At 71.0% G+C, this 43442-nt stretch carries 45 protein-coding genes and 1 pseudogene; 22 read left to right on the plus strand and 24 right to left on the minus strand.

Annotated elements, in window-relative coordinates; genetic code table 11:
* Window positions 1-140: 140 nt before the first annotated feature.
* Together JHD21_RS02075 and JHD21_RS02080 are read right to left on the minus strand one after the other, a co-directional pair.
* A complete protein-coding gene (locus JHD21_RS02075) occupies window positions 141-1379 on the minus strand; it encodes a cytochrome P450 (protein ID WP_292671265.1) in 1239 nt (412 codons plus the stop codon).
* A gap of 42 nt (window positions 1380-1421) precedes the next feature.
* On the minus strand, window positions 1422-2699 hold the full coding sequence (locus tag JHD21_RS02080) for a cytochrome P450 (RefSeq protein ID WP_292671266.1): 1278 nt from the start codon (window positions 2697-2699) through the stop codon (window positions 1422-1424).
* Between the two features lie 124 nt (window positions 2700-2823).
* On the opposite strand from JHD21_RS02080, the gene JHD21_RS02085 reads away from it, so the two are divergent.
* Entirely contained in the window at window positions 2824-3987 is a 1164-nt protein-coding gene (locus JHD21_RS02085; RefSeq protein WP_292671267.1) for a steroid 3-ketoacyl-CoA thiolase, read from the plus strand.
* 15 nt (window positions 3988-4002) lie between these two features.
* On the opposite strand, the gene JHD21_RS02090 is transcribed toward JHD21_RS02085, so the two are convergent.
* The 4 genes from JHD21_RS02090 to JHD21_RS02105 form a co-directional block, all read right to left on the minus strand.
* Window positions 4003-5166 carry a serine hydrolase domain-containing protein gene (locus JHD21_RS02090; protein WP_292671268.1) on the minus strand — a complete coding sequence of 388 codons (1164 nt, stop codon included), beginning with the start codon at window positions 5164-5166 and terminating at the stop codon, window positions 4003-4005.
* A 163-nt stretch (window positions 5167-5329) separates the two neighbouring features.
* Window positions 5330-6274, minus strand: coding sequence for a type IV toxin-antitoxin system AbiEi family antitoxin domain-containing protein (locus JHD21_RS02095; RefSeq protein ID WP_292671269.1), 945 nt, complete (start codon window positions 6272-6274; stop codon window positions 5330-5332).
* 240 nt (window positions 6275-6514) lie between these two features.
* Window positions 6515-7411: an SDR family oxidoreductase gene (locus tag JHD21_RS02100; RefSeq protein WP_292671271.1), complete on the minus strand. Its 897-nt coding sequence runs from the start codon at window positions 7409-7411 to the stop codon at window positions 6515-6517.
* Between the two features lie 20 nt (window positions 7412-7431).
* Window positions 7432-8181: an SDR family oxidoreductase gene (locus JHD21_RS02105; protein WP_292671272.1), complete on the minus strand. Its 750-nt coding sequence runs from the start codon at window positions 8179-8181 to the stop codon at window positions 7432-7434.
* Between the two features lie 48 nt (window positions 8182-8229).
* Between JHD21_RS02105 and JHD21_RS02110 the strand changes: the two genes are divergently transcribed.
* The 6 genes from JHD21_RS02110 (at window position 8230) to JHD21_RS02135 (ending at window position 13251) form a co-directional block, all read left to right on the plus strand.
* Window positions 8230-8994 carry an enoyl-CoA hydratase family protein gene (locus JHD21_RS02110; protein ID WP_292671274.1) on the plus strand — a complete coding sequence of 255 codons (765 nt, stop codon included), beginning with the start codon at window positions 8230-8232 and terminating at the stop codon, window positions 8992-8994.
* Window positions 8991-9875 carry a CoA-transferase gene (locus tag JHD21_RS02115; protein ID WP_292671275.1) on the plus strand — a complete coding sequence of 295 codons (885 nt, stop codon included), beginning with the start codon at window positions 8991-8993 and terminating at the stop codon, window positions 9873-9875. Before JHD21_RS02110 ends, JHD21_RS02115 begins: the two co-directional genes overlap by 4 nt.
* Window positions 9876-9880: 5 nt before the next feature.
* On the plus strand, window positions 9881-10633 hold the full coding sequence (locus tag JHD21_RS02120) for a CoA-transferase (RefSeq protein WP_292671322.1): 753 nt from the start codon (window positions 9881-9883) through the stop codon (window positions 10631-10633).
* Complete coding sequence (locus JHD21_RS02125) at window positions 10626-11693, plus strand: nitronate monooxygenase (protein WP_292671276.1); 1068 nt, start codon at window positions 10626-10628, stop codon at window positions 11691-11693. Before JHD21_RS02120 ends, JHD21_RS02125 begins: the two co-directional genes overlap by 8 nt.
* A 115-nt stretch (window positions 11694-11808) precedes the next feature.
* Complete coding sequence (locus JHD21_RS02130) at window positions 11809-12537, plus strand: hypothetical protein (protein WP_292671278.1); 729 nt, start codon at window positions 11809-11811, stop codon at window positions 12535-12537.
* A 3-nt stretch (window positions 12538-12540) separates the two neighbouring features.
* Window positions 12541-13251, plus strand: a complete 711-nt coding sequence (locus tag JHD21_RS02135; RefSeq protein WP_292671280.1) for a hypothetical protein — start codon at window positions 12541-12543, stop codon at window positions 13249-13251.
* 65 nt (window positions 13252-13316) lie between these two features.
* On the opposite strand, the gene JHD21_RS02140 is transcribed toward JHD21_RS02135, so the two are convergent.
* Window positions 13317-14324, minus strand: coding sequence for a GNAT family N-acetyltransferase (locus tag JHD21_RS02140; protein ID WP_292671281.1), 1008 nt, complete (start codon window positions 14322-14324; stop codon window positions 13317-13319).
* A 275-nt stretch (window positions 14325-14599) separates the two neighbouring features.
* Between JHD21_RS02140 and JHD21_RS02145 the strand changes: the two genes are divergently transcribed.
* Window positions 14600-15334: a hypothetical protein gene (locus tag JHD21_RS02145; protein ID WP_292671282.1), complete on the plus strand. Its 735-nt coding sequence runs from the start codon at window positions 14600-14602 to the stop codon at window positions 15332-15334.
* Between the two features lie 166 nt (window positions 15335-15500).
* Window positions 15501-16235 carry a hypothetical protein gene (locus JHD21_RS02150; RefSeq protein ID WP_292671284.1) on the plus strand — a complete coding sequence of 245 codons (735 nt, stop codon included), beginning with the start codon at window positions 15501-15503 and terminating at the stop codon, window positions 16233-16235.
* 101 nt (window positions 16236-16336) lie between these two features.
* On the opposite strand, the gene JHD21_RS02155 is transcribed toward JHD21_RS02150, so the two are convergent.
* Genes JHD21_RS02155 through JHD21_RS02170 form a run of 4 tightly spaced genes read right to left on the minus strand, consistent with a single transcriptional unit; the run spans window position 16337 to window position 20100 of the window.
* Entirely contained in the window at window positions 16337-17500 is a 1164-nt protein-coding gene (locus JHD21_RS02155; RefSeq protein ID WP_292671285.1) for an acetyl-CoA C-acetyltransferase, read from the minus strand.
* Complete coding sequence (locus tag JHD21_RS02160; RefSeq protein ID WP_292671286.1) at window positions 17493-18086, minus strand: TetR/AcrR family transcriptional regulator; 594 nt, start codon at window positions 18084-18086, stop codon at window positions 17493-17495. Before JHD21_RS02160 ends, JHD21_RS02155 begins: the two co-directional genes overlap by 8 nt.
* Before the next feature lie 12 nt (window positions 18087-18098).
* Window positions 18099-18902, minus strand: a complete 804-nt coding sequence (locus tag JHD21_RS02165) for an SDR family oxidoreductase (protein ID WP_292671288.1) — start codon at window positions 18900-18902, stop codon at window positions 18099-18101.
* Between the two features lies 1 nt (window position 18903).
* The gene (locus JHD21_RS02170; RefSeq protein ID WP_292671289.1) at window positions 18904-20100 is read right to left on the minus strand and encodes an acyl-CoA dehydrogenase family protein; all 1197 of its coding nucleotides are present in this window, start codon (window positions 20098-20100) and stop codon (window positions 18904-18906) included.
* A gap of 21 nt (window positions 20101-20121) precedes the next feature.
* Between JHD21_RS02170 and JHD21_RS02175 the strand changes: the two genes are divergently transcribed.
* From JHD21_RS02175 to JHD21_RS02200, 6 genes are all read left to right on the plus strand, one after another.
* Window positions 20122-21597, plus strand: a complete 1476-nt coding sequence (locus JHD21_RS02175; RefSeq protein ID WP_292671290.1) for a FadD3 family acyl-CoA ligase — start codon at window positions 20122-20124, stop codon at window positions 21595-21597.
* Between the two features lie 138 nt (window positions 21598-21735).
* The gene (locus tag JHD21_RS02180) at window positions 21736-22875 is read left to right on the plus strand and encodes an acyl-CoA dehydrogenase family protein (RefSeq protein WP_292671291.1); all 1140 of its coding nucleotides are present in this window, start codon (window positions 21736-21738) and stop codon (window positions 22873-22875) included.
* Window positions 22872-23771: an acyl-CoA dehydrogenase family protein gene (locus JHD21_RS02185; protein ID WP_292671293.1), complete on the plus strand. Its 900-nt coding sequence runs from the start codon at window positions 22872-22874 to the stop codon at window positions 23769-23771. The genes JHD21_RS02180 and JHD21_RS02185 overlap by 4 nt, the downstream gene beginning before the upstream one ends.
* Entirely contained in the window at window positions 23771-24754 is a 984-nt protein-coding gene (locus tag JHD21_RS02190; RefSeq protein WP_292671295.1) for an acyl-CoA dehydrogenase family protein, read from the plus strand. The genes JHD21_RS02185 and JHD21_RS02190 overlap by 1 nt, the downstream gene beginning before the upstream one ends.
* Before the next feature lie 13 nt (window positions 24755-24767).
* Complete coding sequence (locus tag JHD21_RS02195; protein ID WP_292671296.1) at window positions 24768-25148, plus strand: cupin domain-containing protein; 381 nt, start codon at window positions 24768-24770, stop codon at window positions 25146-25148.
* A 42-nt stretch (window positions 25149-25190) separates the two neighbouring features.
* On the plus strand, window positions 25191-26339 hold the full coding sequence (locus tag JHD21_RS02200; protein ID WP_292671297.1) for an FAD/NAD(P)-binding oxidoreductase: 1149 nt from the start codon (window positions 25191-25193) through the stop codon (window positions 26337-26339).
* Window positions 26340-26348: 9 nt separating this feature from the next.
* Here JHD21_RS02200 and JHD21_RS02205 read toward each other — a convergent pair whose 3' ends face one another.
* The 7 genes from JHD21_RS02205 to JHD21_RS02235 all read right to left on the minus strand — a co-directional run bounded on the left by JHD21_RS02205 (window position 26349) and on the right by JHD21_RS02235 (window position 31432).
* Window positions 26349-26645, minus strand: a complete 297-nt coding sequence (locus JHD21_RS02205) for a GrpB family protein (RefSeq protein WP_292671298.1) — start codon at window positions 26643-26645, stop codon at window positions 26349-26351.
* Between the two features lie 10 nt (window positions 26646-26655).
* A complete protein-coding gene (locus JHD21_RS02210; protein ID WP_292671299.1) occupies window positions 26656-27297 on the minus strand; it encodes a flavin reductase family protein in 642 nt (213 codons plus the stop codon).
* A gap of 17 nt (window positions 27298-27314) precedes the next feature.
* Window positions 27315-28214 (minus strand): iron-dependent extradiol dioxygenase HsaC, encoded by a 900-nt coding sequence (gene hsaC / locus JHD21_RS02215; RefSeq protein WP_292671301.1) that lies wholly within the window; start codon window positions 28212-28214, stop codon window positions 27315-27317.
* 46 nt (window positions 28215-28260) lie between these two features.
* Window positions 28261-29175 (minus strand): 4,5:9,10-diseco-3-hydroxy-5,9,17-trioxoandrosta-1(10),2-diene-4-oate hydrolase, encoded by a 915-nt coding sequence (gene hsaD / locus JHD21_RS02220; protein WP_292671302.1) that lies wholly within the window; start codon window positions 29173-29175, stop codon window positions 28261-28263.
* A 4-nt stretch (window positions 29176-29179) separates the two neighbouring features.
* Entirely contained in the window at window positions 29180-30346 is a 1167-nt protein-coding gene (gene hsaA, locus JHD21_RS02225; RefSeq protein ID WP_292671304.1) for a 3-hydroxy-9,10-secoandrosta-1,3,5(10)-triene-9,17-dione monooxygenase oxygenase subunit, read from the minus strand.
* A gap of 81 nt (window positions 30347-30427) precedes the next feature.
* Entirely contained in the window at window positions 30428-31006 is a 579-nt protein-coding gene (locus JHD21_RS02230; RefSeq protein WP_292671306.1) for a DinB family protein, read from the minus strand.
* Window positions 31007-31024: 18 nt separating this feature from the next.
* Window positions 31025-31432 (minus strand): VOC family protein, encoded by a 408-nt coding sequence (locus tag JHD21_RS02235; protein WP_292671307.1) that lies wholly within the window; start codon window positions 31430-31432, stop codon window positions 31025-31027.
* Window positions 31433-31492: 60 nt separating this feature from the next.
* On the opposite strand from JHD21_RS02235, the gene JHD21_RS02240 reads away from it, so the two are divergent.
* From JHD21_RS02240 to JHD21_RS02260, 5 genes are all read left to right on the plus strand, one after another.
* Entirely contained in the window at window positions 31493-32263 is a 771-nt protein-coding gene (locus JHD21_RS02240; RefSeq protein ID WP_292671308.1) for an SDR family NAD(P)-dependent oxidoreductase, read from the plus strand.
* Entirely contained in the window at window positions 32260-32751 is a 492-nt protein-coding gene (locus JHD21_RS02245) for a nuclear transport factor 2 family protein (protein WP_292671309.1), read from the plus strand. Before JHD21_RS02240 ends, JHD21_RS02245 begins: the two co-directional genes overlap by 4 nt.
* Window positions 32748-33527: an SDR family oxidoreductase gene (locus JHD21_RS02250; protein WP_292671310.1), complete on the plus strand. Its 780-nt coding sequence runs from the start codon at window positions 32748-32750 to the stop codon at window positions 33525-33527. The genes JHD21_RS02245 and JHD21_RS02250 overlap by 4 nt, the downstream gene beginning before the upstream one ends.
* 68 nt (window positions 33528-33595) lie before the next feature.
* Window positions 33596-34570, plus strand: coding sequence for a hypothetical protein (locus JHD21_RS02255; protein ID WP_292671311.1), 975 nt, complete (start codon window positions 33596-33598; stop codon window positions 34568-34570).
* Between the two features lie 140 nt (window positions 34571-34710).
* Window positions 34711-35679 (plus strand): IS481 family transposase, encoded by a 969-nt coding sequence (locus JHD21_RS02260; protein WP_292671323.1) that lies wholly within the window; start codon window positions 34711-34713, stop codon window positions 35677-35679.
* Between the two features lie 13 nt (window positions 35680-35692).
* On the opposite strand, the gene dmpG is transcribed toward JHD21_RS02260, so the two are convergent.
* The 3 genes from dmpG to JHD21_RS02275 are packed head-to-tail and all read right to left on the minus strand — an operon-like array spanning window position 35693 to window position 38490.
* Window positions 35693-36793, minus strand: a complete 1101-nt coding sequence (dmpG, locus tag JHD21_RS02265; RefSeq protein ID WP_292671313.1) for a 4-hydroxy-2-oxovalerate aldolase — start codon at window positions 36791-36793, stop codon at window positions 35693-35695.
* Window positions 36790-37677: an acetaldehyde dehydrogenase (acetylating) gene (locus JHD21_RS02270; RefSeq protein WP_292671314.1), complete on the minus strand. Its 888-nt coding sequence runs from the start codon at window positions 37675-37677 to the stop codon at window positions 36790-36792. The genes dmpG and JHD21_RS02270 overlap by 4 nt, the downstream gene beginning before the upstream one ends.
* A gap of 3 nt (window positions 37678-37680) precedes the next feature.
* Window positions 37681-38490, minus strand: a complete 810-nt coding sequence (locus JHD21_RS02275) for a fumarylacetoacetate hydrolase family protein (protein WP_292671315.1) — start codon at window positions 38488-38490, stop codon at window positions 37681-37683.
* A gap of 34 nt (window positions 38491-38524) precedes the next feature.
* Between JHD21_RS02275 and kstD the strand changes: the two genes are divergently transcribed.
* Window positions 38525-40264 (plus strand): 3-oxosteroid 1-dehydrogenase, encoded by a 1740-nt coding sequence (gene kstD, locus JHD21_RS02280; protein WP_292671316.1) that lies wholly within the window; start codon window positions 38525-38527, stop codon window positions 40262-40264.
* Complete coding sequence (locus tag JHD21_RS02285) at window positions 40264-41154, plus strand: MaoC/PaaZ C-terminal domain-containing protein (protein WP_292671318.1); 891 nt, start codon at window positions 40264-40266, stop codon at window positions 41152-41154. The genes kstD and JHD21_RS02285 overlap by 1 nt, the downstream gene beginning before the upstream one ends.
* Window positions 41155-41164: 10 nt before the next feature.
* On the opposite strand, the gene JHD21_RS02290 is transcribed toward JHD21_RS02285, so the two are convergent.
* The 3 genes and pseudogenes from JHD21_RS02290 to JHD21_RS02300 all read right to left on the minus strand — a co-directional run.
* A complete protein-coding gene (locus JHD21_RS02290; RefSeq protein ID WP_292671320.1) occupies window positions 41165-42292 on the minus strand; it encodes a glycosyltransferase in 1128 nt (375 codons plus the stop codon).
* Window positions 42293-42330: 38 nt separating this feature from the next.
* Window positions 42331-42921, minus strand: a complete 591-nt coding sequence (locus JHD21_RS02295) for a matrixin family metalloprotease (RefSeq protein ID WP_292671321.1) — start codon at window positions 42919-42921, stop codon at window positions 42331-42333.
* A 194-nt stretch (window positions 42922-43115) separates the two neighbouring features.
* A pseudogene (locus tag JHD21_RS02300) lies at window positions 43116-43442 on the minus strand (hypothetical protein); the annotation flags it as partial.

The raw sequence follows: 43442 nt of genomic DNA on the forward strand, positions 1-43442 counted from the left end.
CCCCCGACCGGGAAGCCGCTTAGAGAAGCCCCTCCACGGTTTGGGGGGAACCACATCCGGCCACGATGGACGGCGCAGCTTCGCGCAGCGAAGCAAGCGGTCCGTCGTGGGTGGGGGCCGAAGCTCGCGGGGGTAGACAGTCAGGCGTATCTAACCTGCATCTCCTTGAGACCGTTGACCCACCCGTGCCGGAGCCGGCGCGGCTCCTCGACCAGGTGGATGCCGGGCACGTGGTCGGCGAGGGCGTTGAAGATCAGCCGGATCTCCTGCCGGGCCAGGTTGGCGCCGATGCAGTAGTGCGCGCCGTGCCCGCCGAAGGCCAGGTGCGGGTTGGGATCACGCAGGATGTTGAAGGTGTGCGGGTCCTCGAAGACGTCCTCGTCGTAGTTGGCACTGCTGTAGAACAGGCCCACGCGCTGGCCCGCCTTCACCAGGACGTCGCCGACCATCGTGTCGTTGATGGCGGTGCGCTGGAACACGATGATCGGGCTCGCCCACCGGATGACCTCGTCGACCATGGTGGCGGGACGCTCCTCCACCCAGAGCTTCCACTGGTCGGGGTTGGTCAGGAACGCGTGCATGCCGTGGGTGATCGCGTTGCGGGTCGTCTCGTTGCCCGCGACGGCCAGCATCATCACGAAGTAGCCGAACTCGTCGTCGTTGAGGCCGCGGCCGTCCTTGTCGGCGTTGATCAGCTTGGTGATGATGTCGTCCTGCGGGTTCTTGCGGCGTTCGTCGGCCATGCCCATCGCGTAGACGAGCAGCTCGGTCGCGGCGGCCTGCGGGTCGCCCTCGAAGTCCGGGTCCTCGCTGGCCAGCATCTGGTTGGACCAGTGGAACAGCTTCTTGCGGTCCTCCATGGGTACGCCGATCAGCTCGGCGATCGCCTGCAGCGGCAGCTCGGCCGCCAGCTCCTCGACGAAGTCGCCGCCGCCGCGCGCCGCCGCCTCCTTGACGATCCGGTTGGCCCGCTCGGTCATGACGTCCTCGAGCGCGCCGATCGCCCGCGGGGTGAAACCGCGGCTGATGATGTGGCGGGTGCCGGTGTGCTCGGGCGGGTCCTGGTTGAGCAGGATCACCCGCTGCAGCTCGACGTCCTCGCGCTGGATCTCCCGGCCGTAGCGGATGATCGCGCCGTTCTCGGCCGAGGACCAGTTCTTGCTGTCCTTGGAGACCGCTGAGACGTCGGCGTGCTTGGTCACCGCCCAGTAGCCGGTGCCGGCCTCGGGAGCGATGCCCGAACGCGCCTCCGGGGGCTGCTCGACCCAGAACACCGGCGCGGTCTTGCGGAGCAGCGCGAACTGCTCGTGCGGGATGGCCTTCCAGTTGAGGTCCGGGTCGGTGAAGTCGAAGCCCTCGGGGAGGATGTCGGTGGTCACTCAGGTGCTCCTTGGCGATCGTGCAGTGGGTGTGTCCGAGACTCAGCGGTACGCGACCTGCAGGTCCTTGACGCCGTTGATCCAGCCGTGCCGCAGCCGGCGCGGCTCCCCGAGCTGGCGGATGTCGGGCGCGTGGTCGGCCAGGGCCTGGAAGATCAGGTTGACCTCCAGCCGGGCCAGGTTGGCACCGATGCAGTAGTGCGCACCATGCCCCCCGAAGGCCTGGTGCGGGTTGGGGTCGCGGGTGATGTCGAAGCGGAACGGGTCGGTGAACACGTCCTCGTCGAAGTTGGCGCTCGCGTAGTAGAGCCCCACCCGGTCACCCTTGGGGATCGGCACGCCGCCGATCTCGAGGTCGTTGAGCGCGGTGCGCTGGAACACGGTCACCGGCGTCGCCCAGCGGATGATCTCGTCGGCCGCGGTCGCGGGCCGGGTCTGCTTGTAGAGCTCCCACTGGTCCGGGTTCTCGAAGAAGGCGTGCATCCCGTGGGAGATCGCGTTGCGTGTGGTCTCGTTGCCGGCCACGGCCAGCAGCACCATGAAGAAGCCGAACTCGTCGTCGGTCAGGCCACGCTCGTCGCCCTGCTCGCCGAGGCCGACCTCGGCCGACACGAGCTTGGTGATGATGTCGTCCTGCGGGTTGCGGCGGCGTTCGTCCGCCAGGCCCATCGAGTAGGCCAGGATCTCCATGAAGGCGACCGCCTGGTCACCCTCCACCTCGGGGTCGTCGTAGCTCATCATCTGGTTGGACCACTCGAAGAGCTTGCCGCGGTCCTCCTGCGGCACCCCGAGCAGGTTGGCGATCGCCTGGAGCGGGAGCTCGGCGGCGACGTCCTCGACGAAGTTGCCCTCGCCGCGCCCGACCGCGGCCTTCACGATGTCGTGGGCACGCTGCTCGAGGTCCTCGTGCAGCTGGGCGATGGCGCGCGGCGTGAACGCCCGCGACACGATCTGCCGCAGCTTGGTGTGGTCGGGCGCGTCGTGGTTGATGAGCAGGAAGCGCGTCTGCTCGACCCCGTCGCGGTCCATGTCCGGCCCGAACCTGATGATCACGCCGTCCTGGAACGCCGAGAAGTTGGTCGAGTCCTTGGAGACCGCGGCGACGTCGGCGTGCTTGCTCAGCGCCCAGTAGCCGGTGTGCTCGGGGAAGCCCGCGCGCGCCTCGGGCTGCTGCTCGATGAACGACACCGGCGCCGTGCGCCGGAGCGTGAGGAGCTCCTGGTGCGGGACCGCTGCCTGCATCACGTCCGGGTCGGTCGGGTCGAATCCGGCCGGCAGCGACGCGGCTGCCTCGACGGACGGGTCAACGGTGCTGGTCACGCAGACTCCCTGCTTCTCCACGGCACAACTGGAACACGTTCTAGTGTCCGAGGTTACATACTCCCGGTACGGATTGGAAGGCCCGTCTCTTGTCGAGAACGAGAACGTGTTCTAGTTTTCTACCATGGGCAACCCCGTGATCGTCGACGCCGTCCGCACTCCTCTCGGCAAGCGGAAGGGCTGGCTGGCCGGCGTCCACCCGGCCGTCCTCCTGGGGCAGGCCCAGGCCGAGGTGCTCCGGCGCTCGGGGGTCGACCCCAACCTCGTCGAGCAGGTCGTGGGCGGCATCGTCACCCAGGCCGGCGAGCAGTCCAACGGCACCGTGCGTCGCGCCTGGCTGCACGCCGGGCTCCCGATCCACACCGCCGGCACGGTCGTCGACGCCCAGTGCGGGTCCGGCCAGCAGTCCGCGCACCTGGTCAACGACATGATCACCGCGGGCACCATCGACGTCGGGATCGCCTGCGGCGTCGAGGCGATGTCCCGCATCCCGCTCGGGGGCAACGTCCCTCCCGGTCTCGGCGACCCGCGGCCGGACGACTGGACCATCGACATGCCCAACCAGTTCGAGGCGGCCGACCGGATCGCCAAGAACCGTGGGTTCTCCCGCGAGTTCATCGACGAGTTCGGGCTCGCCTCGCAGCAGAAGGCCCGGATCGCCGTCGACGAGGGCCGCTTCAAGCGCGAGATCTTCGCGATGGAGGCCCCGGTCCTCGACGAGGAGGGCAAGCCCACCGGTGAGACCCGCACCGTCGACGCCGACCAGGGGCTGCGCGACACGACGCTCGAGGGGCTGGCCCAGCTCAAGCCGGTGCTGCCCGAGGGCTTGCACACCGCCGGCACGTCGTCGCAGATCTCCGACGGCGCCTCGGCGGTGCTGATCATGGACGAGGACAAGGCGCGCTCCCTGGGCCTCACCCCGCGGGCCAGGATCACCAACCACTGCCTGGTCGGCTCCGACCCCTACTACCACCTCGACGGCCCGATCGACGCGACGCAGCGGATTCTCGACCGGACCGGCATGGGGATCTCCGACTTCGACCTGTTCGAGGTCAACGAGGCCTTCGCGTCGGTGGTGCTCTCGTGGGCCACCGTGCACGGCGTCGACATGGACAAGGTGAACGTCAACGGCGGCGCGATCGCGCTCGGCCACCCGGTCGGCTCGACCGGCACCCGCCTCATCACGACCGCCCTGCACGAGCTCGAGCGCCGCGACCAGTCGACCGCCCTCATCTCGATGTGCGCCGGCGGCGCGATGGCGACCGGCACCGTCATCGAGCGGATCTGAGCGACCCGCGACGGTTCAGTCGACCAAGGCCTCGGTGACGACCCTCGCGGCGTTCGCGAGCGAGTAGGCGCCCGCCGTCGGGGAGGCGCCCGTGCCGAGCGTCCCCAGCCGCACGACGACGGTGCCGCTGCCCGGGTCGACCATCACGACCTGACCGCCGAACCCCAGGGCGGCGTACATGGCCGCCGGGGCTCCCGGTACCAGCTGGCCGGAGCGCGCCGCGTCTCCCACCTCCTCGACCGGCTCCAGCTGCGGGCCGTCGTGGTTGACCCACCACAGCAGGCCATAGGCCGCGTTGAGCTCCTGCGACGAGCGGCCCACCGCGTCCTTGACCCACGCCCGCGGGAGCAGCTGCTCACCGTCCCACTCGCCCTGCTGCTCGAAGAGCTGTCCGAAGCGCGCCAGGTCGGGGCATGTCGACTGCATCCCGAAGAAGGCCTGGGTGGAGCTGCCGCTCGCGTCCGGCGTCATCCGGGTGCTGGCCATGCCCACCGGGCCGAACAACCGCTCCTGCGCGTACTCCGCGGTCGCGGTCCCGGTCGCGTTGCGGATCACCCGGTCCAGGGTCTGGATCGCGGCGTTGTTGTAGGCCCAGGTGGTGCCCGGTGGCGCGGCCTGCTCGAGCCCGACGGCGTACGACGTGCGGTCCTCCGCCTGGAGCAGCGTGCCGTAGTCGCTCTCGGTGCTCCAGAAGCGACCGCTGTCGTTGCTGAGCAGGTTGCGGACCGTCACCTCCTGCGAGGGCGTGCCCTTCCACTCGGGGATGTAGTCGGCGGCGCTGTCGCCCAGTGACAGGTCGCCGTCGGCCGCGGCGAGGCCGACCAGGGTGCTGGTGACCGACTTGGTCACCGAGAACACCTCTTGCGGCTTGTCGGGGGCGCCGTCGTTCCAGTACCACTCCCCCGCCACCTTCCCGTCGCGGGCGACCAGGAAGCAGGTCGAGCCGGCGGCCTTCGCGTCCTGCGCGAGCCGGTCGAGGACCTGAGCGTCGAACCCGAGCTCCTCGGGCTGGGCGCTCGGCAGTGCGCTGGGCGCGGCGGACGCAGCCTCCGCGGCGGGCGCGGCCGCACTGGTCACCGGCTCGACGGTCGGCGCCGCCTCCGGCTCCGACCCGGCGTCCGAGCAGCCCGCCAGCAGGAGCGCGGCAGCGCAGCACGCCGCCAGGGTCGAGGTCCTCACGGGGCGAGCCTAGGTGGGCCTGCCCGGACCGGGCGGCGTTGGTTCATCAAGGGATGTCGGTGGGGCGGCACTCCCCTGGCTGAGCTCACCCGGGGAAGTGGCGGTTCATCAAGGGATGTCGGCGAACCGACGGACCGACCGCACGGTCACCGCCGCCGTGAGCTCAGCTGGCGATGTCGAGTGCGGACCTGACCCGAGCGGCCGTCACCCGGGGCCGGTCGTAGTCGCCCCAGATGATCCGCACCATCCGCGGCAGCCCGCTCAGTCGGCAGAGCAGCTCCTCGCGCTGCTTCTCGGCGAAGACGACCTGACCCGGGTCGGCGCCGGGCTCGAGCAGCGTGGAGTACTTGACGAGGCCGTCGAACTCACCGAGCGCTCCGTGCTCGGGCCACGCCCAGTCGGTCGTGCCCCGGAGCATGCCGTCCGGCCCGTGGACCTCGTACTGCAGGACCGGCGCCGGGATCCCCGAACACCGGAAGAGCCACCGCCCGCGCGACTCCCCCGGGCTCTTGCTGCGGCCGTCCGCCATCCGCACGACGACGTGGAGGTGACGGGTGAACGGCCAGTGCGCCATCTGCTCGAACTGCCTCATCAGGCCGTCCTCGTCGGACAGCTCGCGCGCCAGCAACGAGTCGAGGATGACGAGCCCCTGCTCGTCCGTCGCTCGCGACGCCGCCTCGACCGCGCAGCGCGCCGGAACCAGCACCTGGACTCCGTCGACCAGCACCACCTCGTGGTCGGCGACGAAGCCCTCGTGGTGGACGACGTCACCCTCGATCCGACCCGGGCCGCCGTCCAGACGGGTCACGTGCACGCGCGACAACTCGATGCCCCACATGGCGATCTCGTGCACGGCACAGCCCGACGCGTGGCTCAAGGCGACGTCGGTCCCGAGCGAGTGCATGACCGCGCGTGCCCGGACGATGTGTCGCTGCTCCGGACCCAGCCCCGCCCACGTCTCGGCGTAGGTGTAGTAGCCGCGGCGGATCCGGTGCCAGGCGCCGGCGCGCATCGCGTGGCCCACCGCGCGGTCGTCCCAGCCGAGATCGCGTGCCTGCGCCCGGGTGAAGTAGCCATTTGTCTCGATCAGGATCAGCAGGGGGTCCATGCCGACACCGTGTCCCGTGGCGCGGACGTCGACGGTGCGGCCGGACCCCGGCTGTGCAGGACCGCAACCCTGCCGAACTTGGGGACGCCTGGGGGTCGTCGTCGGGCACGTCGGCTGGCCGACATCCCTTGGGGAAGCGTCACTTCCCAGGGCGAGCTCGGCCAGGGAAGTGCGGGTTCGCCTACATCCCTTGGTGAACCGCCAGCGACCGGGGCGCGCCAGCAGCCGAGCGACCGAACCTCAGGCGCCGTACACCGGCTCCGGTGCAGGTGCCTCGGCGAGCAGGTCACGCAGTGCCGGCCCGACCTCGTCGGCGACCCACCGGCGGCCGGCGTCGCGGGACGGGCCGTGCGCCCACCCGTTCTCGACCGTGATGACCGACCCGTCGATCTCGATCACGCGGCCGGTGACGTCCCCGGCCTCCTCCGAGGCGAGCCAGGCGACGACCGGGGAGTTGTCCTCGGGCAGCGCCATCGCCGAGGTGTCGAACGCCCCCTCCGTCATCCGGGTCCTGGCGACCGGGGCGATCGCGTTGACGGTCACGCCGTAGCGGCCCATCTCCTGCGCGGCGACCAGGGTGAGACCGGCGATGCCCGCCTTCGCGGCGGAGTACGTCGCCTGCCCGACCGAGCCCTGCAGCCCCGCGCCCGAGGAGGTGTTGATCACCCGGGCCGCGCGCTGGCGGCCCTCCTTGGCCTCGGCCCGCCAGTAGGCGCCCGCGTGCCGCAGCGGCGCGAAGTGGCCCTTGAGGTGCACCCGGATGACGGCGTCCCACTCCTCCTCGGAGGTGTTGACCAGCATCCGGTCGCGGACGAACCCGGCGTTGTTCACCAGGACGTCCAGCCCGCCGAACGTGTCGATGGCCTGCCGCACCATCGCCTCCGCCTGGTCGAAGTCGGCCACGTCGGCGCCGTTGGCCACCGCCCGTCCGCCGGCCGCCTCGATCGTCGCGACGACCTCGTCCGCCGGCGACTCCCCCGTGCCCGGTGTCGAGTCCCTTTGGCCGGCGAGCGAGACGCCGTAGTCGTTCACCACGACGGCCGCGCCGTGCGCGGCCAGCTCGATCGCGTGCGCGCGGCCGATGCCGCGCCCCGCTCCGGTGACGATCGCGACGCGACCCTCCAACAGTCCAGACAAGGCTTCTCCTCGGTTGACGATCAGGTGACGTGCAGGAAGACCGGTGGCTCGCCGCCGCCGTCGCAGGCGACGCGCGCGCCGGAGACGTACGACGCCAGGTCGGACGACAGGAAGACGGCGACGTTGCCGACCTCGTGCGGCGTCGCCATCCGGCCCAGAGGGATGGTGCGCTCGATCGCCGCCACCCGGGCGTCGTCGCCGTAGTGGTCGTCGGTCTGCTCGGTGCGGCACAGGCCGACGTCGATCGCGTTGACCCGGACCTTGGGGCCCCACTCCATGGCCAGCGAACGGGTGAGCGAGTCGAGCCCGGCCTTCGCCGCGGCGTACGCCGCGATCGTGGGCGCTGGTCGGTGTGCCGAGATCGACGAGATGTTGACGATCGAGCCGCCACCGGGCTGTCCCTGCATCACCGCGTTGGCGGCCTGGGACACCAGCAGCGGGCTGAGCAGGTTGAGGCCGACGATCTTGTCGTGGAAACGAGGTGACGCGGTCGCGGCCTCGGTGCTCGGCGCACCGCCCGCGTTGTTGACCAGCACGTCCAGCGGACCGTGTGCGCCCACGACCTCGTCGACCATGGCGCCGACCGCGTCGGGGTCCCGGACGTCGCAGACGACGTGCGCGGTGCCGTCGACGGGCTCGACCTCCGAGCGCGAGCAGGTCACCACCGTCGCGCCCGCGGACACGAACGACCCGGTGATGCCGAGCCCGATCCCCCGGGTGCCGCCGGTGACCAGCACGACACGACCGGACAGGTCGAGGGCGAGCGCCATGCTGCTACCCTACCAAGCAAATGCTTGGTTTGTACGCCTGGAGGCCCCGTGCCCATCACCAGTGAGCTGCGCCCCGACGGCATCCGCCTCGTCACCATGGCCGCTCCCCCCGTCAACGCACTGACCGTCCAGGGCTGGTTCGACCTCGCGGCCGCGCTGGACGAGGCGAGCGCCGACCTGGACACGAAGGTCGTGGTCCTCCGCGCCGAGGGCAAGGGCTTCAACGCCGGGGTCGACATCAAGGAGATGCAGCACACCGAGGGCTTCGACGCCCTGCTGGGCGCCAACCGGGGCTGCTTCGCCGCGTTCAAGGCGGTCTACGAGTGCTCGGTACCGGTGATCGCCGCCGTCAACGGCTTCTGCGTGGGCGGTGGCGTCGGGCTGGTCGGCAACGCGGACATCGTGGTCGCCAGCGAGGACGCCTACTTCGGGGTCCCCGAGGTCAAGCAGGGCGCCCTCGGCGCGGCCACGCACATGGCCCGGCTCGTCCCCCAGCACCTGATGCGCACCCTCTACTTCACCGCCCGCACCATCACGGCGGCCGACCTGGTTCAGCACGGCTCGGTCTACGAGGTGGTGCCGCGCGACGAGCTGGACGACGCGGCGCTGCGGCTCGCCGCCGACATCGCCGACAAGGACACCCGGGTCATCCGCGCCGCCAAGGAGGCGCTCAACGGGATCGACCCGATCGACGTGAACAAGAGCTACCGGTTCGAGCAGGGGTTCACCTTCGAGCTCAACCTGATGGGCGTGAGCGACGAGCTCCGCGACGACTTCGCCGGGACCGAGAAGGCCAAGAAGGGCAGCGAGTGACCAGGAAGCCCCGCGACAAGCGGATGACCATCGACGAGGTCGTCGCCGAGCTCGAGAGCGGCATGACCATCGGCATCGGCGGCTGGGGACCGCGGCGCAAGCCGATGGCCCTGGTCCGCGCGATCCTCCGGTCCGACCTGGAGGACCTCACCCTGGTCAGCTGGGGCGGCGCCGACGTCGGCCTGCTCACCCGGGCCGGCAAGGTCCGCAAGCTCGTCTACGCGTTCGTCTCCCTCGACTCGATCCCGCTGGAGCCCAACTTCCAGCGGGCCCGCCAGGCGGGCACGATCCCCGAGGTCGTCGAGCTCGACGAGGGCATGTTCCAGACCGGCCTGCGCGCGGCCGCCCAACGGCTGCCGTTCCTGCCGATGCGGGCCGGCCTCGGCTCGGACGTCCTGGTCAACAACCCGTGGATCCGGACGGTCACGTCGCCGTACGACGACGCCGAGGAGCTGGTCGCCGTCCCCGCGCTGAAGCTGGACGTGGCCCTGGTGCACCTCAACCGGGCCGACATGCACGGCAACGCGACCTACCTCGGCCCCGACCCCTACTTCGACGACCTCTTCTGCATGGCCGCCGACCGGGCGTACGTCTCCGTCGAGCAGGTCGTCGACACCGCCGGGCTGACCGTCGACACCCCGGTGCAGCGGCTGCTGCTCAGCCGGATGATGGTCACCGGTGTGGTCGAGACACCCCGTGGCGCGCACTTCACCACGTGCACCCCTGACTACGAGCGGGACGAGCGGTTCCAGAAGGCGTACGCCGCCGCGGCGTCCGGCAGCGACGAGGACTGGACGGCCTTCGAGGAGCGGTTCCTGTCCGGCGACGAGGCGGCCTACCAGGCCGCGGTCGACGCCTTCGCCGAGGAGGCAGCCCAGTGAGCGACATGACCCGGGCGGACGTGTGCGCCGCCGCCATCGCCGACGCGTTCAAGGACGACGGCGAGATCTTCGCCAGCCCGATGGGCCTGCTCCCGATGCTCGGCGTCCGGCTGGCCAGGCTGACCAGCAACCCGGACCTGGTGATCTCCGACGGGGAGTCGCTCTTCCTCGCCGGCACTCCCCCACTGTTCGCCAAGGGTGACGTGGTCGAGGGCTGGATCCCCTTCCGCAAGGTGTTCGACGTGGTGGCCTACGGCAAGCGGCACGTGATGATGGGCGCGACCCAGGTCGACAAGCACGGCAACCAGAACATCTCCGCCATCGGCGACTTCGCCAGGCCGAAGCGGCAGCTGCTCGGCTCGCGCGGCGCTCCGGGCAACACGGTCAACAACCGCACGTCCTACTGGGTGCCCAAGCACTCGCCCCGGGTCTTCGTCGAGGCCGTCGACATCGTCTCCGGCGTCGGTCCCGCCCGCGCCAAGGCCGCGGGCGCCGGGGCCGCGCGCTACAACGACATCCACCGGATCGTCTCCAACCTGGGGGTCTTCGACGTCAAGGGTCCCGACGACACCGTGCGACTCCTCTCCGTGCACCCCGGTGTGACCGTCGACGAGGTCCGGGGCAACACCGGCTTCGACCTCGCGGTGGACGGCGACGTACCCACCACCCGGGAGCCCTCCATGGAGGAGCTGATCGTGATCCGAGAGGTGCTCGACCCGAAGGGCCTGCGCTTCAAGGAGGTCCCCGACGGTGCTTGAGCAGCTCATCAGGACCCCGCTCACCGAGCTCACCGGCGTCCGCCACCCGGTCGTGCAGACCGGCATGGGCTGGGTGTCCGGTCCCCGGCTGGTCAGCGGCACCGCGAACGCCGGTGGGCTCGGCATCCTGGCCAGCGCGACCATGTCGTTCGAGGAGCTCGAGCGCGCGATCCTCGAGGTCAAGAGCCGCACCGACCAGCCGTTCGGCGTCAACCTTCGCGCGGACGCCGCGGACGCCCCCGACCGCTGCGACCTGCTCATCAAGCACGGCGTCAAGGTGGCCTCGTTCGCCCTGGCGCCCAAGCAGGAGCTCATCAAGAAGCTCAAGGACCACGGGGTCGTCGTGATGCCGTCGATCGGCGCGGCCAAGCACGCCGTGAAGGTGGCGGGCTGGGGCGCCGACGCCGTGATGATCCAAGGCGGCGAGGGCGGTGGCCACACCGGTCCGGTCCCGACCACCCTGCTGCTGCCGACCGTCCTCGATGCCGTCGACATCCCCGTGGTGGCCGCCGGTGGCTTCTTCGACGGCCGCGGCCTGGCGGCCGCGCTGTCCTACGGCGCCGCGGGCGTCGGCATGGGCACCCGCTTCCTGCTCACCCGCGACAGCGCGGTGCCGGACGCCGTCAAGCAGCTCTACCTCGACACGGACCTCACCGGCACGGTCGTGACGGCCAAGGTCGACGGCATGCCGCACCGCATGCTGCGCACCGAGCTGGTCGAGTCGCTCGAGGAGACCTCCGCGGTCCGCCGGATGGGCCCGACCATGAGGCGGACCCTGGAGTTCAAGCGGGAGTCCGGCATGTCCTGGGCCGCCCTGCTCAAGGACGGCCGCGCGATGCGCAGGACCCAGGGCCGCACCCTCGGCCAGATGGCGCTCGCCGCCAACACCCCCACCATGCTCAAGTCCGGGCTGGTCGACGGCGACACCGACGCCGGTGTGCTCGCGTCGGGCCAGGTGGTCGGCGTGATCGACGACCTGCCGACCTGCGAGGAGCTCGTCGACCGGATCGTCCTGCGCGCGGTCGACGAGCTGCGCCGCGCGTCGTCGTACGTCCTCTGAGCCCGATCGCCCTAGCGGTTCGTCAGCGAGGGCAACACCCCCCAACTGGGTAGTTGCGCGGCCGAGGACCCGATTGCAGAGTGAGTCTTCCTACTGGTCACAGGAAGGCTCAACCATGTCCTCAGCCCTCAAGAGGGTGCACTCGGCCACCGGCACGGTGGCTCTGGTCCTGGCGCTCCTCGCGCTGCTCGCGTCGGCGGCCGGCGTCGGCTACGCAGCGGGCCAGATCGGCACCAGCGACATCAAGAACAACGCCATCACGGCACCGAAGATCAAGAAGAACGCGGTCACCACCAAGAAGATCAAGAAGAACGCCGTCGCCGGCAAGAAGATCAAGGACGGCTCGGTGACCCCGGCGGACCTCGCCCCGCAGGAGGCGCAGCGCAAGCCGGTGCTCGGCAACGGCGGCGAGGGCGACTGCGTCTGGCAGAGCGGCGAGGTCGAGGTCCCGGGCGTCGGGGCTCCGACCTACCGCCTGGACCGCAACGGCCGGGTGATCCTCACCGGCATCGTCGTGGCCACTGACGGACCGGGCGGCGACGGGAGCTGCGATCCCGGCGACGCCGGCCAGGCATCGGACGGGATCGCCTTCACGCTGCCGGCCGGCTACATCCCCGCCAAGAACCAGTTCTTCCTGTCGGTCGGCGGAGAGATGATCATCACCGGCCCGCAGGGCTTCAACGCGCCCGGGTTCTCACTGCCCGCCGGGGTCGTGTTCGCGGACGATGCGGCGATCCTCGACGGCATCGAGTTCGACCCGGCGGGCTCCAGCGTGGTCGTGGCCAAGACGAAGGCGTCGGGACGCTGGACCGGCACTGCCCTCAAGCCGTCCATGGGGGGCTGACGCATGTCCTCGACCCTCACCCGGCTCCGCTCGTCCGCGGGCACGGTCGCTCTCGCTCTCGCCCTCGTGGCACTGGTCGCGTCGGCGGCCGGCGTCGGCTACGCAGCGAGCCAGATCGGCACCAACGACATCAAGAACAACGCCATCACGGCACCGAAGATCAAGAAGAACGCGGTCACCACCAAGAAGATCAAGAAGAACGCCGTCACCGGCAAGAAGATCAAGGACGGCTCGGTGACCCCGGCGGACCTGGCCCCGCAGGAGGCGCAGCACAAGCCCGTGCTCGGCAACGGCGGCGAGGGCGACTGCGCCTGGCAGAGCGGCGAGGTCGTGATCCCGGGCGTCGGGGCGCCGACGTACCGCCTGGACCGCGACGGCCGGGTGGTCCTGACCGGGTTCGCCATCGGAGCCAACGGGGCGGGCGGCGACGCCGACTGCGACTCCGGCGACGCCGGGCAGGTGTCGGACGGGATCGCGTTCACGCTGCCGGCGGGCTTCATGCCCGCCAAGACGCAGTACCTCTTCTCGCTCTCGGGCTTCCTCGTGATCGCGGGACCTCAGGGGTTCAGCGTGCCTGGTCTCACCCTGCCACCCGGTGCGGTGTTCGGTGACGGCGCGGTGCTGCTCGACGGCGTCGAGTTCGACCCAGCCGGCTCCGACGTCGTCGTCGCCAAGATGCAGGCCTCGGGTCGCTGGAGCGGCAACCTCCTGTAGCAACGAGGGGCTCGTCGACCGCATCGTCGCGAATGCGGTCGACGAGCTCCACGCCATCGGCTCGATCACATGTCCGTGCTGAGCCGGTCCACTCCTCGCTGGTAGTCGATCTCCCGACCCATGACCCGGTAGCCGAGCTGCTCGTTGACGCCGACCATGTGCGCGTTCGACTCGGCGTTCCAGGTGTCGATGGAGACGATCTGCGGCTCGACGTCGCGCAGCCAGAGGTTCATGTCGACCTTCAGCAGCAGCCCCAGCCGATGCCCACGATGGCGGCCGACGACGGAGGTGTCGTGCTGCTCGGCGAGCTCCGGCCGCTCGCCGTCGACCACCACGACGCTGTGGCCGGCCAGCTCTCCGGTCTCCCGGTGCCGCGCGAGGACGCGGTAGAGGCGATAGCCGCGGGCCTGCTGGGCGACCTCGTAGGCACGGATCCGCTCGGGCGGGAACACCTCGTCCTCGATGTCGAGGTCGTCGGTCGGAGCGTCGTTGATGGAGGCGGACAGCGCCGCCACGGCCTCGAGCTCGTCGTCGGGGGTGGCGCCCGCGCGGCGGACGAGCTCGTACTCACGGGTGAAGGACCGTGCCTCGTCGTACCGGGCCCGCAGCTCGCCGAAGTCGATGTCGGTCAGCACCTGCCGGCGGTTGACGGCCACGCTCTTGGGCTCGAACCCGTGCCGGGCCGCGAACGCGGCCGAGGTCTCGGACTCCCAGGCGTCGACACCGAACGACGTGCGCCCGCGGGCCCGCCCCGCGGCGACGACCGCCTCCAGCATCTGGCTGCCCAGCCCTCGCCTCCGGTGCGCCGGATGCACCTTGCACCCGACCCAGGCGAGGTGCAGGTTGTCGTACTCGGAGGTGGACAGCGTGCCGAAGGCCACCGGCACCCCGGCCTCGGTCCCGAGGAAGGGCGTGTCCGGCTCGCCGTCCCAGCCGTGGCGGAAGTGCCCCTCGGCCTGCCGCACGGTCAGCGGGTGCACCCACGGGGAGTCGGCTTCCTGGACAGCGTTGCGGAGGTCGACGTACGCCGCGAGCGCGGCGGCGTCGTCGGGCCCGAACGGGACGATGTCCATGCGTCCAGGGTGCGCCACCCGACCGGACGGCCGCCACCGGGGTTCCTGGCGACGGCCGCCCTGGCGACTCAGCTCAGCTCACGGTGGGCGCCGGGTCGTCGACGACGAACGACGTCGCAGCGAGCTGTCGGCGCTGGGCGGTTCGGCAACGAGAACCCGTTCCAGAAACGCATAACACCTCCAGCGTGCTTCCACAAGACCCCAGATGCGCGATTGCGCCCGAGGGCTCGACGTCGCAGATTGGACTGTTCGCTTCCCGCACCTGGAGGACTGAGATGAACCAAGCGCTCCGACGCATCCACCCGGCGGTCACCATGGTCGCCCTCTGCATCTCGCTGCTGGCGCTGGTCGCCGCGGCAGCCGGCGCCGGCTACGCCGCCGCCACCATCGGCACCGCCCAGCTGAAGAACAACGCCGTGACCGAACCCAAGATCGCCAAGAACGCGGTCACCGCGAAGAAGATCAAGAAGAACGCCGTCACCACCAAGAAGGTCAAGAACGGGTCCCTGTCCGCCGCCGACATGGTGGCCGAGGAGAAGCAGGTCGCCCCGACCCTCAGCAACGGCGGCGAAGGCGACTGCGCCTGGCAGGGCCTCGGCGCGCTCGTGTCCGGAGTCGGGCTCCCGACCTACCGCAAGGACCGCTTCGGCACCATCCACCTCGACGGCGGAGCCACCGCCCTCGACGGCGCCGGCGGGGACGGTGACTGTGACCCCAGCGACCCGGGCCAGACATCGGACGCCATCGCGTTCATCCTTCCCGCCGCCTACATCCCCGCCAAGACCCAGCTCTTCGGCGGTATCGGTGGACTCGCCATCGTCGCCGGACCGACAGGCGCCACCTTCAGCGGCGGCTCCTTCCCGCCCGGGGCGGTCGTGGGCGTCTCGGGCGGCATCGTGCTGCTCGACGGGGCCAGCTTCGAGCCGGTCGGGTCTCCGGTCGTGCTCCCCAAGGTGAGCAAGGCGACGAAGAAGCAGGGCGACCTGCGCAAGGCGCTGGGCCTCGACTGACCCACGTCGGCGCGGCCGGGCCGTTCCCGGCCGCGCCGTCTCCCGATTACTGCTGTCTTCTGTTCGCAAGGTCCATCCGCACCTGGTGTCCGCTCGGCCGTTCTGCTGGACGGTCATCGTTGCGAGATTGGACCGTCCGCTGTCCGAGCCTGGAGGTCTCTCTGTCATGGACTCTGTCCTTCGACGTCTACACCCCGCGATCACGATGGTCGCGCTCTGCATCTCGCTGCTGGCGCTGGTCGCCGCGGCAGCCGGCGCCGGCTACGCCGCCGCCACCATCGGCACCGCCCAGCTGAAGAACAACGCCGTGACCGAACCCAAGATCGCCAAGAACGCGGTCACCGCGAAGAAGATCAAGAAGAACGCCGTCACCACCAAGAAGGTCAAGAACGGGTCCCTGTCCGCCGCCGACATGGTGGCCGAGGAGAAGCAGGTCGCCCCGACCCTCAGCAACGGCGGCGAAGGCGACTGCGCCTGGCAGGGCCTCGGCGCGCTCGTGTCCGGAGTCGGGCTCCCGACCTACCGCAAGGACCGCTTCGGCACCATCCACCTCGACGGCGGAGCCACCGCCCTCGACGGCGCCGGCGGGGACGGTGACTGTGACCCCAGCGACCCGGGCCAGACATCGGACGCCATCGCGTTCATCCTTCCCGCCGCCTACATCCCCGCCAAGACCCAGCTCTTCGGCGGTGGAGCCGGACTCGCCCTCGTCGCCGGGCCCGCAGGCACCACGTTCAGCGGGAGCTCGTTCCCGCCGGGGGCGGTCGTGGGTATCTCGGGCGGCATCGTGCTGCTCGACGGCGTCAGCTACGAGCCGGTCGGGTCCCCGGTCGTGCTCCCCAAGGTGAGCAGGGCGACGAAGAAGCAGGGCGACCTGCGCAAGGCCCTGGGCCTCGACTGACACACGTCGGCGCGGCCGGACCGTCCCGGTCCGGCCGCGTCGGCGCGCGCTCCACACTGGTGCGCCGGTCGCACGGACCGGCGTACGACCGTTGCACGAGACTAGAGGCGCTCGATGACCGTGACGTTCGCCTGGCCGCCGCCCTCGCACATCGTCTGGAGGCCGTAGCGACCGCCGGTGCGCTCGAGCTCGTTGAGCAGGGTGGCCATGATCCGGGTGCCGGTCGCCCCGATCGGGTGACCGAGCGCGATGCCGCCGCCGTTGACGTTGACCTTGTCGTGCGGGGCGCCGCACTCCTTCATCCAGGCCAGCACGACCGAGGCGAACGCCTCGTTGCACTCGAACAGGTCGATGTCGTCGATGCTCAGGCCCGAGCGCTCCAGGGCCCGCTGTGTCGCTCGGATCGGCCCGGTCAGCATCCAGACCGGGTCGTCGCCGGTGACCGAGAGGTGGTGGATCCGGGCTCGTGGGGTCAGGCCGTGGTCCTTCACGGCCTGCTCCGAGGCGATCAGCATCGCCGAGGAGGCGTCGCAGATCTGCGAGGCGACCGCGGCGGTGATCCGGCCGCCCGGCGCCAGCGGCTCGAGGCCGGCCATCTTCTCCAGCGAGGTCTCCCGGGGGCACTGGTCGGTGTCGAAGGTGGCACCGTCGGGCAGCGTCACGGGCTCGACCTCGTGCTTGAAGCGGCCCTCGGCGATCGCGGTGCGGGCCCGCTCGTGCGAGGCGAGGGCGAAGGCCTCCATGTCCTCGCGGGAGAGGTCCCACTTCTCAGCGATCATCTCGGCCGAGCGGAACTGGCTGACCTCCTGGTCGCCGTACCTCGCCCGCCAGCCGGGCGACTCGGCGAACGGCGTCGAGAAGCCGTACTGCTGGCCGACCAGCATCGCCGCGGAGATGGGGATCGCGCTCATGTTCTGGACGCCGCCGGCGACCACGAGGTCCTGCGTGCCGGACATGACGCCCTGCGCGGCGAAGTGGACCGCCTGCTGCGAGGACCCGCACTGCCGGTCGATGGTCACGCCCGGCACGTGGTCGGGCAGCCCGGCGACCAGCCAGGCGGTGCGCGCGACGTCGCCGGCCTGGGAGCCGATGGTGTCGCAGCAGCCGAGGATGACGTCGTCGACGGCACTCGGGTCCACGCCGGTGCGGGTCATCAGCGCGCCGATGGAGTGCGCAGCGAGGTCGGCCGAGTGGACGCCGGCGAGCGCGCCCCCGCGTTTGCCGACCGGCGTGCGGACCGCGTCGACGATGAAAGCCTCAGCCATGGTGGATCCCCTCAAGAAGAATGGACAGGTACTGCTTCGCGATCTCGGTGTGCGTCCGCCGGCCGCCGGGGCGGTACCAGGAGACGGCGACCCAGATCGTGTCGCGGATGAAGCGGTAGGTGAGCTCGAGGTCGAGGTCGTCGCGCAGGACACCGGCGTCGATGCCGTTCTGCAGCAGGGTCAGCCAGACCGCGCGGGACTGCTGGTTGCGCTCTCCCAGGTAGGCGAAACGCTCGAAGGTCAGCAGGTAGGCCGCGTCGTTCTGGTAGATCGCGACCTCGTCGCGGTGCTTGTCGATCGCCTCGAACGAGACCAGCACCGCCTGCTCCAGCTTGGCGAGCGGGTCGAGGTCGGACGAGGCCAGGATGGCGTCGTACTGGCCGAAGAGCTCCTCCTGGAACGTCGAGAGGATCTCGTCGACCATCGACTCCTTGGAGTCGAAGTGGTGGTAGAGGCTGCCCGACAGGATGCCGGCCGCGTCGGCGATGTCGCGGACCGTGGTGTTGCGGAACCCCTTCTCCGCGAACAGGCGCGCCGCGATGGCGAGGAGCTCGTCCCGGCGCGACTCGGTGGGCTGGGCGGTCATGACTACCTGGTCCTAGGCCTGCTGGCTCGAGACGGCGACGACCTCGCCGGTCATGTACGACGCGTAGTCGCTGGCCAGGAACACCATCACGTTGGCGACCTCCCACGGCTCCGCGGCCCGGCCGAACGCCTCGCGCTGCTTGAGCTCGGCGAGCAGCTCGTCAGAGGTGACCTTGGCCAGGAACGGGTGCATCGCCAGGCTCGGGCTCACCGCGTTGACCCGGATGCCGTGCGGCGCCAGGTCGATCGCGGCACAGCGGGTCAGCGCCATCACGCCCGCCTTGGCGGCGGCGTAGTGGGCCTGGCCCTCCTGCGCCCGCCAGCCGATCACCGAGGCGTTGTTGACGATGACGCCCTTCTTGCCCGCCGCCACGAACCGCTGGCCGGCAGCGCGCACGCAGCGGAAGGTCCCGTTGAGCGTGATGTCGAGGACCTTCAGCCACTGCTCGTCGGTCATCTCCAGCACGCTCGCGGTGCCGCCCAGCCCGGCGTTGTTGACCATGATGTCGACGCCGCCGAACTCGTCGGCCGCGTCCAGCAGCGCCCCGACCTGGGTCTCGTCGGTCACGTCGCAGACCAGCTGGCGCACGCGGGCGGCGCCGAACTCCTCGGCCAGCGTCGTCTCGTACTCCGCGAGCCGGCGCTCGTGGGTGTCGCTGAACACGACCGCCGTGGCGCCCTCCTCGAGCGCCCGGCGCACCACGGCGGCGCCGATGCCGGCGCCGGCCGCGGCGGTGACCACGACGACCTTGCCGGCGAGCAGGTCGTGCCCGGGCACGTAGTCGGGCGCGGGCTGTTCGGGGCGATGGGTCGACACGTCAGGTTCCCTTGGGTTCGCGGGGCAGGCCGAGCACGCGCTCGGCCAGGATGTTGCGTTGCACCTCGTCGCTGCCCCCGTAGATGCTGTCGGCGCGCGAGAACAGGAAGATCCGCTGCCACTCCGTCAGCTCGTAGGGCGCACCTTCGGCGAGCAGCCCGTCCGGACCCAGCACCGCCATCGCCGTCTCGCCCAGCCGCTTGTGCCAGGCCGCCCACGCCAGCTTGAAGATCGAGGCCGCTCCCCCGCCGGCCGACGAGTCCTCGCCGCCGGTGACGTGGGAGAGGCTGCGCAGCGCGGTGAAGCGCATGACCTCCAGCTCGGCCTTGAGCGAGGCGAGCCGGTCCCGGAGGACCGGGTCGTCGATGGTGCCGTTGGCCTTCGCCAGGCCGACCACGCCGTCGAGCTCGCGGGTGAAGTCGACCAGCTGGGCCAGGATCGAGACGCCGCGCTCGAAGCCCAGCAGCCCCATCGCGACACCCCAGCCCTTGCCGGGCTCGCCCACGACCAGGTCGGCGGCGGTCCGGGCCCCGGTGAGGAAGACCTCGTTGAACTCCGAGCCGCCGGTGAGCTGCTCGATGGGGCGGACGTCGACGCCGTCCTGGTCGATCGGCACCAGGAGGAACGACAGCCCCTGGTGACGCACCGACCCGGGCTCGGTGCGGGCGATGACGAACAGCCAGTCGCTGAAGTGCGCGTTCGACGTCCACACCTTCTGGCCGTCGACGACCCACTGCTCCCCGTCGAGGACCGCCTTGGTCTTGACGTTGGCCAGGTCGGAGCCGGCGTCGGGCTCGGAGTAGCCCTGGGCCCAGAGCTCCTCGACGGCCAGGATCCTGGGCAGGAACCGCTCGCGCTGCTCGTCGGTCCCGAACGCCATCAGGGTCGGGGCGAGCAGCTCCTCGCCGACGTGGTTGACCCGCGCCGGGGCATCCGCCCGGGCGTACTCCTCGTGGAAGATCACCTGCTGCCACAGGCTCAGCCCGCGGCCGCCGTGCTCCGCGGGCCAGCCCACGCCGGTCCAGCCGTGCGCGGCCAGGTGCCGGTTCCAGGCGAGCCGCTCCTCGATGGCCTGGTGGTCCTTGCCGGGGCCGCCCAGCCCCTTGAGCGTGGCGAACTCGCCGCTCAGGTGCTCCTCCAGCCAGCCGCGGATCTCGGCGCGGAACGCCTCGTCCTCGGCGGAGTAGCTCAGGTCCACGTTTGGTACCCTACCAAGCAAATGCTTGGTTTGGAGACGCTGCCCGCCCTGGTCCGCGCTGCTGCGGATCGTTTCGGCGACCATCCGGCCTACGTCGAGGGCGCCACGACGCTGTCGTACGCCGACCTGCTCGACCGGGTGGAACGCACTGCAGGCGCGTACGCCGCCAGCGGGGTCGTTCGAGGCGACAAGGTCGTGATCTGGGGACCGAACAGCATCGACTGGGCAGTCGCGGCACTGGCCGTGACGTACGCCGGCGGGGTGCTGGTCCCGGCCAACTCGCGATACGTCGGCGCCGAGGTGGCGGAGCTCGCGCAGCGGACCCGGGCCCGGCTCATCGTCGTCGACCAAGGCTTCCTCGGACGCGACCAGCTGCGTGAGCTCATGGAAGCGAGGCTGGACACGAGCATCACCGACGTGGCGCAGCTCGACCACTTCACGGCGTTCGCGGCGGGCACCGAGCCGATGGGGCCGGCTGACCTGGCCCCCGACGACGTCGCCGACATCCTCTTCACCTCCGGCACCACCGGGAAGTCCAAGGGGGCGATGAGCGCGCACCGGCAGACCATCGGGGTCGCCCGGGCCTGGGCCGAGCTGGGCGGCGTCCGGGAGGACGACCGCTACCTGGTGGTCAACCCGTTCTTCCACTCCTTCGGCTACAAGATCGGCATCGTGGTCGGCCTGCTCACCGGGTGCACGCTCTTCCCGGTCGCGACCTTCGACGTCGACCAGACCATGCGGCTGATAGAGACCGAGCGGATCACGGTCTTCCCGGGTGCACCGACGCTGTACCAGTCCCTGCTCACCGCGCCCGGCCGCGCCGAGCGCGACCTGTCGTCGCTGCGGCTCGCGGTCACCGGCGCCGCCGTCGTACCCGTGGTCCTCATCGAGCGGATGCGCGAGGAGCTGGGGATCGACCAGGTCGTCACGGCGTTCGGGATGACCGAGGCCGTCGTCGTGACCATGTGCCGGGAGGGTGACTCGGCCGAAACGGTCGCGACGACGTGCGGCCGGGCGATCCCTGGCATGGAGACCCGGATCGCTGACAACGGTGAGCTGCTCGTCAAGGGCGACTACGTGATGCTCGGCTACCTCGACGACGAGGCGGCCACCGCCGAGGCGATCGACGCCGACGGGTGGCTGCACACCGGCGACATCGGCACCCTCGACGAGGCCGGCAACCTGCGGATCACCGACCGGCTCAAGGACATGTACATCTCCGGCGGGTTCAACGTCTACCCGGCCGAGGTCGAGCAGGTCCTGATGCGCATGGACGGCATCAGCGACGTCGCGGTCGTCGGGGTCCCGGACGAGCGGATGGGCGAGGTCGGCAAGGCGTACGTGGTCGGCTCGGTCAGCCCGGACGAGGTCGTGGCCTACGCCAAGGAGAAGCTGGCGAACTTCAAGGTGCCGCGCCAGGTCGAGGTCGTCGACGGTCTCCCCCGCAACCTGTCCGGCAAGGTGCTCAAGACCGAGCTGAGGTCGAGCGGTGGTTGAGGAGGTCGCGCAGCGACCGTCTCGAGACCTCGCAGACCGGGGCTGGGACTGGAGCGCCCGTGGTCGAGCAGGTGCCTCGGCTCCAGAGGTTTCGAGACAGGCGCCAGCGCGCCTTCCTCGACCAACGAAGGAGGCACAGTGGATCTGACCCTGTCCGAGTCCGAGCTGGCCTTCCAGGCCGAGGCGCGGGAGTGGCTGGCCGCCAACGTGCCGGCCGAGCCGCTGCCGTCCATGGACACCGAGGAGGGCTGGGCCCTCCACCAGGAGTGGGAGGCCAAGCTCACCGAGGCGCGCTGGTCGGTCGTCTCCTGGCCGCGGGAGTACCACGGCCGCGAGGCGTCGCTGGTCGAGTGGGTGGTCTTCGAGGAGGAGTACTACCGCGCCGGCGCTCCCGGCCGGGTCTCCCAGAACGGGATCTTCCTGCTGGCGCCGATCATCTTCGACCACGGCACCAAGGAGCAGCAGGACCGGTTCCTGCCGACGATGGCGTCCGGCGAGCGGATCTGGGCGCAGTGCTGGTCCGAGCCCGAGGCGGGCTCCGACCTCGCCTCCCTGAAGTCGACCGCGCGCCGTGACGACGAGCGCGGCGGCTGGGTGCTCAACGGGCAGAAGACGTGGTCGTCGCGGGCGACGTACGCGCACTGGGGCTTCGGGCTGTTCCGCTCCGATCCCGAGGCCCAGCGGCACCGAGGCCTCACCTACTTCCTGTTCCCGCTGGACGCCGAGGGGGTGACGGTGCGGCCGATCGCCCAGCTCGACGGCGAGGCGGGCTTCGCCGAGGTGTTCTTCGAGGACGTCTTCGTGCCGGACTCCGACGTGCTCGGCGGGGTCGGCGACGGCTGGTCGGTGGCGATGAGCACGGCTGGCAACGAGCGCGGTCTGTCGCTGCGCTCCCCCGGCCGGTTCTGCGCCGCGGCCGACCGGCTGGTCGACCTCTACCGCGAGCGTCCCGACCAGCGTCTCGGCGACGACGTCGTCGATGCCTGGCTCAAGGCGCAGGCCTACCGGCTCTACACCTGGGGCACGGTCACCCGCCTGGCCGGCGGCGGCGACATGGGGGCCGCCGGCTCGGTCAACAAGGTGTTCTGGTCCGAGCTCGACATCGCGCTGCACGAGACGGCGCTCGACCTCCTCGGCGCCGAGGCCGAGCTCGAGTCGAGGTGGCTCGACGGCTACACGTTCTCGCTGTCCGGCCCGATCTACGCCGGCACCAACGAGATCCAGCGCAACATCGTCGCCGAGCGGATCCTCGGTCTGCCCCGGGAGGTGCGGGGATGAGGTTCGACCTGACACCCGACCAGAGGGACTTCGCGGACGCCTTGGACAGGCTGCTCGCAGCCGCGGACACGCCCAAGGTCGCTCGTGCCTGGGGGAACGGCGACCGGGAGCCCGGTCTCGCCCTGTGGAGCCGGCTGGCCCAGCAGGGCGTGACCGACCTGGCCGACCAGGACACGGTGGTGGAGCTCTGCGTGGCGTTCGAGGCGCTGGGACGGCACGCAGTGCCCGGCCCATGGGTCGAGTCGGCGGCAGTCCTGCCGATGGCCCTCGGCCGCGACCTGTCCGCCACCATCGCGACCCTGGCCGCTCCGCCGAACGTGCCGTACGCCCTCGACGCGGACGTCGCGTCCGACGTCTACACCGTGGTCGACGGCCGGCTCCACGTCGGCGAGGTCGGCGAGATGGTCCGGTCGGTCGACCGGACCCGGCACCTGTTCACCGTGACCCCGGGCGACGCCGTCCCGTCAGAGGAGCTGCGGGGCGCACTCGGCCTCGGCGTGCTCGCGACGTCCGCCCAGCTGCTCGGGGCCGGCGAACGGGTGCTCGCGGACTCGGTCACCTACGTCACGCAGCGCAAGCAGTTCGGCCGGGAGATCGGTTCCTACCAGGCCATCAAGCACGCCCTTGCCGACGTCCGGATCGCGCTCGACTTCGCCCGCCCCCTCCTCTACGGCGCGGCGTTGTCCACCGACGCCCGCGACGTCTCGGCCGCCAAGGTGGCCTGCAGCGAGGCGGCCTACCTCGCCGCGCGCACGGGTCTCCAGGTGCACGGCGCGATCGGCTACACCGCGGAGTTCGACCTCAGCATCTGGCTGACCAAGATCCGCGCACTGGTCGGCGCCTGGGGGACACCCCGGTTCCACCGCGCGGCGCTGCTCGAGGAGCTGATGCGCTGATGGAGTTCGGGTTCTCCGAGGAGCAGCAGGAGCTCGCCTCGACGCTGCGCTCCCTGCTCGCCAAGCGCGGCGACAGCGCCGCCGTGCGCGCCGCCGCCGAGTCCGAGACCGGCTACGACGCGTCGCTGTGGTCGATGCTCTGCGAGCAGATCGGCGTCGCCGCCCTGGCGGTCCCGGAGGACTACGACGGAGCCGGGTTCACCCTCTTCGAGTCGATGGTCGCGCTCGAGGAGCTCGGCCGCTCGCTCGCCCCGTCTCCCCTGCTCGCGTCCCTGGTCACCGCCGAGGCGCTGCTGGCCGGCGGCGACGAGGACGCCAAGCAGCGGCTGCTCCCCCGGATCGCCGCAGGCGAGGTCGCCGCGATCGCCCTGGACGACGGTCCGGCCCTGTTCGCGGACCAGGCCACCGTGCTGCTCGCCGTACGCGGCGACGACCTGCTGGAGCTCGACCCGGCGTCGAGTGACCCGAAATGGCTGCCCGCGATGGACCAGACCAACCGTTTCGGGTCACTCGACGCCACCGCCGGCGCGGTGGTCGGGGACGGTGTCGCAGCCCGGGCCCGGGCCGAGCTGGTCGGCACCGTCGGGGTTGCCGCTCTCCAGGCCGGCCTGGCCGGTCGCGCGCTCGAGATGACGGTGGACTACAGCAGGACCCGGGTCCAGTTCGGCCGCCCGATCGGCTCGTTCCAGGCGCTCAAGCACCGGATGGCCGACATGCTCGTGCTGGTCGAGATGTGCCGGTCGGCCTCCTGGGCGGCGTCGTACGCGCTCTCCATCGGTGCCGACAACGCCCAGCAGCTGGCGCACATCGCCAAGTCCTACTGCTCGGACGCCGTCGACCACCTTGCCGCGGAGACGGTGCAGCTGCACGGCGGGATCGCGATCACCTGGGAGCACGACGCGCAGCTGGTGTTCAAGCGCGCGCACGCGCTGTCCCAGCTGTTCGGCCAGGCGCACCGGCACCGCGCGCTCATCGACCTGTGACAGCCTTGGCCGGGTGAGCGACGCCGTCCCGGTCCGGGTGTTCCGCCTCGACGACCTCGAGCCGGCCGACCCGACGCCCGGGATGCTCCGGGAGCGGGCCTTCGAGCTGCCGGCCCTGTGGGCGGGCCGGGTCACCACCGATCCGGGCGCGGTCAGCGGATGGCACCACCACGACCGCAACGAGTCCAGCCTCTACGTCGTGCAGGGCGTGCTCCGGCTGGAGTTCGAGGGCTACGACGGCTACCTCGACGCGGAGGCCGGCGACTTCGTCCACGTCCCGGCGTTCACCGTGCACCGTGAGTCCAACCCGTTCGACGAGCCGAGCGTGGCGGTGATCGCCCGCGCCGGCGGTGGCATCCCCACGGTGAACGTGACCGCGCCGCCCGGTCGCTGAGCCTGCCGGCTCCCCGCGACCAGGCACCGGTACGGTCTGCGGATGCGCGTGCTCATCCTCGGCGCCGGGTTCGGTGGCCTCGAGCTGGCCAGCTCCCTCGACTCCGCGCTCGGCGGCGACGTCGAGGTGACCCTGGTCGACAAGGCGGACGGCTTCGTCTTCGGGTTCTCCAAGCTCGACGTGATGTTCGGCCGCGCCACCGCCGACCACGTCCGGCACCGGTACTCCGACCTCGCCCCACCGGGTGTCCGGTTCGTGCAGACGACGGTGCGCTCCATCGATCCCGTGACCCGGAGGGTCGAGACCGACGCCGGCCCGTTGGACGGCGACGTGCTGGTGGTGGCGCTGGGCGCGGACCTCCACCCCGAGGAGACCCCGGGGCTGGTCGAGGCGGGGCACGAGTTCTACACGAACGCCGGAGCCTTCGCGGCCCGCGACGTGCTGGACCGGTTCGCCGGCGGCGACGTGATCGTGGCGGTGACGTCCACGCCCTTCAAGTGCCCGCCGGCCCCGAGCGAGACCGCCCTGCTCGTGCACGACCACCTGGCCCACCGCGGGCTGCTGGACCGGTCCACCGTCTCGCTGGTCATGCCGCTCGGTGCGCCCATCCCGCCGTCGCCGCAGGCGTCCGAGGCACTGTTGTCGGCGTTCGCCGAGCGCGGCATCGCCTGGCACCCCGGCACCCTGGTCCGGGAGCTGGACCCGGTGGCGAAGGTGGCCCGGACGGCGGACGGGACCGAGCTGCCCTTCGACCTGCTCCTCGCCGTCCCGGTCCACCGCGCCCCCGCGGTGGTCGTCGAGTCCGGGTTGACCGAGGACGGCTGGATCCCGGTCGACCCGCTCACGCTGCGGACCCGGTTCGTCGACGTCTACGCCGTCGGCGACGTCACCAGCGTGGGCACGCCGAAGGCCGGTGTCTTCGCCGAGGGCCAGGCGGCCGTGGTCGCCGCCCAGCTGGTCGCCCGCGCCCGCGGCGAGGCCGACCCGACGACGTACGACGGGCGCGGGATCTGCTACCTCGAGTTCGGCGGCGGCGAGGTCGGCAAGGTCGACGTGACCTTCCTCAGCGGTCAGGCGCCCACGGGTGACCTGGAGGGACCGAGCGTTGCTCTCGCCGGCCACAAGGAGACGTTCGGTGCCGAGCGGGCCCGGCGCTGGTTCGGCCGGGACTGGACGCCCGTCGGCGACTGACCGGTCCGGTCAGCTCCGCGGCTGCGGGTCGTGCTCGTGCGCGGGGTCAGGGTCGGGAACCGTGAGCACGACGTCCACCACCGGCTTGGCGGCCAGGCCGGGCACCGACGTGGAGCCGGTGTGCTCGATCGCCAGGACCACGTCGCCAAGGACCCCACGGACGACGCGCTCCACCTGCGCGTACGCCTCAGGCCAGCCGTCGTCGTACGGCACCACGACCACCTTGGCGGGCGGCAGCCGGGTGACGACCACGTCGACCTCGAGGTCGGTCAGCGCGAACGGACGCCAGAGCGGATGGGTCGGCACCGGGGCAAGGTCACGAGTCGGTCGTGGCGTACTTGCCCTCGAAGAAGAGCAGCGGCTTGTCCGCCTCGCTCCGCGCCTCAGGAATGCCGAGGTCGAGGACCCGACCGATCACGACGTAGTGGTCGCCGGCCTCGTGCGCCGACTGGATCTTGCAGTCGACGTAGCCCAGGGTGCCGTCGAGGATCGGCGAGCCGGTCTGCTCGCTGGGGCTCCACGAGACGCCCGCGAACTTGTCGACGCCACGGCTGGCCATCTGGTTGGACAGCTCGGCCTGTCCGTCGGCGAGGAAGTTGACGCAGAACCGGCCCGACCGCTGGATCATCGGCCAGGCCCGCGACGTCTTCGAGGGGATGAACACCACCAGCGGCGGGTTGAGCGAGACGCTGGAGAACGACTGGCAGGTGAGGCCGACCGGCTCACCACCGCTGATCGCGGTCACGACGGTCACCCCGGACGCGAACCGGCCGAGCACGTCGCGGAACCGCCGCGCCGCGGCCACCGCCTCCGGGTCGTCGGCGTCGACGACGACGTCCTCGCCCGGGCGGAGCTGGAAGTCGTACATCGAGTCGCCCAGCCAGGACTCGATGAGGTCGTGGCTGGGCCACGTCTCCCGGGCATCGGGGTTCATGCCCTCGGGGATCTCGGCCTCCATACGGTTCACGCTATGTCCTAGGAGCCGCCGCCGAAGTCGTGGCCCCAGTACGAGACGGCCGTGGACTCGCGGGCGACCCACCGGCCGTCGTCGACGGTGAGGCCGTCGGTGCCGAACTCGATGTCGAAACCACCGGGCGACTTCACGTAGAACGAGATCATCTCGTCGTTCATGTGCCGCCCGAGCGTCGCGGACAGCGGGACCTTGTGCTTGCGGACCCGCTCCAACGCGCGGCCGACGTGGTCGAGCTCGTCGACCTCGAGCATGATGTGCACGCACTTGGCCGGGTTGGGCATCGGCAGGAACGCCAGCGAGTGGTGCCGCGGGTTGACGCCGAGGAACCGCAGCCAGACCTTCGAGCCGGGCTCCTTGCCGACGAACTCGCCCGGCATGCTCATCGAGTCGCGCAGCCGGAAGCCGAGGACGTCGGTGTAGAACGCCAGCGCCTCCACGTCGTCGAGCACGGGCAGCACGATGTGGCCCATCCCCTGGTCGCCGGTGACGAACGTCGCGGCGTAGGGCGTCACGACGGGGCGCGACTCGTAGGTGATGCCGTGGAAGAGCTCGAAGACGTTGTCCCACGGGTCCCTGAACCGGATGAGCTCCTGCACCCGGCGCTCGTCGAGCTCGTCCTTGGTGCCCTCCTCGAAGGGGACGCCGGCCTTCTGCAGGTGCTCGCGTGCCTCCTGCAGGGCGCGCGGGTCGGCGACCTCCCAGCCCACCACGTCGAGCTGGTCGACGTCGGAGGGGAACACCACGAGCCGGGCAGAGACCTGGTCGATCCGCCAGTACTGGTTGGCCGGGTCGGGCCCGCGCCCCTCGGCGAGGCCGAGGACCTTGCCGGCGAACAGCTTCCACTGGTCGAGGTCGGTCGCGGCCACGCGGACGTAGCCCATGGACTTGATGTCGATGGTCATGCGGTCCTCATCTCTGGCCTCATCACTGACCTCATCACTGGCCTCATCACTGGGGCGTCCGTTCGACGTGCCGGGCCAGGAAGCTCGTGGCGACCTCGGCGAACTCGTCGGCCGCCTCGATCTGGGCCCAGTGCCCGCAGTTGGGGAAGACGTGCAGGCTCGCCCGCGGGATCGCCTTGAGCGCGACCATGGCCCCGTCGAGCGGGTTGACCCGGTCCTCACGGCCCCAGGTCAGCAGCGTGTGCTTGCGGATCTTGTGCGCCTCGCGCCAGAGCATCCCGTCCTCGGCGCTGGCCGGGTCGTAGAACGACATGCCCATGGAGATCATCGCCTCCCGGGCCCCGGGCGCTGTCGCGTCGGCGAACCGTTCCTCGACCAGCTCGTCGGTCACCAGGTCCTGGTTGACCACCATGGTCGAGATGAACGCCCGCAGTGACTCGCGGGTCGGCTCCAGGTTGAAGTCCATGAGCCGCTTGACCCCCTCGGTGGGGTCGGCGTGGAACAGGTTGAGCGACAGTCCGCCCGGCCCCATCAGGATCAGCCGGCCGACCCGGTCGGGGTGCTCGATGGCGAGGCGGCTGGCCGTGCCGCCGCCCAGGCTGTTGCCGAGCAGGTGCACCCGGTCGATGCCGAGCTCGTCGAGCAGCGCGACGACGTAGTCCGCGGAGAACCGGAAGTAGTTGCCCACCACCGGTGGCTTGTCGGAGCCGCCGAAGCCCGGCTGGTCGACGAGCAGGGTGCGGAACGTCGAGGCGAACCGGGGCAGGGCCGGTCCGAAGTTGGACCACGACGAGGCACCCGGGCCGCCGCCGTGCAGCATCACCAGCGGCAGGTCGCCGCCGACACCGGTGGGCTCCTCCGGGCCGGCCTCGTAGTAGTTGAGCGTCAGGCTGCCGTGGTCCGTCGACGCCTTGGCGCTGCGCCGGACCGACTCCTTGTCCACAGAGAAACCCACTGACATGGGGTCAGTACATCCCAGGGTCGATCTTGTGGCCGAACTCGTGGGCACCGAACATCTGGAGCGCCCGCTCCGGGTCGTTGGCCGCGTGCACCCGGCCGGCGTGGGCGTCGCGCCAGGCCCGCTGCAGGTAGGTGCCCTCGGCCAGGGCGCGCCCGCCGGAGGCCTCGAACAGCGAGTCGATCGCGTCGAGGGCCCGCTGGCTGCCGAGGACCTGGTCGCGGCGGACCTTGAGCCGGAGCTTCAGCGGGATCGGCTCGCCCTTGGCGACCAGCGCCTCCTCCTCGCGGATGTTGTTCATGGTCAGCGCCCAGGCGGCGTCGATCTCCGAGCTCGCCTTGGCGATCCGGACCGCGGCGAACGGGTCGAGCGACGCCTTCTCGCCGAGGTACGCCGCCCGGCTGCGCTTCTGCTGCATCTCGACGTGCTCGGCGTACGCACCCATCGCCATGCCGATGATCGGCGTGCAGATCGTGGTGGTGAACACCGAGTGGAACGGCAGCTTGTAGAGGTCGGAGGTGTTCTGCTCCTGGCCTGGCCCGCGGCACTGGCCGGTCTCCCCCATCGAGAGCGTGAACGCCTCGGGGACGAACACGTCCTCGACCACGATGTCGTTGGAGCCGGTGCCACGGAGCCCGATGACGTTCCAGACGTCGACGATCGTGTAGTCCTTGCGCGGGACCATGAACGTCTTGAAGTCGATGACGTTGCCGTCGGCGTTGAACACGAGTCCGCCGAGGAGCACCCACGTGCAGTGGTCGCAGCCCGAGGAGAAGCTCCACTTGCCGGACAGGGTGTAGCCCCCCTCGGCCACGGTGGCCTTGCCGGTCGGCGCGTACGACGAGCTCAGCCGGGTGTTGGTGTCCTCGCCCCAGACCGCCTGCTGCGCCTCGTCGGCGAACAGCGCGACCTGCCAGGGGTGGACTCCGACCACGCTGGAGACCCAGCCCGTGGAGCCGCAGGCACCGGAGATGTCGCGGACCGCGGTGTAGAAGTCGACGGGGCTTGCCTCGAAACCGTCGAACCGCTTGGGTTGGAGCAGCTTGAAGAACCCGGTCTCCTCGAGCTCCTTGATGTTGGCTTCGGGGACCACCCTGAGCCGCTCGGCCTCCTCGGCCCGCTCCCTGAACGTGGGCAGCAGGTCCCGGACCCCGTCGAGCACCGCTTGCGACATCGCACTCTCCTCCATGTGACTGAGAGCCCAATACTAGAACACGTTCTAGTTCGTTGTCGATGCGCGGACGTTCCGGTCGTGTTACACGTCCCCGGAGGCGTCGCGAGCGGCGGCCTCGACCTTGGCGACGTACCCCGGCCAGTCGTAGGTCTCGTCCAGGTTGCCGTCCTCCGGCTTCCGGCCCGCACGGCCGTCGAGCGTCTCCCGCACGATGTCGGCGTGCCCGGCGTGCCGCTGGGTCTCCGCCACCATGTGCACCAGGACCTGGTGCAGGGTCACCTCGCCGTCATCACCCCACCACGGCACCCTGCCCGGCGCGTCGAGGTCCAGCTCCGCGAACGTCTCGGCAGCGTGGGCCCACGCCGTCCGGTACAGGTCGAGGACCCACTCGCGGCTCTCGTCCGCGGTGAGGAACAGATCGTCGTTGGGGTCCGCGTCGTCCGCGTGCCACGGCAGCTGGATGCCGGACGGCCGCCCGAAGGTGTCGCCGAAGTAGCCGAGCTCGACGCTGGCCAGGTGCTTCACCAGGCCGAGCAGGTTGGTCCCGGTCGGCGTCATCGGCCGGCGGGCGTCGTACTCGCTCAGCCCCTCGACCTTCCACACGATCGCGTCCCGGGCGGACTGGAGGTAGTCGATGAGCGTCTGCTTGGGGTCGGTCATCCCGTCACCTCAGCCACCTCAGCCGACGAAGAGGCAGAAGGGGTGCCCCGCCGGGTCGGCGAGCACGTAGAGCGGCTCGTCCTCGTCGTCGGTCCGGTCCAGGATCAGGCGGGCACCGAGGGCCGCCGCCCGCTGTCGGTGGTGCTCCAGCTCCTGGCGGCCGGGGACGGTGAAGTCGAGGTGCAGCTGCATGGGGACCGCGTGGCTCGGCCAGGTCGTCGGTGTCAGCTCCTCGACCTGCTGGAACGCGAGGCCCCGGCTGCCGTCGGGGTGCAGCAGGACGAGCCAGTCCGCGTCGTCGGGCCCGTCCGCGGGCGGCTCGTCGCCGTCCCGGTAGCGCAGGCCGAACAGCTCGCGGTAGAACTCCGCGAGCCCGCGGCAGTCGGTGGTGTCGATGGCGGTGTGCAGCAGCCGGGGGAACTCCACGCCGGAAACGCTACGCCGGGCGACCGACAGCCGACACCCGGACGTGGGAGGGTGCCGCCTGTGGATGTGACGAAGTACGGCCCGTGGGCACTGATCGCAGGGGGCTCCGAGGGCGTCGGCCGGGCGTTCGCCACCCAGCTGGCCGAGGCCGGCCTCAACCTGGTGCTGATCGCTCGCAAGCCGGTCGCGCTCGAGGAGACCGCGGCGCTCTGCCGCGCGCACGGCGTGCAGGTCCGTCCCCTGGCCCTGGACCTGACCGCATCCGACAGCGTCGCCCGGGTGATCGACGAGGTCGAGGACGTCGAGGTCGGGCTGCTGATCTACAACGCCGGCGCGAACACGCACAGCGAGGAGTTCCTCGACGGCGACCTGGCCGAGTTCCAGCGGGTCATCGACCTCAACGTCACCACTCCCCTGGCGCTCGTCCACCACTTCGGGCGGGCGATGCGTGACCGCGGGCGCGGCGGGATCCTCATGGTCGGCTCGAAGGCCAGCTATGTCGGATCGGTCCGGCACACGGTCTACGGCGGGGTGAAGTCGTTCGGTCGCATCTTCGCCGAGGGACTGTGGGTCGAGCTGCGCGACCACGGCGTCGACGTGCTCGAGCTGGTGCTCGGCGTGACCCGGACCCCCGCCATGGAACGGGTCGGCCTCGCCCTGGATGTGCCAGGGTTCGAAGCGGCCGACCCCGAGGACGTCGCGCGCGAAGGACTGGCGCGGCTCGCCGAGGGGCCGGTGCACCTGGCCGGGGACGACGAGCAGAAGTCCCGGGCCGACGTCGTCCTGGGCACCCACCGGATGATGCAGAAGCTCTTTGGAGGGAGTGCATGACCGTGAACGAGGAGCGCTTGGCCCGGCTCGAGGAGCGGGTACGCCGGGTGGAGGACGAGCTGGCGATCACCCGCCTGGTCGCGTCCTACGGCCCGCTGGTCGACGCCGGAGAGGCGGAGGCGGTGGCGGGTCTGTGGGCCCAGGACGGCCAGTACGACGTGGAGGGCTGGCAGATGACGAGCCGGGAGGACATCCGGGCGATGGTCGAGTCGGACGGGCACCAGGGCCTCATCGGCGGCGGCTGCTCGCACTTCCTCGGCCCCGCCCACGTGCACGTGCGCGGCGACGAGGCGGTCGCGGTCTGCGAGTCCATCCTGATCCGGCACCGCGAGGGCGGCTACAGCGTGCGGCGGGCGGGCGCCAACCACTTCCACCTGCACCGGGAACGCGACGGCTGGCGGATCAAGCACCGGACCACCCGGGCCCTGGACGGCTCGGCCGAGGCCCGGGAGCTGCTGCGCAAGGGTGCGCTCGGAGGGACGCTGTGAGCGGCCAGCTGGCCGGCCGGGTCGCCCTGGTGACCGGCGCGGGTGCCGGCATCGGCGAAGGCATCGCCCGGAAGTTCGCGGACGAGGGCGCCCACGTGGTGGTCGCCGAGTACGACGAGGAGTCCGGCCGGTCGGTCGCCGACGCGGTGGGCGGGACCTTCGTGGCCTGCGACGTCACGGTCCGCGAGCAGGTCGAGGCGGCGGTCGCGGCCGCCGTGGCGGCGTACGGCTCCATCGACGTCGTCGTCAACAACGCCTGGGGCGGCGGCTCTATCAGCCGGGTCGAGCGCAAGACCGACGAGGCGCTGCTGCACGGGATGCAGGTCGGCTACCTCGGGCCGTTCTGGGCGATGACCGCCGCGCTCCCCCACATGAAGGAGCGCGGCTGGGGCCGGGTCATCAACATGTGCAGTCTCAACGGCGTCAACGCGCACATGGGCTCGCTGGAGTACAACGCCGCCAAGGAGGCGCTCCGCGCGCTCACCCGCACGGCGGCCCGGGAGTGGGCGCCGACGGGCGTCACGGTCAACGCGATCTGCCCTGCGGCGAAGAGCCAGGCGTTCTTCCGGGCGATCGGCGAGTACCCCGAGCTCGAGGCACTCGCCGACGCCGCCAACCCCATGGGCCGGATGGGTGACCCGTACGCCGACATCGCGCCCGTCGCGGTGTTCCTGGCCTCCGAGGGCAGCAGCTACCTCACCGGCAACACGCTCTTCGTCGACGGCGGCTCGCACATCAACGGAGCCGCCTGGGCCCCCGACCTGGACGCCGAGTAGCGCTGCCCGGACGGCCCCGGGGGCGATCGCCGTACGTAGCCGCCGCGGCCCACGTTCGTTGACGTGACGTGCGTCTCGTTCGTGCCCTGACCTCGCTCGTCGTCGCTGCCGTCGTGGCCCACGGGCCGGTGGCGCCGCCGGCCATGGCCGGCCCCGCCCAGGGCATCGCCCGAGCCGCAGCGCCGGCGTGGCTCGACTGCCCGAGCCAGGAGACGTTGCGGTCCGCGCGTGGCGTCGTCCTGCTCGTCCCCGGGACCGGCTCGAAGCCGGAGGAGGCCTGGTCGTGGGGCTACGCGCCCGCGCTCGCGGCGGACGGCTTCGCGACCTGCACCGTGGCGCTGCCCGACGACGGCCTCGGCAGCTTCACCACCGCCGCCACCCGGGTGCGCCGGGCCATCAAGGCGACGGCCCGGCTCGCTGAGCGGCGGATCTCGGTGGTCGGGCACAGCCAGGGCGGCGCCCTGCCCGTGTGGGCCGTGAAGTTCTGGCCGGGCGCGGCCGAGAAGGTCAAGGACGTGATCAGCCTGGCCGGACCTTTCGGCGGGACCCAGCTGGGCAACGAGCTCTGCACCGCCGGACGGTGCGCGACCCTGGCGTGGCAGCTGCGCGTCGGGGCGCAGCACGTGTCCGCGCTCCAGCACGCCCCGCTCCCCACGGGACGCCGGGCACCCTCGGTGACCTCGATCGCCGGCCTGTACGACGAGATCGTCCGCCCACAACCGGCAGCCAGCCGGCTCGACGGGGCGGCCAACGTGGTCCTGCAGGACGTCTGCGCCCACGACCCGTCCGAGCACGGCCTGATCCTGGGCGACCCGGTCGGCTACGCCCTCACCATCGACGCGCTGACCCATCGCGGCCCTGCGGACCCCGGCCGGCTCCCCGCGACCACCTGCGAGCAGACCTTCATCCCGCACGGCGACCTCGCGGGCTCCTACGTGTTCCTCGAGAGCGTCACCCGGTTCACGACCGGGCTCCTCGACCCGAGCCGCTGGGTCGACGCGGAGCCGCCCGTCCCCGCCTACGCCCGCCCGTGGGCGGACTGACGGCCGCCCGTTCGCGGGGTTTCATCCACGGACTAGGTGTACCCCGCCAGGACGTTGGTAGCGGCGAGCCTGGTTGAACGAACGAGAACCTCCGAATGGGATGTGGCTTGTCGAAGGCCCACTCCAACCCGGAGGTTCTCGTGTCCCACGGTAATGCCCGCACCCTGTTCCACGGTCGCCTGCTGATCGTTCAGCGGCATCAGGCCGGCTGGCCTCAGGCCCATATCGCCAAAGCGATGGGTATCTCGCGCAAGTGTGTGAAGACCTGGATCGACCGGTACGCCGCCGATGGCGAAGCCGGTCTGGTCGACAGGTCCTCGCGTCCGCACTCGATGCCGACCAGGACCAGCCCCGATGTCGAAGCGCGGGTGGTCGAGCTGCGTCGAGTCGAGCGACGCGGCCAGGACTGGATCGGCGCCGAGCTCGGGTTGGCGCCACGCACGGTGGCCAGGATCCTGCGGCGGCACCGAGTCCCCTACTTGCACCACTGCGACCCGATCACCGGTGAGGTGATCCGGGCCTCGAAGGTCACCGCGGTCCGCTATGAACGCGAACGTCCCGGCGAGCTGGTCCACATGGACGTCAAGAAACTCGGGCGGATTCCCGACGGCGGCGGCTGGGCCGCCCTGGGTCGTGAGGCCACGGGGGCACACCGACACAAGAAGGAACTGATCGGGTTCGACTTCGTTCACTCAGTCGTCGACGACCACACCCGCTACGCCTACTCAGAGGTTCTCGAGGACGAGAAGGGCGCCACCTGCGCCGCCTTCTTCCTCCGCGCTGCGGCCGCCTTCGAGGCCGCCGGGATCACCATCGAATCGCTCATCACAGACAACCACCTGTCCTATCGGCGCAGCCACGACATGAAGTCCGCGACCGCACTGCTCGGCGTCAAGCACATCTTCATCAGACCGATGTGCCCCTGGCAGAACGGCAAGGTCGAACGCTTCAACCGCACCATCCAGGTCGAGTGGGCATACCGCCACGTCTTCACCAGCAACGACGAGCGCACCGCGGCCCTTGCGCCCTACCTCGAGCGCTACAACACTCAACGCCGTCACAGCGCACTCGGAGGACGACCGCCGATCAGCCGACTGTCACCAACCTGATGGCCGAGTACAACTAGGAGTTGGCTGCAGCCTTGTCCTGATCGGCCTTGAGCATGAGCGCGATGTCGATGAGCTGGTCCTCCTGGCCACCGATGAGCTTGCGCCGGCCGGCCTCGAGCAGGATCTTGGCGCCGGAGACGCCGTAGCGGTCAGCGGCGTTGCCGGCGTGCTTGAGGAACGAGGAGTAGACCCCGGCGTACCCCATCATCAGCGTCATCCGGTCGAGCTGGCACTCCTCGGGCATGGCCGGCTTGATGACGTCCTCGGACGCGTCGACGATCTGGAGGAAGTCGACGCCCGTGGTCCAGCCGAGCTTGTCGCAGACGCCGATGAACGCCTCGAGCGGGGTGTTGCCGGCACCGGCACCGAACCGGCGGACCGAGCCGTCGATCTGCGTGGCGCCGGCGCGGGCGGCGATGACCGTGTTGGCGACGCCGAGGCCGAGGTTCTCGTGACCGTGGAACCCCACGTCGGCGACGTCACCGATCTCGGCGACGACCGCGGAGACCCGGTCGGCGGTCTGCTCCATGATCAGCGCACCGGCCGAGTCGACGACGTAGACGCACTGGCAGCCGGCGTCGACCATGATCCGGGCCTGCTTGGCGAGCACCTCCGGCGGCTGGGTGTGGCTCATCATCAGGAAGCCGACGGTCTCCAGGCCGAGCTCGCGGGCCAGGCCGAAGTGCTGGATCGAGACGTCGGCCTCGGTGCAGTGCGTGGCGATCCGGCAGATCTGCCCGCCGTTGTCCTGGGCTGCCCGGATGTCGTCCTTGGTGCCGACGCCGGGGAGCATCAGGAACGCGATCTTGGCGCGCTTGGCGGTCTCGGCCGCGATCTTGATGAGCTCCTGCTCCGGTGTCCTGGAGAACCCGTAGTTGACCGACGAGCCACCGAGACCGTCGCCGTGGGTCACCTCGATGACCGGGATGCCCGAGCTGTCGAGGGCCTCGACGATGTCGTGCACCTCCTGGCCGGTGAACTGGTGCCGCTTGTGGTGCGACCCGTCCCGCAGGCAGGTGTCGGTGAGCCGGAGGTCGAGCTTGCCCCAGGGCTCGTCGCCGTGGGTGCCCGACCAGGTGCGCTCGAGTGCGTTGATGCCAGAACTGTCAGTCACAGTGCCCTCGCGATGTTGTCGCCGACCTGCGCGGCGGCGGCGGTCATGATGTCGAGGTTGCCGGAGTAGGGCGGCAGGTAGTCGCCGGCCCCCTCCACCTCCACGAAGATCGCGACCTTGGTCTGGCCCTTGGTGGCCTCCGACGGCCCGTCGATCTGCGGCTCCTGGAGCAGCCGGTAGCCGGGGACGTACTCCTGGACCGCCTTCTCCATCGCCACGATCGACTGGACGATCGCGTCGGTGTCGGAGTCCGGCGACACCATGCAGAAGATCGTGTCCCGCATGATCATCGGCGGCTCGGCCGGGTTGAGGATGATGATCGCCTTGCCCTGCTGGGCACCGCCGATCGACTCCACGCCCGCAGCCGTCGTCCGGGTGAACTCGTCGATGTTGGCTCGGGTGCCGGGGCCGGCGGAGACCGACGACACCGAGGCGACGATCTCGGCGTACGACACGGTGGCGGCGCGGGAGACCGCGGCGACCATCGGGATGGTGGCCTGGCCGCCGCAGGTGATCATGTTGACGTTCATCGCGCCGAGGTGCTCGGTCCCGTTGACCGGCGGGATCACGGCGGGCCCGACCGACGCCGGCGTGAGGTCGATGGCCCGGATGCCCGCCTCCTCGTAGCGCGGCGCGTACTCGCGGTGCACGTAGGCCGACGTCGCCTCGAAGATCAGGTCGGGCAGCTCGTCCTGCTTGAGCAGCCAGTCGACCCCTTCGTGGCTCGACTCCAGGCCCTTGGCCGCGGCGAGCTTGAGGCCCTCGCTGGAGGGGTCCACGCCGATCATCCAGCGCGGCTCGATCACCTCGCTGCGCAGCAGCTTGTACATGAGGTCGGTCCCGATGTTGCCGGGCCCGACGATCGCGGCGGTCTTCTTGGTCATCGACTACTCCTCGAACTCTGCGGTCAGTGTGTCGAAGCCGCTGATCGACGCCTCCACGCGGTCTCCCGGGGCGAACGGCACGAACGGGCCCAGGGCACCGGACAGGACGAGGTGGCCCGCGCGCAGCGGGTCCCCGAACCGGACGCACTGGACGGCCAGCCAGCGCAGCGCCTCGAGGGGGTCGCCCAGGCACGCGGCGCCGGTGCCGGTCGAGCGCTCCTGCCCGTTGACGGTCAAGGACATGACCACGTCACGGGGCTCCAGGTCGTCGAGCTTCCGGCCCTCGCGGCCCACGACGAAGAGCCCGCTGGACGCGTTGTCGGCGACCGTGTCGGTGAAGCCGATGTCCCAGCCCTCGATCCGCGAGTCCACGATCTCCAGCGCCGGCAGCGCGACCTCGACCCGCTCGCGGACCGCCTCGAACGTGATCTGGTCCTCGGGGAGGTCGACGTCGGCGGCCATCATGAAGGCCACCTCGGCCTCGACCCGCGGCTGCAGGAGCCGGCGCATCGAGATCGCGGCCCCCGGAGTGTTGGCAGCGTCACTCACGTCCATCTCGTCGAGCAGGTAGCCGAAGTCGGGCTGGTCGACGCCGAGCTGGTCCTGGACCGCCTTGGACGTCGCGCCGATCTTGCGGCCCACCACCGTCGCCCCGGCCGCCAGGCGCTTCCGCACCAGGCCCTGCTGCACGGCGTACGCCGCCGGCAGGTCGTCGGTGCCGATGAGGTCGCGGACCGGGGCGCAGGGGACCCGGGTCGCCAGAGCGTCGGCCAGCCGCTCCACGGCAGCCGAAATCCGCTCCTCCGAGGTCACGGCGTGATTCTAGAACCTGTTACAGTTTTGCGCCATGAGCGCCCCCCAGTCGGCCCCTCTGCCGGACGAGGTCGACGTCGTCGTCGTGGGTGCCGGAGCGGCCGGGATGTCCGCCGCGCTCGCCTCGGCGAAGCAGGGGCTCGACACCGTGCTGCTGGAGAAGAGCGCGTACTTCGGCGGCTCGACCGCACGCAGCGGTGGCGGCGTGTGGATCCCCGGCAACTACGCCCTGAAGGCGGCCGGCCAGGTGTCCGCCGACGACATGGCCCAGTCCAAGCTCTACCTCGACTCGATCGTCGGCGACGACGTCCCCAAGGACCGCCGCGACACCTATCTCGACCGCGGCCCCGAGGTCATGGACTTCGTCAGGGAGCACACCCCCCTGCGGTTCACCTGGGTGCCCGGCTACGCCGACTACCACCCCGAAGCGCCCGGTGGCCGTGCCGCCGGACGCACCTGCGAGCCCATCCCGATGGATGCGCGCTTCCTCGGTGGCGAGCTGGAGCGGCTGCACCCGCAGTACACCAAGGCTCCGGCCAACATGATCGTCACCCAGGCCGACTTCCGGAAGATCAGCCTCGGCCTGCGGACGCTGCGCGGACCGCTGACCATGGTGAAGGTGGTCGTCCGGCGGATGCTCAGCCTGCTGCGCGGGCAGAAGATGTTCGCGATGGGCAACGCGATCGCGATCGGGCTCCGCAAGGGTCTGATGGACGCGGGCGTCCCCGTCGTCTACGAGGCCGAGCTCACCGGGCTGGCCCTCGACAACGGCCGCGTGGTCGGGGTCGAGGTCACCCACGACGGCGTGACCCGCACCGTCGGCGCCCGCCGCGGTGTCGTGCTGGGCAGCGGTGGGTTCGAGCGCAACCTCGAGCTGCGCGAGAAGTACCTGCCGCAGCCCACCTCCGTGGACTGGACGACGGGCTCGCAGTTCAACACCGGCGGCGGCCTGCTGGCCGGCATCGCCGCCGGCGCGGGGACCGACCTGCTCGACGACGGCTGGTGGGGGCCGACGATCCCGCTGCCCAACGGCCCGTGGTTCTGCCTGGCCGAGCGCAACCTGCCCGGCTCGATGATCGTCAACCAGGCCGGTCGGCGCTACATGAACGAGGCGCTCCCCTACGTCGAGGCCGTGCACGAGATGTACGCCGGCGAGGCGACCGGCGTGGGACACGTGCCGTCGTGGATGGTCATCGACCAGCGTTACCGCAACCGCTACGTCTTCGCCGGCCTGATGCCGCGCCAGCCGTTCCCGGGCCGGTGGTTCAAGGAGGGCGTGATCAAGAAGTCCTCGACCATCGCGGGACTGGCCGCCGAGATCGGCGTCCCCGCCGACGCGCTGGAGGCCACGGTCGAGCGGTTCAACGGCTTCGCCCGCAGCGGTGCCGACGAGGACTTCCACCGCGGCGAGTCGGCGTACGACAAGTACTACTCCGACCACACGGTGAAGCCGAACCCCTCGTTGCACGTCATCGACCAGGCGCCGTTCTACGCGGTCAAGATCGTGCCCGGTGACCTCGGCACCAAGGGCGGGCTGGTCACCGACGAGCGCGCGCGGGTCCTGCGCCCGGACGGCTCGGTCATCCCGGGCCTGTACGCCGCCGGCAACGTGTCGTCGGCGGTCATGGGGCACACCTACGCGGGCCCCGGTGCCACGATCGGTCCGGCGCTGGCGTTCGGCTACCTGGCCGCCGAGGACATCGCGACCGCGTCGGTGGTCGAGGTCGGCGACGGCGGAGCGTCTCGAAACCACCTCAGCGAGGAGTCGGCCTAGTGCCCATCGACGCGGACACGGCCGTCGGCGCGCACGTCGGCACCACCACGTTCAGCTGGGAGTCGAGCGACGTCCTGCTCTACCACCTGGGGATCGGCGCGGGCTCGCGGCCGGGAGACCACCTCGACCCGCAGGTCCTGCGCTACACGACCGAGCACACCAGCAACGGGCAGGGCCAGCAGGTCCTGCCGTCGTTCGGTGTCGTGGTGCCGACCTTCCACCAGACCGACCCGCCGCCGCTCGACCTGCCCGGCTGCGACATCAACCTGGCGCAGGTCGTGCACGGCTCGCAGGCGATCACCGTGCACGCTCCCCTGCCGGTGTCCGGCTCGGCGACCCTGACCACGACGCTCACCGACGTCTGGGACAAGGGCAAGGCCGCGGTCATCTGGCAGGAGGGCGTCGCCACGTCAGAGTCGGGCGAGCCGCTGTGGACCGTCCGCTCCTCGATCTTCGTCCGCGGGGAGGGCGGCTGGGGCGGCGACCGCGGGACGTCCGAACCCGTCGAGCTCCCGGACCGGTCACCGGACGCCGAGACGACGTACGTCATCACACCGCAGCAGGCGCTGCTCTACCGCCTCTGCGGCGACCGCAACCCGCTGCACTCCGACCCGGCGTTCGCCGAGGCTGCGGGATTCCCCGCGCCCATCCTGCACGGACTGTGCTCCTACGGCATCGCGCTGCGCGAGCTGACCGACGCCCTCCTCGGTGGTGACGCGGCCCGGGTCGGGGGGTTCGCCGCGAAGTTCGCCGGCGTCGTCTACCCGGGCGAGACCCTGCGCGTCCGGGGCTGGCACGAGGACGGCCGCATCGTCGGCTCGGCGAGCGTGGCCGGGGGCGAGCGCGCCGACGCGCCGGTGCTCGGCGACGTGGTCCTGACGCCGGCCTAGCCGGGACCGGTCAGCCGGCGTACCTCGCGACCAGCTCGAACACGGCCTCGGCGGGGGCCGGCATGGCAGCGATCTCGGCCGCGACCCGCTCGGCGTTGCGGCGGGTCACGGGATCCTCGAGCAGCGACGCCACGGCGTCCGCGACAGCCTCCGGGGTGACTTGCGAGGGCATCAACGCGAGTGCCGCGCCGGTCGCGACGCCTCCCTCGGCGTTGCGGAACTGGTCGGCCGCCTGGGGCAGGCACAGCTGTGGCACACCCTGCGCCAGTGCGCCGAGGAAGGTTCCGGAGCCTCCGTGCGACACGACGGCCGTGGCCGTGGCGAGCACCCGGGGCTGGTCGACCCACGCCTCGACCCGGACGTTGGCCGGCTGGTCTCCCAGGTCCGTGTCGCCGTCGCGTCCGACCGCCACCAGGACCTCGACCGGCAGACCGGCCACGGCGCGCACCAACGGGCCGAGGTCGAGAGCCCGGTTCTGGACCGTCCCCATCGTCACGTAGACCAGCGGGGGCAGGCTTGGGGCCGCCTCGTGGGCGGTCGCCGGACGCAGCGGCTGGACGACTGAGATGTGGCCGGTGGCGACCGCCTGGACCGAGGCCGGGCAGATGTCCAGGTACGGGTGCTCGAAGCAGCCCGCGTGGGGCGGCACCCCCAGCCCGTGCCCGGCCCACATCGGCGCGAGCCGCTCGCCCGCCTCGGTCAGCATCGGTGCCGGCACCGCCCCGCCGAACGCGTGCGTGAGGCTCGGGACGCCGAGCACGGCACCGACGAGGGGTGAGGCGAGCTCGCCCTGCTCGTGCACCATCAGGTCCGGCGCCCAGTCCCGGGCGAGCGGGAGCAGGTCCGCGGCCATGGGTGGCGCGAAGGCCGACCCGAACATCCTCGGGAAGACGTACGCCGCCCGCTCCGGCGGCGGCAGCGTCGCCGCCGGGCCCATCACGCCGTCCCGCAGACGGGCCAGCTCGGCTCCGGTCGGCCCGCACCTCACGGCCGGGATCGCCGCCTCCTGCAGGACAGGGTGGACATGCGCCCCCGTCGCCCACAGGACCTCGTGACCGGCCCCCGCGAACGCGTGCGCGAGCGGCACCATGGGGAGCACGTGCCCGATGCCGGTGGTCGACGAGAAGAGGACGCGCATCCGGTCAGCATGCCGGGGCGCGAGCCCGGGTGCCAGCGCTACGCGGACGGGGCCGCCGAGGAGCCTGCGGGATAGAGCTCACGGAAGTCGGACCTGTCGTGAGCGCTCAGGCGTCCGCAGCGCTCCCGCCAGCCCAGGTAGGACATCACCGCCCCGGAGTGGGTGCGCGGGTAGTGCCGCAGCCCGAGCGCGTGACCGAGCTCGTGGCTGGTCGTGTGCTTGCGCATGCACGACTGGTCCCGGCGGTCGAAGGCCCTGATCCGCTGCGGGTTGACCGTGATGTCCGCGTGCACCAGGTGCCCGCTGTCGTCCCAGAACCACTCGGTCCATCCGGTGAACCGGTCACCCGAGCCCCGATAGCGCACGGTCACCACGTCCTCGTGGTCGGAACAGCTCGCCGCGATGACGAACGTGGGCCCGCCGGGGACCCGGTTCCACTGACGGACCGCGCGCTTGACACCCCACTCAGCGCCGACGTGCGACTCGACGCAGATGGTCTCGACGTGGGTGCTCCAGCTGCGGAGCGGTTCCTTGTGAGTCGGGCCGGCGAGCGACGAGCCGCCGTACGAGGCGGTTGCGAGGATCACCAGGGTGATCAGGAGCGCGCGGAGGTAGAGGTTTCGAGACATGATGCGGCCTTCCGAGATGGTTGCAAGAGGGCGCGGTCGCCTCAACGCCGGCCGAGTCCCGGGTTATCCGTGTCGATCCCACTCCGCGGGGGTCATCGCGGGGCGGGCGGAAGGCGTAGGTCTCGACCGGCGTCGTAGGTGGGGAAGGCGCCCCGCTGGTGGGTGGACAGGCCGTACCCCCCGGAACGGCCTGGTTATGCCACCAGCTTGGCGCCTTCCTGGGCGGTCGACCGCCCGTCCGTGGCCCCCGCGGCCGGCGTAGCCAGGGCGGGGTGCTGCGCGACCTCGTCGAGGCGCAGCTTGCGCTCCATCCGTCGGATGGAGCGGGCCCGCCGCCACTCGGTCAGCAGCGTCTTGAGGACCCGCAGGCCGTCCGAGACGGCGTGCAGGTCGGACTCGCCGAACAACCGCAGCTTCTCGACCGAGGGCACCTCGACGATCCGGGCCCCGGATGCGGCGAAGCGGCAGTTGATGACGGTCTCGATCTCGAACCCGTCGCCCCACGTCATCTTGCCGTTGGG

Source organism: Nocardioides sp. (assembly GCF_016462705.1).
Taxonomy (GTDB): Bacteria; Actinomycetota; Actinomycetes; order Propionibacteriales; family Nocardioidaceae; genus Nocardioides.

Coding starts and splice junctions, on each gene's coding strand:
- JHD21_RS02085 (WP_292671267.1), top strand. CDS start 2,824: ATGGGCAACCCCGTGATCGTCGACGCCGTCCGCACTCCTCTCGGCAAG.
- JHD21_RS02095 (WP_292671269.1), bottom strand. CDS start 6,274: ATGGACCCCCTGCTGATCCTGATCGAGACAAATGGCTACTTCACCCGG.
- JHD21_RS02105 (WP_292671272.1), bottom strand. CDS start 8,181: ATGGCGCTCGCCCTCGACCTGTCCGGTCGTGTCGTGCTGGTCACCGGC.
- JHD21_RS02120 (WP_292671322.1), top strand. CDS start 9,881: ATGACCCGGGCGGACGTGTGCGCCGCCGCCATCGCCGACGCGTTCAAG.
- JHD21_RS02130 (WP_292671278.1), top strand. CDS start 11,809: ATGTCCTCAGCCCTCAAGAGGGTGCACTCGGCCACCGGCACGGTGGCT.
- JHD21_RS02135 (WP_292671280.1), top strand. CDS start 12,541: ATGTCCTCGACCCTCACCCGGCTCCGCTCGTCCGCGGGCACGGTCGCT.
- JHD21_RS02140 (WP_292671281.1), bottom strand. CDS start 14,324: ATGGACATCGTCCCGTTCGGGCCCGACGACGCCGCCGCGCTCGCGGCG.
- JHD21_RS02145 (WP_292671282.1), top strand. CDS start 14,600: ATGAACCAAGCGCTCCGACGCATCCACCCGGCGGTCACCATGGTCGCC.
- JHD21_RS02150 (WP_292671284.1), top strand. CDS start 15,501: ATGGACTCTGTCCTTCGACGTCTACACCCCGCGATCACGATGGTCGCG.
- JHD21_RS02155 (WP_292671285.1), bottom strand. CDS start 17,500: ATGGCTGAGGCTTTCATCGTCGACGCGGTCCGCACGCCGGTCGGCAAA.
- JHD21_RS02160 (WP_292671286.1), bottom strand. CDS start 18,086: ATGACCGCCCAGCCCACCGAGTCGCGCCGGGACGAGCTCCTCGCCATC.
- JHD21_RS02175 (WP_292671290.1), top strand. CDS start 20,122: ATGCTTGGTTTGGAGACGCTGCCCGCCCTGGTCCGCGCTGCTGCGGAT.
- JHD21_RS02185 (WP_292671293.1), top strand. CDS start 22,872: ATGAGGTTCGACCTGACACCCGACCAGAGGGACTTCGCGGACGCCTTG.
- JHD21_RS02190 (WP_292671295.1), top strand. CDS start 23,771: ATGGAGTTCGGGTTCTCCGAGGAGCAGCAGGAGCTCGCCTCGACGCTG.
- JHD21_RS02200 (WP_292671297.1), top strand. CDS start 25,191: ATGCGCGTGCTCATCCTCGGCGCCGGGTTCGGTGGCCTCGAGCTGGCC.
- JHD21_RS02210 (WP_292671299.1), bottom strand. CDS start 27,297: ATGGAGGCCGAGATCCCCGAGGGCATGAACCCCGATGCCCGGGAGACG.
- hsaC (WP_292671301.1), bottom strand. CDS start 28,214: ATGACCATCGACATCAAGTCCATGGGCTACGTCCGCGTGGCCGCGACC.
- hsaD (WP_292671302.1), bottom strand. CDS start 29,175: ATGTCAGTGGGTTTCTCTGTGGACAAGGAGTCGGTCCGGCGCAGCGCC.
- hsaA (WP_292671304.1), bottom strand. CDS start 30,346: ATGTCGCAAGCGGTGCTCGACGGGGTCCGGGACCTGCTGCCCACGTTC.
- JHD21_RS02230 (WP_292671306.1), bottom strand. CDS start 31,006: ATGACCGACCCCAAGCAGACGCTCATCGACTACCTCCAGTCCGCCCGG.
- JHD21_RS02245 (WP_292671309.1), top strand. CDS start 32,260: ATGACCGTGAACGAGGAGCGCTTGGCCCGGCTCGAGGAGCGGGTACGC.
- JHD21_RS02270 (WP_292671314.1), bottom strand. CDS start 37,677: ATGACCAAGAAGACCGCCGCGATCGTCGGGCCCGGCAACATCGGGACC.
- kstD (WP_292671316.1), top strand. CDS start 38,525: ATGAGCGCCCCCCAGTCGGCCCCTCTGCCGGACGAGGTCGACGTCGTC.
- JHD21_RS02290 (WP_292671320.1), bottom strand. CDS start 42,292: ATGCGCGTCCTCTTCTCGTCGACCACCGGCATCGGGCACGTGCTCCCC.
- JHD21_RS02295 (WP_292671321.1), bottom strand. CDS start 42,921: ATGTCTCGAAACCTCTACCTCCGCGCGCTCCTGATCACCCTGGTGATC.